Here is a 57,671-nt window from a genome sequence, read left to right as displayed (position 1 = left end):
CGATAATTCAGTAAGTAAGAATTATTCCTATTTTCTTCTTCATGGTAGGGACAGTGAAACATTGTTCAGGTAGTATCGATTGAAAATTATTAAATGGAGTTTATAAGGTGCGTAAAGTCATTCTAGCCGGTGCAGTCGTTGTTGCAGGTGCAGCAGGATATTTTCTCACGCAGCAACAGGGCGGTGATGCTATCACTGAAACGAAGACATCTCCTCTGGCTTACGTGCCTGCGGATACCGTGTTTTTCTCGGGGCAATTAGCACCTTTTCCACTTAAGGACTACCTCCAGTCTACCACTTTTTCTCAGCCGCAAATCCCCCAGGATCTTCTCGAAGAGCTGGATGACAGTACTGAGCCACAAGGCCGTTTCCTTGGTAGTCTGGCTAAGTCTTATCTAACAGCGGCAAGTTCAGCTGAAGCGTTCCAGAAAGCTTTTGCGCTTCCGGATGAAATGAAGGCCATTGTTTATGCGGTAGGGTTCCTGCCCGTAATTCGTTATGAAGTAACGGATGAGAAAGCATTTTGGACTCTTCTGGATAAGGCAGAATTGGAAAGTGAGTTTAAGCATGAGGCACGCACGCTCGGCAGTTTGAATTATCGCGCTTATCCGTTAGAAAAAAATGAGCGGGGTGAGCTGCTGGAGTTAGTTGTCGCTTATGAGGATGGTTGGGCAACCTGGACTATTAACACCCATGTTAATGATCAAGCCACTTTAGAGACTGCGCTGGCTCAGAAAGCACCTGCGGCAGCCTTAAAAGATAGCGGCATTATTGATGGTATCGCAACCAAGCATGGTTTCCAGAAAGATGTGATTTCGTACATTGATCATAAGGGACTAGTGACGGCCTTCACTACAGCAGAAGGCAATACTCTGGCGAAAATGCTGACTAAAGCGATGCAGCTTGATGGCAGCCCGGACGATCTGGCTATGATTCGTACTGCAGAGTGTCAGGCTGAGATGGGCGCTATGGCGGATAACTGGCCACGTACTGTCTTTGGCATGCGAAGCGCAGATGATATGAAAATAACGCCTGAACATAGCTTCATGCGTATGTCTATCGTTGTTGAAAGCAACAACAAGGTTGTAATGGATGCGCTGACCTCTATGCAGGGCTTCATTCCTTCATATCTCAAAGAAGCACAAGTGCTTGGATTTGGCTTAGGTATTGACGCAAACAAGTTGGGACCTGCCCTGGGAACTATCTGGAGCAATATGCTTGAACCGGTTTATAAGTGCGAGCCACTTGCCGAGATGCAGATGGGGATTCGTCAGGCCAATCCGGCAGGTTTAGCTATGTTTACTGGCATGGCACAAGGTGTGAAGGGTATCGCTATGGGTATTCAGGATTTCAGCCTGAATCTTGATGCGCCTCAGCCAACGGTTGATTCACTGGATGGTCTGGTTTCTCTTTCAGCGGATAATCCGGAAGTACTGTTTAATATGGCTAAATCTTTTGCGCCACCATTAGCTGCAGTTCAGTTGCCAGCAGATGGCTCTCCGGTTGATCTGAGTACAGTCATTCCACTACCGCCTGAAGTCAAAGCTAAGCCGATGCTGACCCTTAAAGGTAAGCACCTGGTTATCTATAGTGGTGAAGGTGGTAAAGCTGCTGCGGACTCTCTGGCTACAGAGGCTCCGGTGAGCAATGGTTTATACAGCATTGCACTGGATTACAAAAAACTGTTTACCCCGATTTTACCCGTTCTGGAGATGGCTGCGGGTGATCCGGAAGTATCCAGTCAACTGGAAGTCTTGAAAAAGATGGACATGCGCGCCAAAATCGATCTGAACCTGACTCCTCAAGGCATTGAGATTGTGACCGAGGCAGATATCAAAGCGCCGAAAAAATAAGCGCTTCATGATTTGAATAAACCGCCGCTATGATTGGATACCGGCGTTTTTTTTATTTCCGAACTCTGGCTACACTTTAGGGAACCTGATAATAAGTCTAGGACTTGTTCGCAGGCTCCTCAGCTATAAGGTCCTTCGGAATGGAAATTATGAAGAGCATATTAGCCTGCCTGTTATTGCTTTCTTCTATAGAACTCTCAGCACAACAGATCAGAATTATCCCCCCTCAATCTGAGCATGATGCCAGTCACAGTTATTTTGCAGAACTACTGCAAGAGGCATTAGACCTTACAGTGCCTGAATATGGTTCTGCCGACATCGTCTTTACTACCAAGATGGAGCAAGGCAGAGCTCTGCATGAACTTGCCAAAGGGAAATTTATTGATGTTTACTGGGCAGGTACATCATTGGAAAGAGAGCAGCGGTTACTACCTGTAAGGGTGCCTCTTCTTAAAGGTTTACTGGGATTTCGTGTCGCGGTTATCCGTTCTGAAAGGGAGAGTGTTTTCTCAGAAATTCAAAATCTGGAGGACCTTAAATCCTTATCCGCTTGTCAGGGCGAGCATTGGCCCGATTCAGATATTCTTGAAGCTGCGGGAATCCAGGTTCGGCGGGGGCCTATCTACGAATTGCTCTTCAGTCAGCTATATGCCGGGCGCTGTGATTTTTTTCCCCGAGGTGTCCATGAAGGCTTTGGCGAAGTTGAAGCAAGGAAGCAAAGGTATCCCGAACTGTCGGTGTTTTCGGATTTAATTGTCTATTATCCTTTTCCTATGTACTTCTTTGTCAGCCCGAAAGACGAAGTTTTAGCGGAGCGAATTCAGCTAGGGCTGGATAGGGCGATTGATTCTGGGTTTCTGGATAGGCTTTTAACCGAGCACCCAGTGACATCGCATCTTTTCCCCATTGAAAAATGGTTGCAAACGAAGGCTATCATTCTGGACAATCCTTTGCTTCCAAAAGAAGCGGATGTCACTGACCAGCGTTATTGGTTGAGACCTTATGCAGAAGTGAAGTATTAAAAAAGCCCCGGCAGGGGCTTAGATCAGGCTTGAGCAGGTTCTTCTGGCTCGCCCATGTAACGTTTGCGCTTTTTCGCTTTAACGTACTCAATATCAACCAGTACCAGACCATCGATGCAGTAGTTGAAATCAGCATCAACACCGAAATCCAGAAAGCGAACACCGCCCTCTTCACAAAGCTCGCTGTACTGCTTGTAAAGGGTTGGAACGCTAACACCAAGGAATTCCAGTTGCTCCTTGAGAATGCGGAAGTCAGCCTTGTAGTTATCCCCACTGAACATGCGCTGCATATTGGCCAGGGTTTCGCTGTCCAGAGTGTAGGGGGACAGTGAACGAGCCAGACCTTCGGAGTCACTGAAATAGTGGCTATAGAACCAGATCAGCATATCTTTAGCGACTTTAGGGTAGTTATTACTCAGGCTGACCGGACCAAACATATAACGGACTTCCGGATGTTTTCTCAGGTAGGCGCCGATGCCATACCAGAGATAGTCCAGGCTTCGTTTGCCCCAGTATTTGGGTTGAACAAAGCTGCGGCCCAGCTCAATTCCCTGAGCAAAAAAAGGCTTCATCTGATCGTTATATTTGAATAGGGTTGAACTATAAAGAGCCTGTTCACTATTTAAGTCCAGTTTTCCAGCCTCAGCAAGACGGTAAGCACCGGCTATCTCCAGTTCTTCTTCATCCCAGAGAATTAGGTGACGATAGTACTGATCGTAGTTATCCAGATCTTTTTTATCCCCTGTACCCTCACCGACACAGCGAAATGCGATCTCGCGAAGACGTCCGACTTCCTGAATAACGGCAGAATCTGCCTTATAGTCAAAGAGGTAGATCTTCTTCCCATCAGAAGTTTCGCCGAGTAATTCTGCTTCGCGAAGTTCCTGTTTGAGTGTTTGCCGGTTTTGCGGGTGGGCTATCGTTCTCTCAGTAATGAATAACGGCTTTTTGTTTTTTGCAATTCGGTAAAGGTGCTTCTTCAGCAGCTTAGCTTTTTCAGCAGTGGATACGGGGACCGCATCAATTTGGCTAAACGGGATAGGCTCGCCGACTTTCATTGGAATGGTGACCGAGTGCTTATTAAACATCTCTCGTGCCAGCATCATGGTTGAAAGGGCTTTGTTTATATAAGACACACTATAAAACAGAGAGGAATTCTTACCGCCAATGAAGATTGGAAGCACTGGAGCGTTAGCTTTGCGGGCAAAGCGAATAAAGCCGCTGTTCCACTTATCGTCTTTAACACCAGTGATCCCGGCACGGGAAACTTCGCCCGCAGGGAAAACGATGATTGCCTGCTCTTCATGAAGCGCATCTACGATACGTGCGATATCCCTTTTACGGGTGCTTTTTCCTAGGTTATCTACGGGAAGAAAAAGGTTCTTGATCGGATCAAAGTTCATCAATACGTCATTCGCCACGATTTTTACATCACGCCGAACTTCGCCAACCATTTTGAGTAGCGATAAACCATCCAAAGCCCCAAGAGGATGATTGGCAATGATTACAACTCGGCCGGATGAAGGAATATTAGCCCGATCGCGGTTACTGATGCTGTACCCGAAGTTAAAGTATTCCAGCACACGGTCAATGAATTCAAACCCGTGTGCGTCCTTGTTGGCATCCAGAAATGTGTTGATTTCACTTTCATGCACCAGTTTGCGCAGCATATACAGGGCTGAACGTTTGAAAGGGGCCGGTTTATCAACAAATGCCGGATACTTACTAATCAGAGCCTTTTCTACATTAATAGTTGGCTCTTCATGAATGATGAGGTTGTTTTCACGTGTGTTCATAACGTGAAAAATATATGAGGAGTTCGTGACTAATCTTTGACGAAATGTTTACGTTTTAATGACAGGTTGCTAATTACCTGATGCGTCAGTCTCACGCATAGCTTTTGTCCACAAGTCATCATCGCCTTTCCTTCGGCCATTATTCTGCCTTCTGTCAGGCTTACCAGGTTCAAAGCGAATCTCATCCCTACGATCTTTTAGTTCGCGACGGTCCTTGCCGGAACGCTTTTCGCTGCCGTGAGGATCGAATTGCATTGCGGTCACCTTATTTTATAGCTGGAATAGGAGTTCTGGACGGGGAGTAGAGGAAGAGAGAAACCTGCCCAGAACTCCTCCAGACCGTTTCAAACCTATCACAAGCATAGCAGAGATTTTTTATTTGGCAGGAATATGCGTTTAGGTATAATACTGTATAAATAAACAGTATTGGTGGCGATTATGGAGCGCAAGATCATTCATTGTGATTGCGATTGTTTCTTTGCCGCAGTAGAAATGAGGGATGACCCCTCATTGGCCTCAATTCCTATAGCGGTAGGTGGCCGGTCAGATCGCAGGGGGGTTATCTCTACCTGTAACTATCTTGCCAGGGAGTATGGGGTTCGCTCTGCCATGGCGACTGCGCAGGCTATTAAGCTTTGTCCGCAACTCAAAGTACTGTCTGGAAATATGCAGAAATATAAGGATGTATCTGCCCAGGTGATGGCTATTTTTAAGGAATACACGGATCTTATTGAGCCACTCTCTTTAGATGAGGCATTTCTGGATGTTACTCATTCTGAATGCTGTTCTGGAAGTGCCACTCTGATTGCTCAGGAGATAAGACAGAGAGTCAGAGATGAAGTAGGTATTACGGTATCAGCCGGTGTTGCGCCAAATAAATTTTTGGCAAAGATTGCCAGCGACTGGAATAAGCCCGATGGAATCTGGGTGATTACTCCGGATCAGGTTGAAGAGTTTGTTCTACAGCTGGGTGTTAATAAAATTTCTGGGGTAGGGGACAAAACCGCAGAAAAGCTCAAGTCTTTCGGGATAGAAACCTGCAAAGATATTCGTGAAAAATCTCGTATTGAACTCATTGAGCGGTTTGGTAAGTTCGGCCAGCGACTTTATGAACTTTCCTGGGGAATTGATCAGCGCCCAGTAAGAAGTTCCAGAGTGCGTAAATCGATCAGTGTTGAGCATACCTTCCCGGATGATCTGCCGGATTTAGAGAGCTGCCTGGCCCAGTTACCTGCGTTGTTGGCTGAGCTAGAGGAGCGGTTCGCCAGACATAGCTCGCAAAGACAAGTGGGTGGAGCCGTGGTAAAAGTAAAGTTCTTTGATTTTGTACAAACGACCGCTGAACATGCTTTAACGGTTGCAGAGCCATCTCATTTCAGACAGCTTTTAATTGATGCATACAGTCGAGGTAATCGTCCGGTCAGGTTAATTGGGGTAGGCTACCGTTTAAAGCCTGAATCAGGCGGAGAGCCCCAGCAACTTTCACTTTTAACATAATGGGATTGCGTTATGCCTGAAAAACATTGCTCTATCGATAATCTGCGTCTTCGGCTCAGTGTCTTTCAGACGGAGTATGGAACGGGCATTACTAAGTGGGCAGTACATTGTTGTCAGTTGGCTTTTGCAGCGCTGGAAGAAGGTAATTACGGTGTTGGGGCGGTCCTGCTTGATCGTCAGGGTGAGTGTTTAGCTGTAGGTTCGAATCAAGTGTTTAGTCAGGGATTCAATTCAGCCGGTCACGCAGAGATGAATCTACTCGATGATTTTGAAGCTCGCTATGACGATTATCCAGATCGAGCCGGGTTAACTTTGCTGGTTAGCCTCGAACCTTGTCCTATGTGTACAGCGCGTATTCTTGCCGCCGGAATTGGTCGGGTGATCTACCTTGTGGAAGATCAACTTGGCGGCATGTTATCGCATTGCGATAGATTACCTGATGCCTGGGTTAATTTGTCACAGCTTATTGATGTTAAAAAGTTTTCTGAATCAAAAGAGCTTTCTTTACTGGCTTATGATATTGCGAATGCACAAATATCAGAACGGCGAGAAAAGTTAATCAGTATTATTCGACCTTGAATGCCTGAAATTACAACGATCATTTGCTATACTCGCGCGCTTTTAGCGATTTGGTTAAAAAAGAACCAATTAAAAAGCCCAGAGGTAATAAATGATTCAACTGCTTGTTTCAAAGTCTCAATCACTTAAGAGCGATGTGCTCTCAGGACTGACCGTAGCCCTGGCTTTGGTTCCTGAAGCGGTAGCCTTTGCTTTTGTTGCAGGTGTCGAGCCTCTGGTTGGTTTATATGCTGCCTTTATGGTCGGTTTGATAACTGCCGCAATTGGTGGTCGTCCAGGTATGATCTCTGGTGCAACCGGTGCTCTGGCAGTGGTCATGGTGAGCCTGGTAGCGCAGCATGGTGTGGAATACCTGTTTGCTACGGTCGTGCTCATGGGTATATTCCAGGTTCTGGCGGGCGTTTTCCGGCTGGGTAAATTTATACGTTTAGTCCCCCATCCGGTAATGCTTGGCTTTGTTAATGGCCTGGCAATCGTAATTTTCCTCGCCCAGATGAAGCAGTTTCAGTTTTCCGATGAAAACGGAGTGCTGCAGTGGCTGCAGGGTGAGCAGATGATGCTCATGCTTGGACTGATAGCCCTGACAATGGCGATTATTCACTTCCTGCCAAAGCTAACTCGTGCAATTCCATCTTCGTTAGCGGCTATTCTGACTGTGACTCTGCTGGTGATCGGTTTAGATCTGGACGCTCGTACTGTACAGGATGTACTTGCAGATATGACGGGGAACCCGGCTGCTACAATCGCTGGTGGCCTCCCACAGTTCCATATTCCAATGGTGCCACTGTCTGTTGAAACCTTGAAGATTATCCTTCCATATGCGTTGATTCTGGCAGCGATTGGTTTGATTGAATCCCTGCTGACCTTAACGTTGATTGACGAGATCACGGAAACACGTGGTCGTGGTAATAAAGAGTGTATTGGTCAGGGCGTTGCGAACGTTGCAACAGGCTTCTTTGGCGGTATGGGCGGCTGTGCCATGATTGGGCAGAGTATGATCAATATTAACTCGGGTGGTTTTGGTCGCGCTTCCGGTATTTCTGCAGCGTTGTTCCTGCTGACATTTATTTTGGTTGGTTCCAGTTTTATCGAGATGATCCCGGTTGCCGCTCTGGTGGGCGTGATGTTTATCGTAGTTATTGGGACTTTCGAATGGGCGAGCCTGCGCCTGTGGGGCAAGATCCCACGTTCTGACCTGATTGTTGTGGTTGCCGTGACAGGGGTAACGGTTTGGCAGGATCTTGCGATTGCGGTAGTGGTTGGTGTCATCATCTCTGCTTTGGTATTCGCCTGGAAGCATGCAAGTAATATGTCTTTCGATATCCGCGATGAATATGACACTAAGGTTTATGTGCCAAATGGTCCGTTATTCTTTGCTTCAGTACAGAACTTCCGTGATCATTTTAACCCTAAAATGGACCCTCCTGAGGTCATTGTTGATTTCAAAAACTGTCGTGTAATGGACCATTCCGGCATTGAGGCGATTGATGCGCTGGCTGAGCGCTATGAGAAGGCAGGTAAAGAACTTCATCTTCGCCATCTGAGCCCAGAATGTCGCAACTTGCTGACTAAGGCAGGTAGTGTGGTGGAAGTGAATTCCAGTGAAGATCCTAAGTATAAGGTGGCCGACGATAGCCTCGCTTAACGGATTTGCATAAAAAAGCCCGGCAATAGCCGGGCTTTTTTTGAGCTTATGATTAGTTAGCGGTTATATTTTTCAGCTTTACTTAGCGGCTTTATTTTGCAACCAAGGCTACACTTTCGAAGTTGATGCCAGACCAGCCGTGCTTCATGAAGTTACGAATGTTACCGTGGTCATCGCCCTCAGGTGTGTTTAGGACATCCTGATAGAATCGACCAAAGCACTTCAGCGTTTTTTCTTCTTCAAGGCCATTGAGTTTTGCAAAAGCAAAAATCTTACAGCTACCTTCGTTTGTGCCCGCCTCATTGTGAACGTCACCGTTGCTGAACGCACTCGCGGTGTAGATATAGTTGTCTGCGATCACCTGCATAGTGTCTTCAAAATCCAGGTCAGTATTACCGCCAAGCTGAAGCAAAAAATCATTCAAAGTCATGTTGTATTTCCTTTAAGAGAATACCGCAGATATTAGGGTGGTGGTGCTGAAAATCAATAGTTTGATCCGTGTCAGTTGTTGTTTCTTTTTTGTGACCAGGGTTAAGTATTTTTTATATCGGTGGAGTAGACTGAAATTAAGGCAGATCCAACGCAGTATGCCGTTATAAAAAACAACAATAAGCGGGGGTGATAGTCATGTTAACTTACAATGAATGCTTGGAAATGAGCGGACTCACAGTTGGCGAAGTTAATGCCATTGCTGAACACGAGCATGTGGATCCAATTATTGCGATGGCGATGGGTAACTATCTGGTTGAACATCAGGGGGAGAAAATGATCAAGAAAATAATTCTTGATGATATAGCCAAAGCTGAGCGTGATCGTGATTATCCCCATGCTAATCTGCTGCGAAGAGTGATGGAGCATTTTGTGGCAACACATCCTGAAGCAGATGTTTAATTAGATCAGACGAGTTGTTAATTAAAGGGCCATAAGGCCCTTTAATTTTGCCTGTTATAAACGGCTTTCTGTTGTGAGTATCGTTAGCAGGGTTTGGCTGCTTTCTGCAGCATCATGGCCCAATGGGGTCAGGTACCCGCCGTCTTTCTGGGTGATAAGGCCTTTATCGAATAAACGCTCGGTGGCTGAAATTAACTCGGGTTTTGCTGAAGAATGCACTTTGATTCCTTCCTGAGTGGTACTCAGATTGAAGAGATTAAGTACGTTCAGTTCCTGCATAATATGGTCGTTAAAAGGCATTGGGCCTCCTTACCTGCTAGCTGCATGAAGTGTCAGAGCACATGCACAGAATAGCCAGCTTTGCAGGTGAAGGTAAAGAGGAAATTAAAAAGGGCAGCTTTCGCTGCCCTTTTTACTGTTACTTGATGCGCATGCCGGGTTGGGCGCCTTCATCAGGGTTAAGGATCCATAGATCCTTGCCTCCAGGTCCTGCAGCCAGAACCATGCCTTCAGAAACACCAAACTTCATCTTGCGTGGTGCAAGGTTAGCAACCATTACAGTGAGTTTGCCTTCCAGATCTTCAGGGTTGTAGGCTGACTTAATACCAGCAAACACATTGCGAGTTTCCCCACCAAGGTCCAGCGTCAGCTGAAGTAGTTTGTCTGCACCTTTGACATGCTCTGCCTTAGCAATTAAGGCAACGCGTAGATCCACTTTGGCAAAATCTGGGAACTCGATAGTTTCAGCAACAGGCTCATCCTGAAGCGGTCCGGGAGCAGGTGATGGCGCAGCTGCCGCTGCCGCAGCCGCTAGGGCTTCTTTGGTTTCTTCGATGATAGCGTTGATCTTATCTTCTTCAACACGCTGCATCAGTGGTTTGAACTTATTAATTTTATGGCTTAGTAAAGGTTGCTGAATGCTGTTCCAGGCAAGATCGTCTACAGCCAGGAATGCTTGCGCATCTTCAGCTACTTTCGGCAGCACCGGCGCCAGGTAAGTCAGAATGACTCTGAACAGGTTGATGCCCATAGTGCAGCAGTCCTGAACTTCCTGTTCTTTGCCTTCCTGTTTTGCCAAAACCCATGGTTCTGCAGCATCAATGTATTGATTTGCTTTGTCTGCGATCGCCATGATTTCACGCATCGCTTTACCGTATTCGCGGTTTTCATAAGCTGAAGCGATACTTTCGCCAGCAGCGACTGCCTCGGTATACAGTTCAGGTTCTACAAGCTGGCTAGCGAGTTCACCGTCAAACTTTTTCTTAATGAAGCCTGCACAGCGGGAAGCAATGTTAATTACTTTATTGACCAGATCCGCATTAACTCGCATGCGGAAATCTTCCAGATTTAAGTCGATATCATCGATGCCTGAGCTTAGTTTAGCCGCAAAGTAGTAGCGCAGATATTCAGGGCGGAGATGATTCAGGTATGTTTCCGCCATGATGAAAGTGCCACGGGATTTCGACATTTTCTGCCCATCAACTGTCAGAAAACCGTGACAGAACACTCCGTTCGGTTTGCGGAAACCTGCACCTTCAAGCATGGCAGGCCAGAAGAGAGTGTGGAAGTAAGCGATATCTTTGCCGATGAAGTGGTAGAGCTCTGCATTGGAAGATTCTGACCAATACTCATCGAAGTTTGCGCCATTTTTATCACACCAGTTTTTAAAGCTGGCCATATAGCCAATAGGCGCATCCAGCCATACATAGAAATATTTGCCAGGCGCATCAGGAATTTCAAAGCCCCAATATGGAGCATCACGAGAGATATCCCAGTTCTGCAGACCTGCTTCAAACCATTCGTTAAGCTTATGGATCATCTGTTCTTGCACATGATTATCAACCCAGTTGCGCAAGAAGCCTTCAAAATCACCCAGTTTAAAGAAGTAGTGTTCAGACTCTTTTTCGATAGGCTTGGCGCCTGAAACGGCAGAGTAGGCGTTTTTCAATTCAACAGGGCTATAGGTCGCGCCACATTTTTCACAAGAATCGCCATATTGGTCAGGCTCGCCGCATTTAGGGCATTCACCTTTAACAAAACGATCTGGGAGAAACATCTCTTTCTCAGGGTCATAAGCCTGAGTGATCGTCTTCTTCGCAATATGCCCACCATCTCGTAACGCAGTGTAGATAAGCGATGCAAAATGCTGGTTTTCTTCTGAATGAGTTGAGTAATAGTTATCAAATCCCACCATAAAGCCGGAAAAGTCACGCTGATGCTCCTGGCTGACCTTGTCGATAAGCTCTTGAGGAGATATGCCCATCTGGTCAGCTTTCAGCATGATAGGTGTGCCATGGGCATCATCTGCACATACGTAGGTGCACTGATGACCGCGCTGTTTCTGGAAACGAACCCAGATATCCGTTTGGATATACTCAACCAAATGCCCCAAATGAATAGGGCCGTTAGCGTATGGAAGTGCGCTGGTGACTAAAATCTTGCGTGTGCTGTCAGTCATGGTCTGCCTGATAACCTGAAATCATGAAATTAAGAGGCCAAATTCTACGCTGTTTGTTCGTTTTTATGAACCTTTTTGCCGATGTAATCTGTTATGGAATTCTGCGTTTAAGCTTGACTATCTCTAATAAAAAATCCACTTGTACGCTGTTATTGCTGAATAGTTTTCATACAGCGGTTTAATTTCTGGACATAAGTAGGATGTAAGTCTAGATATTTAATGATTAGAGTTAGAAAACTGATCATGGATTGATAAGAACCTATAGGTATTGCATATGGATGCACGTGTTTCCCCCGCGGTTTCAAATAATCAGGCGGTGATTTGTCAGATTTGTCCACAGTCAACGAAGCTGGGGCAAGCTGTTGCTGAGATTACTGACTGGCATACTACGGCTGTCACTCAACTGGATGAGTTGCCTGGTGTTCTTTCTGCTACAGATGCCAATGTACTTGTCTTTCCACTCGGAGATAATCCTACCCATTCTCTGGATCTTCTGCAGAAAGTTGTGGAGCAGCATCCTGGTACAGTAAGGGTGGTGTTGTCAGGTCCGCTTACGCCATTACAGACAGCGAGGGCTTCTGAACTTGCACATCACTCATTGCCGCTGGATTGCACTCCTCAGGAACTATTAGACGATATTTATAATAGCCTTCATGTTCATGGGCTAATAAACAAACCGGTCATTCGGGATTATGTGACTTCGTTAAAAAAGTTGCCTGTGTTACCCGATGTTTATGAACGCCTTAACAGTTGCTTGAATTCTGATCGGACTAATGCCCGAGAGATCGCAAAAATTATCGAGCAGGATCCGGTCGTTGCCGCCAAAATAATGCAGTTAGTTAACTCAGCTTATTTTGGGCTGAGTCGTGAGATTAGCCGGATACAGGAAGCTGTTACTATTCTGGGTGTTAGGATGATCAGAGATCTGGTGCTTTCTTCGCACCTCTTCGAGTCGTATCCGCAGACAGATGATTGGAAGAGTTTCTCTTTTAAACAAATTCATCAACGTTCGATGGCTGTAGCAAAGGCAGCTCAACATATTGCTCGTGCGGCTAAAGCTGACAGACATGTTCAGGCCCAGGCTTTTCTCGCTGGATTATTGCATGACTTTGGGGTTTTGGTTTTGGCAAGTCATAATCCTTCTGAGTATCACAGAGTGATTAGTAAAGCAGGTCTAATGGAGCAACCTGTGTATGCGATTGAAAAGCTTGAGCTGGGAGTCACCCATGCCGAAGCGGGAGCTTACCTATTAGCTCTATGGAATTTGCCACCTCGGGTGATTGAAGCAGTTTTATTTCATCACTTCCCTAAAGCAAACAATTCATCCGGTTTTACGCCTCTTACTGCAGTGCATGTTGCTGATGCATTGCTGCCGGCAGCTACCAGTGTTGTAGGTTGTGATATGTCCAGTCGTTTGAGTGTGTCTTATCTTGAGCAAATTGGTATGGATAAAGAGTTAGCTCGCTGGCAGTTAATCACCGCTGATTACCAGAATCAGGTTGGATTCGTGTAAGTCATCATATCGGTTTTTTCTAATGCTTTTGCAAGCCCCGTATTAACGGGGCTTTTTGTTTTCTGGGGTTTTTATTGGCGTTTTAATTTTCTGTCTTGTTCTTTGCTATATAGGCTTTTGATTAAATGTGTTGTTTGAAATTGTATGTTGTTTTGTTTTAATATGTGCTTTTGATTAGTCGTTCAATAAAGAAGTAGAGTCGTTGTTATCCATGATTAGCATATCCACAGAGCAGGGGGTTGCTCTGTATTTGCAAAAGGAGAATGCAGAAGCAAGTAGTTACCTACCCGTTCTTGAAAGTCTGCTAAGCAGGCCTGTTAGTGTCTGCCATGATTGGGAAACCGTTCATAAAGCTGCAGAACAGCAGACCATCTCAATGCTAGTGTTTGATTTGGGCATTGAGCCTTCGGTGTCTGAATTGGAAAAGTTGAAGCGCTTTACTGAGCTTCAGCCTGATGCTATTCGGATCGGTGCGTATAAGCCCCATAGCGTTTTTAATCGTGCTTCCTACGGAAACTACTGCCACCGCCTTCTTACTAATAATGGTGATGGGGTCGACCTTCAAATCGCTTTACAAGAAGCTTCAAGAGCAAGGCGTGTTCTTAGTCAGGATAAACTTTGCAGCTTTGTTGCTGATATTCCTTCACTTCCTGCGTTTCCTGTCATATCGGGCCATATAGCGAATAGTCTTTCAGATCCAGGTACGAATGCTCGAAAATTAGTACAATTACTTGATAAAGAGCCGCATTCCTCCAGTGAACTGATTGAGCAGGTGAGTAATGCATGCTTTATCCTGCAAAATAACGTTAGTCACTTGCTTGATGCGATAAATATCATAGGTGTTCGTCAGAGCCACTCTATGATCCTGGCGAATCAGGTTTTTGATCAGCTTCCCCAGAATAGTCATTGGAGTAGTTTTGCGTTTGAGCACATTCGCGAACGATCTTTATTGGTGGCGGGCTTAGCGCAGGAGATTTGCAAATCCGTTAAAGCTCCGGCAGAAATAGCGGATCAGGCATTTCTGGCGTCATTACTTCAAGATTTAGGTATGCTGATTTTTGCTGGCAATTTCCCTGAAAACTATCAACGAGTTATGCAGGAAGCCAGTGATCTGAAACAGCCTCTTTATGCTGTAGAAAAGCTCCGTATGCGAGTAAGTCACACTGAAGTTACGGCGCATCTGTTGTCACAGTGGAAATTGCCACCTGCCGCTGTAGAGGCTGTTCTTTTCCATCACTTCCCCACATCCAGCAAGAGTGATGAGTTCTCTGCATTGACGGCTTTACATATTGCGGATGCGATTCTGCCTAATGTCACTAACGTTCTCGGATGTCAGATTTCCAGTCGTTTGAATATGGATTATCTAAAGCGTCTCGGCTTGGATCATATGGTTAATCAATGGCAAAAAATTGCTTCGGGTTACAAAACTTCGCATCCAGGTTGTGGCGGAGTTGTTTGTAGTTTTGCCTGAAGGTTGTTCCTTGCTAAAATGCGCGCCTTTCCCCAGCGCGCTTTTTTTTACGGGCTGGCTTCGCAATTTTCATATCGAGGCATAAATGTCGATCTCTGTTGTTGAACCAGAAAACTACGAATCTCAATTAGTTGAGAAAAAAACGAAAACTGCACAGCAGTTTGCCGAATTTGATCTTCCTGAGATAGAAGTTTTTGAATCCCCGCGAAGCCATTATCGTATGCGCTGCGAGTTTCGTGTTTGGCACGATGAAGACGATCTTTATTACGTCATGTTCGAGAAGGGTAACAAGCATGCCCGAATTCGTATTGACCACTGTCCTATGGTTTCTGAGCGAATTCATAATGTCATGTTCGAACTGCTTGAAGCGATCAAACCGAGTGAAGTATTACGTCGTAAACTCTTCCAGATCGATTTTCTGAGTACTTTAAGCGGCGAGTTGCTGGTGACATTGCTTTACCATCGCCCAATTGATGAAGTCTGGGCTGAAGAAGCCAGAGTATTGAAAGAGAAGTTCAATATTCAACTGATAGGCCGCTCCAGAAAAACGAAGATCCTTCTGGATCAGGATTTTGTGGTTGAAACCCTGAATGTGAAGGGCGGTGAATTTCATTATAAGCAGGTCGAAAATAGCTTCTCTCAACCCAATGCTGAAGTCTGTCAGCACATGATTAACTGGGCGATAGATGCAACAGAAGGCGCAGGCGGGGATATGGTTGAACTCTATTGTGGCAATGGAAACTTTACTCTGCCGCTCGCGCAAAACTTCCGTCGGGTGGTAGCAACAGAAATCTCAAAAACTTCAGTACGTGCAGCACAATACAATATTGAGGTTAATGGTGTTGAGAATGTTGATGTGGTGCGCATTAGTTCCGAAGAGTTCTCTCAGGTGCTCAGTGGTGCTGTAGAAAAGCGCAGGACTAAAGATCTGGGGTTGAAAGAGTGTAATTTTACAACAGTTCTGGTTGATCCGCCGCGCTCAGGTTTGGACGATGATACGGTTAAGCAGGTACAGAACTACGACAATATTCTTTACATCTCTTGTAATCCTGAGACCCTGAAAACCAATCTGGAAGAGATTACCAAAACACATAAACTGGAACGTTTTGCTATTTTTGACCAATTTCCCTATACCGATCATTTAGAGTCAGGTGTGTTTCTGACAAGAAAATGAGCCAGAAGTATTAAATACTGATACTTTTTTTAAAGAAAGCCGGATTTGCTCCGGCTTTTTTTATGCTTCTGTTTTAACGAGCCAAGCGAATTAGCTTTGGGCATTGATTATTTTCTTGATACCGGTGTTGTGATCGCCTTAGCATGAGGCGGAGGCTGGTTGGAGCGGGATATGAAAGACCTTTTAAGAATTAATGGATTTATTGCCTTTATCTGTGTTGCTTTTATCAACGCGTTTGTCGATCTAGGGCATAAAATAATAATTCAGAACACCCTGTTTAAGTCCTTTGATGGCGACACTCAGATTGTTCTTACAGCGATAGTGAACGGCTTGATTCTTCTCCCTTTCATTATGCTATTCACACCTTCAGGTTTCTTAGCCGATAAATACCCCAAAGATAAAGTCATGCGTGTCTCCGCCTGGGGGGCAGTAGCCATCACGCTGGCGATTACCCTCTGCTATTACCTGGGTTGGTTTGTGGCTGCTTTTGCGATGACATTTATCTTAGCTATTCAGAGCGCATTCTACTCGCCCGCTAAATATGGCTATATCAAAGAGCTCGTAGGCGCTAACAATCTGAGTGAAGGTAATGGTTGGGTACAGGCCGTTACCATGATTGCTATTCTGGCGGGCATTGTGGTCTTTTCATTGTTGTTTGAGACTAGACTGGCCGGTTTAGAAGGGTTATCCCCTGAAGTCGTTTTAGAGCAGGTTGCACCACTGGGCTGGATTCTGGTGGCAGGTGCTTTGCTTGAACTTTTCCTGGCTTATCGATTACCTCAGTTGCAGGAAAAATCAGCGGCAGTATTGGATAGAAAAGCTTACCTGAAAGGCAAGATCTTGAAGCAGAATCTTGCACTTTTACGTGGTAAACGACCTATTTGGCTCTCGATAATTGGGCTTTCTATCTTCTGGTCGATCAGCCAGGTAATGCTGGCAGTCTTTCCCGCCTTTGCTGAAGAGCATATGGGGCAGGGAAATACGTTTGTTATTCAAGGTGTGATGGCGCTAGCAGGGATCGGCATCATGATTGGTTCATTTCTGGCGGGGCGTTTTTCTAAACACTACATCAACGTAGGATTAATTCCGGTGGGGGCGGCTGGCGTTGCTATCGGATTGGTTTTACTTCCTCAGCTTGAAACAATGGCTCTGCAGTCCGGCATCTTTCTGATGATTGGTCTGTTTGGGGCGTTAATGTGTGTTCCTTTAAACGCCCTGATTCAATTCCATGCGACAGAAGATGAAACCGGCAAGGTTTTAGCCGGTAGCAACTTTATTCAGAATTTGATGATGCTGGGCTTCCTCGGTTTGACGGTGGCTTTCGCTGCGATGGGGATCGATGGTATTTGGTTATTAGCTCTTCTGGCTATTGTCGGTATAGCGGGCGCAGTTTTTGCCATTGTTACATTACCCCAAGCGTTTATCCGTTTGTTAGTGATGGTGTTATTCCGCCGGAAGTATAATCTTCAGGTTCTGGGTTTTGAGAACCTGCCGGAAGACGGAAAAGGAACCTTGTTACTGGGTAATCATATTAGTTGGCTGGATTGGGCCATGATTCAGATGGGATCCCCTCGACACATCCATTTTGTGATGGAAAGAAGTATCTATGAGCGTTGGTATCTGCGTTGGTTCCTGGATATTTTCAAAGTTATCCCAATCTCTAAGGGGAATAGTCGTCAGGCGCTGGAAAAGGTCAGGGACCTCATTAACGAAGGTCAGGTTGTATGCCTTTTCCCTGAGGGTGCGATCAGTCATTTAGGCCAGTTGAGCGAGTTCAAAAAGGGCTTCGAACGTGCCTGTGTGGATGCGAAGGGGGTGATTTTGCCTTTCTACCTGCGCGGTTTATGGGGGAGTCGTTTTTCCCGATCAACCGATAAAATGAAAACTATTCGTCGTTCAGGTAGCAAGCGTGATGTGGTAGTCGCGTTTGGTAAGCCAATGCCAATATCAAGCAATGCGGCAGAGGTGAAAAAGAAAGTTTTCGAGCTTTCAATTCACACCTGGGATCAATACACCGCAACCATGGAAACCATTCCCGAAGCGTTTATCAGTAGCATGAAGCAGGCTCGCTCTGGGTATGCTATCGCAGATGTTGATGGTGGTCCTTTGAGCCATAATCGTTTATTAACCGCCTGTGCGTTGTTCAAAAAGCATATTGCACGTTCTCCTGGTAAGAATATTGGCCTTTTAGTTCCGACATCCAGTGCGGGGGCGATTGCAAATATTGCTTCGCTGATGGCCGGTAAAACAGTGGTAAATATGAACTTCACCGCTTCAATTGAATCCGTTCATTCGGCATTGGAGCAATCGGATGTTCAGACTATTGTCACAGCGCATAAGTTTGTGAAAAAGCTTAAAGCGCGAGGAATTGATGTAAGTGAGCTGTTCGCAGGCAGAACTGTTTTGTTCATGGAAGATATCAAGGCCAGTATTGGGAAAGCTGAGGCGTTATCAACACTATTGATGGTCTCCGTACTGCCTGAGTTTTTATTAAAGAGGTTGTTGCTAAGCGCTTCGGACCTTGAAGATACGGCGGCTATTCTTTTCTCCTCAGGGAGCGAAGGCGCGCCAAAAGGCGTGATGTTGAGTCATCGTAATGTCATGGCTAATTTGAAGCAGACAGCTGATGTACTGAATGTCAGAGATGATGATTGCATTATGGCGACCTTACCTTTGTTTCATGCCTTTGGCTTAACAGTGACTTGCTTTATGCCATTGATTGAGGGAATGCCTGTCGTTTGTCATCCTGACCCGACAGATGCACCAAAAATAGGTAAGGGAGTTTCACGTTACAAAGCCACTCTGATGTGTGCAACATCGACCTTCATGCGTCTGTACGCAAAGAATAAACGATTGCATCCGTTAATGTTCGAGTCCCTGCGAGCAGTCGTGGCGGGTGCGGAAAAGCTTGATCCAAATGTAAGGGAAGATTTCGAACAAAAATTCCATGTTCAGGTTGTTGAGGGTTATGGTTCTACGGAAACAACACCGGTAGCAAGTACTAACCTACCGGATTCACTGGATACCGATTGGTGGACTATCCAGATCGGAAATAAGCCGGGTACAGTTGGCATGGCACTTCCGGGTTCAACATTCAGGATTGTAGACCCCGATTCCCTGGAAGAGCTACCCGTAGGTGAAGATGGTCTGATACTGATTGGTGGTACACAGATTATGCAGGGATATCTGAATAACCCTGAGAAAACAGCTGATGTTGTTGTAGAGATGGAGGGTATCCGTTGGTATAAAAGTGGTGATAAGGGCCATCTTGATGAAGATGGCTTCCTAACCATCGTTGATCGTTACAGCAGATTCGCCAAACTGGGTGGTGAGATGGTCAGTCTTACAGCGGTTGAAAGCAAAGTGCGAGAAAGCCTTGGCAATTCAGAAATTCCGCTTGTCGCAGTCAACCTGCCAGATGCAAAAAAAGGTGAGAAAATTGTACTTCTATTAGAGGCTGAGCTGGAACCTGATGAGGTGCGTCAGATTCTTCTTGAGTCTGAAATGCAGCCTCTGAGTATTCCATCTGAGGTTTATATGGTCAGTCAGGTACCTGTTTTGGGTAGTGGTAAAACTGACTTCTGCAGTGCAAGGGCAATGGCAGAAGGTTTGTCGGTTGTCGCTTGATGGGGGTAGAAAGTAGGATATTTACATTCTGGACAAAACTGTGAATGATCCGCATAATTCCTAGTAAATTGGTTGGTTATTTATTCGGAGGGCTGGTGAGATGATTGTTGCCCTTCCTGTTAAACGGAGCTGAGAGTGAGCGAATTAAGAACAAATGTTGAGTCCGTTCTGGGTCAAATAGAGATTCCATTTCGTGAACAGGATCTTTTGACAGCTGGGGCAATTAATAGCCTCAGTTGCGAAGGTGGAGAGATCCTGGTTGGAATTGAACTGGACTTCCCTTCAGCAGGTGTAGCGAAAGCCTTAGAAAAAAGCATTCAGGACAAACTGGCCGAACTTAGTGGTGTTAACAGTTGCAAGGTCAGCATCTCCCATAGTGTAAAGGCGAGCCAAGGGCAACAGAGTATTCCGTTGATGGCGGGCGTGAAGAATGTCATTGCTATCGCTTCTGGTAAGGGTGGTGTTGGTAAGTCCACAACGACAGTGAATCTGGCATTGGCCATGGCTGCGGAAGGTGCAAAGGTTGGTATTCTGGACGCGGATATCTATGGGCCGAGTCAGGGGATGATGCTGGGTGTTGATGAGGGTGTAAGGCCTCAGCCCTATGATGAAAAGTCATTCAGCCCGATTGAAGCGCATGGACTGCAGTCTATGTCTATGAGCTATCTGGTCGAAGAAAATACCGCGATGGTATGGCGTGGTCCTATGGCTGCTGGTGCTTTGCAGCAATTGTTAACGCAAACGCGCTGGCATGATCTGGACTATCTGTTTATCGATATGCCGCCAGGAACAGGTGATATTCAACTGACACTGTCTCAAAAAGTGCCTGTTTCCGGTGCTGTTATTGTTACAACGCCTCAGGATATAGCGTTACTTGATGCTAAGAAGGGGATCGAAATGTTCCGTAAAGTGGATATTCCGGTGCTGGGTGTTGTTGAAAATATGAGCACGCATACCTGCAGTAACTGTGGTCACACTGAAGCTATCTTTGGTGATGGTGGTGGTAAGGAAATAGCAGAGCTTTATGAAACAGAGTTACTGGGTAAGCTGCCTTTGGCACTTTCTATTCGCCAGCAGGCAGATTCAGGAAAACCGAGCGTTGCCGCAGAGCCTGAAGGTGAGTATGCCCAGATTTATCGTGAGGTAGCAAGAACGTTGGCGGTGCGCCTTGCGTCTAAAAATGCGAAGGCAGATTCTGTAATCCCGTCGATTGTCGTTGCTGACGATTAATAAGTATGAAGGGGGAGGAGACTCTCCCTTGTTCTCCAAAGTTCGTTTTTTTATCCCTTTATTACTAAGCTTTAGGAATATTCAGCGGTGGTGAGTATCTATACCGATCCCAATATCTCTGATTGATATAGGAGCGTCTGTGAGCTTAAGACAGTCCGTTGCTCGTTACCAGAGAGTGCTAATCTCGATAATTGTTATGGCGGTAGTCACCGGCCTTTCAACAGCGGTCTCATTTACTGTCCTCTATCAGGCTGCTTTTAGCAGTCGTCAGATAGACCTGATCGAAATGGTCAACGTTAAAGCGGGCCTGATCAATGCCGTAGGTCGCTTTGATGCTCAGTTTAGCCAGGCTGATCACCCGGAAGGGTCATTTGCTGCGACATTGAGTCAGGTAAAAGATGCAAACCTACAGCAGCAAGGCTTTGGAAAAACCGGTGAATTTGTTATAGGTCGCTCCGCTGGAAATCATGTTCTTTTCAAACTTCCATCCCGCCATCTGGGCAATCAGATCCCTGACCCTATCGATATTCAGTCAGCGATTGCCACACCTATGCTCCTGGGTCTGCAAGGCAAACAAGGGGCCATGATTGCTCGAGATTTTCGCGGTGAGGAAGTATTAGCCGCTTTTCTGCCTTTAGAGGAGGAGGGCTACGCGATTATTGCCAAGATCGATATGAGTGAACTTAGGCAGCCCTTTTATAAGGCTGCTGCCATCAGCTTTATTGTTGCGATGGGGTTGATTACCTTTGCAGTTATTGTGCTTCACCGAGTGAACAGCCCGCTTATTTTCAGGCTTGAAGCATTGGTTAAGGCGCGAACGAGAGAGTTAGATGAGGCAAACAGTGAACTCCTGTATTTATCCCAGCATGATAGCCTCACGGGGATAGGCAACCGGTCTTGGTTTTTGCAACAGTTAAGGCATGCTCGTGTTGGTGAGGAAGGTTCAATCGCACTTTTGATGATCGATCTGGACGGCTTTAAACCGATAAATGATCGCTACGGTCATCCTACCGGAGATACGGTTCTGGCTCAGATAGGTCAGAGATTGAAACTTGTTGTAAGGGCTTGTGATGGAGTTGCCCGGATAGGTGGTGATGAGTTTGCTGTGATTCTTAGAGACCTTGCGAGGCTTGATGAAGCTGTAAATATTACTGAAGGCATCATTGATGCAATCAAGCAGCCTATAGAGGTGTCGGCGTCTTGCCATGTCAGTGTGGGGTGTAGTATCGGGATCGCCTTTGACCACACCTCAGAAGAGAGTGATGCGGCGCTGATTACGCGGGCTGATACGGCTATGTATGATGCTAAGCGTCAAGTTGGCGTGGAGTTCACTGTGGGCTGAGTTTTGATGGAGATCAAAAAATATACAGTTTAATTATTTCTTCATAAAAAACAGGCTACACTTAGATTTCAACTGTTCAAAAAACGACCTATAAAAATAAACAGAGGGATGTTGTTATGGACTACAGAGCGACCGCAAATATCAAGATGATGAAGGCCAAGCCGGCTACCCCTTCCCGGCAAGAGATGGCACAGGAACTCCGCCGTCAGGCGAATGCGCTTCGTGATGAAGGTAAAACAGCCGCTGAATTTTGGTTAGCGGAACAGTATGAAAAGACGGCAAACCTGTTGAATTAAGCCTTATTTTTCAGGAATTGCAGTTAAGTGGCCTCAGATGAGGTCATTTTTTTTGTCTGTATATTTTGTCGTAGAAGGGAGAAAACTGTACAATACCCGCCTTGAAAATTTACTCTGATGGAAAGGGCCGGTATGGGCATTAAAGCAGATAGCTGGATTCGCCGAATGGCGCAGGAAAAAGAGATGATTTCACCTTTTGAGCCGGGTCAGGTTCGTGAGGTAGATGGTTCTCGCATTGTATCTTATGGTACTTCCAGTTATGGCTATGATGTTCGCTGTGCTAATGAATTTAAAGTATTTACAAATATAAATTCCTCAATCGTGGATCCTAAGGATTTTGATGAGGGAAGCTTTGTGGATATCCAATCAGATGTTTGTATTATCCCACCAAACTCTTTTGCGCTTGCGCGAACAGTCGAGTACTTCAAAATCCCGCGCGATGTTCTGACTATCTGCCTGGGTAAAAGTACCTACGCGCGTTGTGGCATTATCGTGAATGTGACTCCCCTGGAGCCTGAGTGGGAAGGTCATGTGACACTCGAGTTTTCGAATACCACGCCATTGCCAGCAAAAATCTATGCTAATGAAGGTGTTGCTCAGATGTTATTCCTGCAAGGGGATGAAGTGTGCGAAACATCTTACAAAGATCGTAATGGTAAATATCAGGGCCAGACAGGCGTTGTGGTTCCGCGTACCTAATTTGTTGGCAGTAGATTACTAAGCACTAATGATTCTTGACCGAAAACAAATCAGTTCCTTCTGGGAGCAACTGCAGGATACGATTGAGCAGTTACTTTCCAGTCGTAGTGATGACCGATTTGAAGCTGAACCGCTTCTCAAAAAATACCGTGAAGAGTTGCAGAAGATTGATCGCAACCTGACCTTTCATTTTCAAAGCGATGATGAAAAGCAGGATTCTATCGAAATGGTATTTGGTTGTGACGGCTTTCCAGAATCAATTCATTCCGTATTGAGCCTCATTGGTGCAGCTCCTGAACTATCAGGTATCGAGTTTAAAGCGTTTAATAACCGTTACGACCCGGTTCCGTTATCTGTAAACATCGGTGAGGAATTCTCCGAAATACACGATTTCTGGGTAAGGCTGGTGGTTGTTGAAAAGAAACTTCACCTAGAAGTTTATCTGGAAGATGCTCCCAAAGTTCTTGATATGGATCCTCGTGTTGAAGCCGTCATGATCTATCTGGATGCGCTGATTGGTGAGTATGAGATTATGACTCGAATCTGGGCATTGGAATGGTTTGATCTGCCCGTATCACCGGAAGACTATGGGCTGATACGCCTAGTCGATCTCAGAGAGTATTTCGATAAAATCAAAGAAGATGTTAAGCCGATCGGCTTAACCTTGCATTAAATATGAGAAGCTGGCCGACTACCCAAACGGCCAGCGACATCGATCTTAATTATCAGATAGTATGTATACGCTGCCTTCCTCATCATCTTGAGGAGCAGGTGTTTCTTTATTTTGGTTCAACATTTTTCCCCTTCCTTGATTTTTTAGTTGCTTCCTTAGTAACAATCGACCATTGTCTTAGTAACCTTAGTTTATTTTTTGCCATTTGACACAGTATTCAGTGGATAGGACGTTTTATGAGTGGATTGCTGACAGCTTTGCTTGAGGATATTCGTGTAGAGTATGTAGCTCGAATGCAGGCAAACGGTTGTACGGAGCCTTATGTTACAGCCGAGCGTTTATGCCATGAAAAATTGTTTCTAGAAACGGATAAACTCGCAGAAATAATTGAGCAGGATCCAACGCTTTTAGCAGCGCGGGCTGGAGATCTGATCATGAACCGTCAGGAGAGTGAGAACCCTTCTGTTGGGGTGATTATCTGCAGTAATATTTTGGCTGCGGCGCTAGAGGGATTACTGGCTGTTGCTGTTGAGCGAGAATGGCTTGAAGTCGATGAAGATGGCAGCGTTTTGGTTGATGAGGAAGAGCTCTCCCTTGATACCCAGTATTCAATAGATGTTGATTACAGTACTTCGGATACAGCCAAACGGAATATTGCTTTAGGCGGAACAAGCCAGATGTCGCAAATCTTTGCAGCCGCGGAATCTGCTTTTATCGATGCTTTACAAGAAAACACTCGCGAAAAAGATGCTTATCAGTTGGCATTGGATATTTCGTCCGATTTCTCGGTATTTGCACCTGAGGATATCTCACCTTTGATCGCAGAAAATCCACTGCTACTGGGCCTGCGACCTGAGGACTTGATAGATGAAGATCTCTTTGAGGGTGATCCACCTGCAGGTTTGATTATTAGTGCCCATTTAACCCGCATGATGCTCCATCAGATGCTGGAGCTTGGCGTAGAGCATGGAGCACTGGCGCTGGATAGTAGCGGACATATTGTTGTTCCTGACGATCCAGAAGATCCGCCAACGCTGCATTAAACCCTAAGGTCGAGTATACGTGGTGGCTGCTTCATTCTGCGAATAATCTCGCGTTTATTGTCGAAGTGATAGCTTTTTAGTTCTGGCTCAGTGTGCTTATCGTTGTATAGTGCCATAGCGCTTGCTAGGGCTATCTGATACCCGTCGCTCCGTTCTTTTACATGTATTTGGCTAAACTCCTCCTTGAAATTCGTTCCTTCCTTTTGCTTTTGATAAACACTTGCTGACGATTGAGTATATAAAGGTTTACCGGGATAGACAGGTGTTACCTGCTGGGTAGACAATGCTACTTTCATGACAAAGCTCCAATGGTCAGATATTAGCAATTGATATTAGGATTGCTGGGTCAGTTGGAAAATATGCAGATACCCATACAGGGTTGGTTTCAGGAAGGTTGGGATTGTGGAAAAGGGTTTAGAAACAGGTTTTTTCCAATACAAGCTAGGGCGTAAGCTGGTATGGCGAATTGTCCTGTTTAGCTCACTCGTTACGCTTATTCTGACAGCTATTCAATTTACCTTTGAATTTCGTCAACTCACCAAAAAGCTGGATCAGGTTCCTCAATTTATTGAAACAACTATGTCGCCTGGGATTGCTGAAGCCATTTGGCAGAATGATAAACAGCAGCTGCATAAACTACTGCAAGGTATCGACCAGCTTGAATTTGTTGATGCAAACAAGCTTCATCTGGCAGATGGGGAGCGGCTTGAATATATCGCTAATGAGTCTTCTTATTCACGATCCTACGTTATCAATATCGGACGCGGTAATGAGCAATTAGGAACCATGGAACTGGTAGTGAGTATTGATGCAGTCTTCAAGCATATGCTCGGGCAGCTCTACATTATTCTGCTAAAAAATGGCCTCAAAACAGCCTTTGTGGTTTGTTTTATCTTTATCCTTTTTCGTAGTTTGGTAGGGCAACACGTGCTGCGAATGATTAACTTTATGAAGGATAAGGATCACGCTGATAATAGTCCATCTCCGGTTCTGCAGCTGAATCGATCCGAGGGTGAAAAACAGGATGAGCTAGATGAACTGGCAGATTCTTTCAACCAGTTATTTGCTCGCATCGAAGATGAAAACAGCGCAAAACTTGATGCCATAAACAAACGTCAGGAAGCTGAGCAGCAGATCGTTCATTTAGAGCGTATTGGTACTATGGGGCAACTTGCTACTGGGTTGGCACATGAGTTGAATCAACCACTGGCCGGGATAATGGGGTACTCAGATATCGCTTTGCGCCTGGGCAAGCAGGGGCATGTTGACCCTCAATTACTTGAATGCCTAACAAAGATCGGAGATGAGGCGGAGCGCTCGGCAAAGATCATCCAGCGCACCCGATCTTTTGTCCGGCGGGAATCGCTCCCTGATGAGATCATTGATCTATCCAGCGTCGTGAAAGAGGGGATTGAGATAATGTCGCATCGGGCACTTCAAGCTGGTGTGAAGATTGAGTTCACAGAGCAGGATAGTGCTGAAGTCAAAATGAGCCGCGTTCAGATGCAGCAGGTGCTTGTTAATCTGATTAATAATGCGGTAGAAGTTTTAGAAGGAAGATCCGGAGCGAGAATCGATCTACGACAGTATATTGAAGGCGAATATATCTGCCTTTCAGTAAAAGATAATGGCCCGGGGTTAGCTAAGAGCATTGAGAATCAGTTGTTCGAACCTTTCCAAACGACCAAGCCCAATGGGTTGGGGATCGGTCTTGTGATATGCCGAAATCTGGTTGAAGCCGCAAAAGGTACGCTTGTAGCAATCAACCATCCCGACCAAGGAATGGAGTTTATAATTCAAATACCGGTAGTCATAAAAAAGGACGGTGAGCAGGAATGAAAGCAGAGCAGCATAAAGGAACTGTGTTTGTAGTAGATGATGATTCGACTCTCAGGGATATGATCCGCATGATGGCGGAATCTGATGGGTATTGTGTTCGTGACTTTGCAGATGCTGAGGAATTCCTCAATGAGTTTGATGCGGAACAACCCGGATGTTTGATTCTTGATATACGGATGCCTGGAATGAGCGGCTTGGCCCTGCAGGATGAACTGATAAAAAGACAGGCTTTGCTGCCTATTATTTTTATCACAGGTCATGGCGATGTAGAGATGGCGGTAGAGTGCATCCAAAAAGGCGCTTTGGATTTTCTTGAAAAGCCATTTCGTGAAGCGAAGCTGCTGGAGAAAATAGAGCAAGGAATATTGAGCGATCAGCAATCTCGGCAGGAGTTATCTGAGCAGAATGAGGTAAAAGCGCGTTTATCGTCTCTGACAGACAGGGAAACTGAAATCATGCACATGATAGCGCAGGGCTGTGCAAACAAAGTTATTGCTATCGATCTGGGAATAGCCCAAGGCACCGTTGAGATACACCGCTCTCGTGTGATGCATAAGCTAGGTGTAAGGAGTGTGGCCCAGTTGATGCGACTGTTATTAGTGGCTGGTGAACTTCGTAGCGAAAGCTCGTAGGGGTTTGTCGCTATTTCAGATACCAGTTTCATCTTTTAAAGTGCAGGGCTTCTGTTTAGGAGTAAACACTATGCGTTTCTGTATTCGTTTTTTGTTTCTGTCGGTTATGTTTTTCCAGCTCGCAGCCTGTTCTTCGCAAAGCCCGAAACCATTAGAGGGTCAGGCACTGTATACCGATCATCCCTGGGTGGAGAATGCACGGATCTGGGTAAAACCAGGATTTTCTGTCGATCAGTTAGCGAGGTACTCTGCAATTGATGTCGAGTCTGTCGAAGTTGACCGGGTTGAAGGAGAATATGCCAATGTGACACCGGCTGAACTGAAGATGATTCAAACTTTTTTCCCCGCTATGCTTCAGCAGGTGTTAACACCTCAAACAAACTCGAAAAAAGAGCCTCTTCAGGGAAAGAAAATTAAGTTAAAAGTGATTTTGCTTGAAGCCTCAAGAGCGGAACCTGAAAAAAGTGCGCTGGATTATATACCGTTCCGATTAGTTATGGATTTGGGTAAAGATGCATACAATAGTTATGCAGGGCTCGAGGAAACTGTGTTTAAAGCGGCCTTTAGGCTCAATGGCTATGATGCTAACACTGATGAGCTCCTTTTTTCTTTAGAGGAACGAATGAGTGGTGAGCCTTATACATCCGAGGCGGGATCAAAAGAGTTTGTAGAGATTCAGAGATTGCTTGAGTCATGGGCTGAGAGATTGCATGTTAATTACGAGAAAGCGCTCAGACAAGCGCGTATGGTGGAAGAGCGGTAAGTTTTTTTACTTTAGAAAAAGTCGATAGGGATCCCGCATTAGCGGGATTTTTTTATGGTCCTAATAAATATGTGTCTAGGTAACCTGCGAATAAGTCTGGGACTTGTTCGCAGGTTACCTGCCGGTATAGGCATAATCCTATATATCCCGCAGGCCATGTACTGGTTACGCTTTATCTAACGATGAATGGTTAGAAAACGGAGATCTGTCATGGATATCAAACGCACTTTAGTTTTAGCTTCCCTAGCGATGGCTTTTACCCTTGCTCTGCCTGTAGTTGATGCAGGAACAGATACGATCAATCTGGGCAGCTCCGCTCAGGCAGATTGGGATGATAATGATGAAGCGCGTCGTACAGCGCGTAGGACCGCTAGGCGGGTTGAACGCCGTCATGATGCAATGGACTCGGCTAAACCCGTAACAGTGTTGCCTGCTGGTTGTTATACTCAGGTGATTTCAGGAATTGCTTATCAGAATTGTAATGGCGTGCTTTATCAGCAGATGCCGGGCCAGCCCCAGTATGTGATAGTTCAACCGGCAGGCATTGTTCATAGTTTACCTACGGGGTGTATTTCAAAAGTGGTAGGGAGCGCCACATTTTTTGAATGTGGCGTTCAGGTTTACAAGTCAGTCGTTATGAACGGTGCGACTGTATATCAGCTCCAGTGAGACTTGTACAAATCTATAACTGGATCTCAGTCGAGATCCAGTTTGTTTTCAACGACATGGAACAAAGAAGCGATAACCTGGCGATCATATTTGCTATCACTTGATTGCAGCAGTTGATCCAGAGCCACCTCCACGGGAAGGCTATCTCGATACGCTCGAGGGCTGATCATCGCGACAAAGTCATTTACTGCGGTCAGAATCCTTGCGTGGATCTGGATCTGATCAGCAACGATGCCTTTACGCCCTGAACCATCCAAATATTCATTTTTGTAAATGATGGTTTCAAGCACAGGGCCTTCAAAGTCAATATCCTTGAGAATTTCATGAGCATAGTTAGCTTCATTTTGAACAATCTGACGCTCTTCATCAGTTAAAGACTCAGTTTTGGTGAGTAACTCTTTAGGAATTGAGAGTTTTCCTAAGTTACAAAGGTTTGCCGCAATTTCTACCGTTTCTATATCCTGTTCGGCTAACTCGAGTGCTTCGGCAACTGCTAATGCTACAGAAGCCGCTTTCTGCGAGTGATTGGCTGTATAGGGATCATGAAGGTCAATGGCATGCATCAGGGACTGCATAATCTGACGCAGGAGCTTGGTCTGCTGTTGTTGATGAGCTTCAAGAAGGGTGATGTCATGGAAATGCAGCATGACCGATTCTTTATAACCATAAAGCATGGGCGTGAGGCTAATCATGAAAGTCAGTTCCTGACCTTTCAGGCTCAATACTTTCTTCTCTGACATCTCAGTCTTATCGCGGAAGCATTGAGAAATGACGGGCTCCAGTTGCTCGGCATAATGGCTGCCCATCACCGCATTAATGCTTTTGCCTTTACTATCTTCGATGCTGGTTGATACTTTGTCCGCTAATGCCCGGTTTATGAAGGCAAGTTGCTGTTGCTCATCGATGATCATAACCATATCAGCGACATTGTTATTGATAGCATCTAATAGATGAGTTTTCTCTTCCAATTCATCTGTTGTGGAGCGAAGTTCTTCGTTGGACCTTTGAGCTCTGATTAGATTACCGTACCAACCAGCAGCGATAAGCATAGCAAGTAGTGCTACGGCACCAAGTACCAGAATGGTCTGTAATTCTTCCTGTTTCTTTAAACTTGGCCCGATTGCTTCGGATCGATCAACTTTTAGGATAAGTTTTAAGTCACTGTCTGCAATGTTTCTACTGATTGCAAGCGCTTCTACATTTCTGTAATCCAATGCTTCTATAAATGAGCCACTCTCTTTATAGCCTATTGCCGCAACGGTTTGGCTGTTGCTAGCGACGGTTTTACTTAAAGGTGAAGAGTTATCCTGGCGGAGGGTGCTCGCATAAGTAATGCCGCTTTCGGTTGCCTGAAGCAATGATGACTCTAATGATTGAAGGTCGACACTAAAGTTTTTGAGCAGAGTGAAAAGCTCTTTTTCAGCATTCTTTACCCCGATCAAAAAACCAATAATCTGATTATCAGCACCCAGATTGGATAATCCTTTGATCGGAGCGACAAAACCAATCTGCGGTACCTGATTGGCATTTAGCCAGATCTTACTCGTGGTGATACTTCCACTCTCTTTTGCCAACAAAACTGCACGCTCTAACTCAGGAGATGGCAATGTAGTACCGGCAGTACTGGCGATTTTGACCAGATGTTTGTCGTAGATACTGAGGGAGCTGTTGGCGATGACTTGTAAATTAGCATTGACTTGTGAGCGCTGTTTGTCTTGATATCCTTCTCGCTGCGCTGCTGCCACAATCAGGTTTCGTAGATAATCAATTTGCGCGACCTGCTCCCTCTCCTGGCCCGATTTTTCCGTGACCCGCTGCAGATAAAGTTGAACGGATCCGTTTGAGGAGATCTCTTTTAGAGGGGCTTTGTTGGTAAAGATCCAGCGAGAAACATTCAGGCTTTGATTATCCGCAAGAGCAGACAGTGTGGTTTGCCAATGTTGCAGGCTTTGCTCTTGTTGTTCCTCTCCGAAACGTTGAATGGAGACTAGGCATATTAAAAAAATCAGAGTGAGAACAATAAAACCTGTTGTAATGGCGCGTTTCATTAATTGTCCAGCCTGTGTGGTTGCTCGGTTATTTTGATCATAACAGCTATCTTAGAATACGGGCATGTGTAGCCACCAACGTTCCTCATTCACAGTATATAGCGGAACATAGTGTTTGATACTTCTGTGTGACAAAACTTGTCGGCTTTGGTTATCTAAAATAAGCTCATCTCCACCGAATTTCACCGCAAGCACCGCGTGCCCGATTCTGAGATTGGTATCCTGAAGCACAACAATTCGTAGTTCTTCGTTACTGAACCCTAGCAATCTTAATGAGAAAAACTTGGTAAGGGAGTAATCCTCGCAGTCGCCGCTCCGGGCTAAAAATTCTCTGACTACCGCCCAATAATCTTCCTGACCATAGTTATCAATATCGAGAATATAGGGTTGCTTGTTGGCAAAGTTATTAACCCTGATGACCTGTTCTCTTTTGGAAAGCCCTCTAATGCTATTAAGAAACTTATACCAGGGTTTCAGGTTGCATAGGCCTGACTGAGCGCATATCTCTTCCGGTGAATCCTCTCTAAGGTGTCTTTCCATGTAGCTAAGCCAGTCAGGAAGCTCATTTAATGAGCGCTGAGGGAGTTCTTCTGAACCAAAAAGACCGGCCTGTACGTGAGTCAGGGGTAAAAGCAAAGTCAGCAATAAAACTCTGATTAGCTTCTTTAACAGCATGAATGGGTCCATTTAGTGCACTCTATGAATAGCCTAAGCATATATGAGTTTTAAAAAAGTTAAAAAGTTAAAAAGTGAACGGGGATGATCAATGCGGTTTGGAGTAAAAGTAGGCGCTATATCTATTTTAAAGTGAGTATGACTGAAAGTATCTGGCTATCTGTTTGAGGTGAAAAAAAATCCTGCGTATTAGTGGTTGATAATTGAGTCATATTTGAGCAGCTGTCTATGCTTAAAATTAGTGTAACAGGAGATAAGGAAAGGAATACGTTAATGATGTGAAGCGCAGGAGGTGCGCCATGGACATTAAAAAAATAACCTTGGCTGCTGTAGTCTCATCTCTTATGTTTACTACGGTTCAAGCTGACCAGAATAACGAGAGTGAGAAGGATTCTGTTCACGAATGGGGCCCATGGGCGCTGCCTGTTTCGCCAGCAGCAGGTCCTGAAGTGAGTCCCGGGATACTGGCTTTTGCTGGAGGTACAGGGCCTGAGCATGTATTTCTAGATCCTGATATCAATATCCCTGAAACGGGCTGCGAGCCTGGCCAGCCTTGTGGGTATGCCAGTTTCTATCCATTTTCATATGATTCTGGAGACAGTGAACCAGAGGTATCGTTTGTTGGACCTGGAGGAGATCTTTTCGCCCAGTATGGCATACAGAGTCTAACCCCTGTTGCGGCAGGGTTTGCAGGACAAATTCTTAGGATTGATGGTGGTGAGGGGGTACGATTTATTGATGGGCCCGAAGGTCGTCATCGTGTTGTTCAGTTTGCAGTAACGCCTAACGGTGATCCGGGATTGTATATCGATATCTTGTCGATGCCTCTGGAGGAAAGAACCCATTTAGGCCCTTTTAATATCCACTATGAATATGATGATGGGTTATATCGACTAGATGCTCTCACTGATGCAACGTTTAGGTGTCTAGGAAACTGCAGGCGTGGCTACTACCGATTAGACCGGGGGCATTTACAAGGCTTTGTTGATGCAACAGATGGTCAGCTTCGCAGAGGGTATGATGGCCCTGAAGGAGCTGTATCACATGGGTTCTGGGCAACAGGTGCTTACAATCCTTCAGAAGAGTTTATTCAGGCATATTTAGGTAGTTATGTACTTGGTACTACCTCAACGCTTGATCAACTTAGTTCGTTAATTGGCGCTCTGGAGTATCGTAATGATTTCGCCGAGTTTGCTACCGATCTTACCGCAACTTACACAGGGCATACCGCTTTCGGGGCGAGGGTGATTCTTGATATCAACTTTTCTACAAGCACGTGGAGCGGCGAGTTCAACCGAGGTCGTGATGGAATGGTAATGGCCTATGCGAGTGAAAATGGCACTAGCTTAATGGGACAAGTGGGTTTTACTGTCGAAGGTGGTGTTATTGAAGGAATTAATCTGACAGCAAGTAGTTCAAATCTTGGGGCGACTGATTACGGTGCAGAAACATCGGTAACAGGTAACGTATCAGCGAGCTTCTTTGGGGCTGGCGCCGGTGAAGTTGCTGGTGTAGCTGACATAGTTAAAACTAAAATGGTTGTGCCTAATGGTATTGAAGAGCAACGGATTTATCCTGCGGGCTATCAGGATGCAACCCATGTCACTACTTTTAGCACAGAGCTAAGTGAAAAAGTAAAGATTCCTGAGATTCAGGTTGATGATATCTAGGTCAGTCCGAACCAGGGATTAAGACTAAAAGGCACTATTTTTTAGTGCCTTTTTTATTGTTTGAAATCTGTGCAGTAGTTATACTCCCCCAAAACCCATTTTAATTGGGTAACGAAGGGGATTAAGGAATGAAAGCAACTAACGGGGTAAGTATCCTGTCTGGTGCTGTTTTGTCGATGCTAGCATCGACAGTTGTTACGGCAGAAACTAACGAAGAGTTTGATCCGGAAAAGTTTTTCAAACAGGGGATGGAAGAACGTGAAGCCGGTTCTCCGTATAATGCTATTGAATCTTTTCAGACTATCCTAAGTAACCAGCCTTCATTACACCGTGCTCGTCTTGAATTAGCGGTTGCGTATATGCAGACCCTTCAATATCAGGAAGCGGAAGCTCAGGCGCAGGAAGTCCTGAATGACCCGAAAACACCGCCGAGCGTGCGTGTATCTATCCTTGCATTCCTAGCGCAGTTGAAAAAAGATGCTGAACAACTAACACCACAGCATGAACATAAGTTCAATGTTACTGTAGGTGTACTACATGACAGCAATGTCAATGTGGGTCCGGGTAGTTCAGTAGTAGATATTAATGGTAGCCTGGCAACAATTAATACGCGACCTGTAGATGATAACGCGATGGTTTTATCTGGTAGTTATGATCATAGTTATCGTACCGGTAAGCCTATGCGTATTGGTCAGAAAACGGGCATGCTGTTCTGGCAGAGCGGTGCATCTATCTACCACCGTGGTTATGAGACCGAAGATGACTTCAATCTAGATGTTCTATCTGTTCGTACAGGTCCTGCGCTTGTAACTAATGGTAACTGGCGAGCAAACCTGGCCCTGCAGGGAGACCATATACGCCTTGGTGGTAATGAGCTTGCAAACTATATTAGCCTCCAGCCTTCGGTTACCTGGTCGTTTGATGCCAGTACTGAACTGACTGTTGATGCTGAATTTTCTGATCGTGATTTTGAACAGGCGAGCGATCAGGGTCGTGACTCCGACTATTACTCTCTGGGTATAGCGCTGGGTAAAGGTTACAAGAATAATACCATTGGTGTTCAAGCTGGCTTTGAGTGGTATGACAATCATGCCAAAGATACTGAGTATTCTTATGAGGGGTGGGAAGCATTTGTCGGAGCTAACTGGCAGATAAAGCCTACAACTAGTGTATTTGGTCGAATGTCGTACAGCGAATCTGATTACGAAGCTCCGGTTACCTTGATTAATAAAACACGTGACGACGAAGAGTGGCAGTGGATGTTTGGTGGCAAGCACACCTTTGGCAATGACTACGAACTGTCGGCATATTGGCTGAGAACAGTATCTGATTCTAACGTAGAGCTTTACGAATACAGCCGTAACCAGCTTTCGGTTAATATTGGCCGTAAGTTCTAATATTACCGGCGGAACACGTTCAAGAAAAAAGCACCCAATAGGGTGCTTTTTTTTGTGCTGGATTCTGTTACTGGTATTTAGCATATGAAGGTGAGTAAATGGACTCTGAAAAGTGCAAAATCAATTTTAAATGCCCAGAATCCTGGGGTGATCTAGATAAAACAGATGATCCATTGGTCAGGCAATGTGGCAAGTGCGCTAAGAATGTTCATTATTGTGCAACCGAGAGTGAATTAGAACTTGCCGATGAAGAGTGGTGTGTTGCTGTCCCTGTAGATATTGAAGATGGGGTGGCGGTCATGATGGGTGATATAGACTTTGCCGATTTTAAGGATCAGTTTTCGGAACCTCAGCCCGAGGACTTTGAACCAAAGCCTTGTGATATTGACGTGGATCCCTTAAATCAGTTTCTTGATGTGGAATCAGATGCTAAGAAGTAGTCATCTGCTCTAATGCTAGATGTTATGTAGCATCACCTAGTAAAGAGTGAATAAATGCTTCAACCAGCGGTGAGCTTAACTCCGGAGTCACGATGGAAAATCGTCGGCTAAGGTCCAACTCTGAACTTAACTCTACCAACCTTCCACTTTCTACATCTTCACGAATACTCAGCCTGGACAAGCATCCGATGCCGAGGTCTGCTTTTACAGACTGTTTAATCGCTTCCTGGCGATTCATGGCGAGAACGCTATTAATTTTTCCTCCCGCCTTTTGCACTGACTGATCGAATACATTGCGCGTCCCTGAGCCTGATTCTCTCAGTATCCAATTGAGCTTGGGGAGTTCATCCAGAGTAATGAACCCCGATTTTGCTAATGGATTTGTGGGGTGACAGAAAAGTGCAAGATCGTCTTCAAGCCATGGGGTTACCTTAAGTTTTGCTGGTGAGGCGGGGCCTTCAATCAGGCCAACTTGCGCCTGACCTTTCTCAAGCTTTTCAATAACGGAGCCCGTGTTGCCAATCAAAATCTCTGGTTTGACGTCCGGATGACAGCTAATAAATTTGGCAGTCAATTGCGGCAGAAGATAGCAAGCAATCGTCACGCTGGCCGCAACCCGTAGGGTCCCTTCAAGTTTTGATGTCTGAGGTTTTTCAATTTCAGTTAAAAGCGAAATCACCTGGCGAACTTTGGGTAAAAGATCCTCGCCTCTATCGGTGATTTGCAGCTCTCTTCCTAATCGGGTGAAGAGAGCATAGCCCAGGCTCTGTTCAAGTTCTTTTAGAGACTGGCTTGCTGCGGATTGGCTGAGTGCTTGTTCGTCAGCGGCCAATGTGAGCCGTTCCAGACGAGCGGTGGCTTCAAAGACCTTAAGTTGGCGTATAGATAAGCTCATTGTTCAGTTTTTCTAATGGTTGTAATTAAATATATCCATTATACTTATTCTTTGTTTGTCTGGAAAATGCCTCCCATTCTTAACCGTTATTGGAGAGCATTATGTCTCGTTTATTCCTTCTTCCAGCCATTGCTCTCATTGCGGTTTTGCTTTCCCAATATACACAGGTGGCTGAATATGGCCTAAGCGCTTTGCCGTTGGCTATTTTAATGGGAATGATTGTTGGTCAGCTTTCCTCGGCCGAATTATCGCAACGGGACCAGATAGTTACAGTGTTTTGTCAAAAACGTTGCTTGCGTCTCGGCATTATTTTGTTTGGTCTTAATCTAAGTTTTCAGCAGATCGCTAGTGTGGGAATGGAAGCCGTTTTTTTGAATATGATCGTTATCTGCGCTGTTGTTGCCTGTGGATTATGGTTAGGTGTGAAGTTATTAAAGCTGCCTCTTGAAACAGCAATTTTAATTTCGGCCGGTAGTGCGATCTGTGGTGCAGCGGCAGTGTTAGCCACAGATTCTGCAATCAAAGCCAAGCAGCAGCAGGTGACGGTTGCGGTTGCAACGGTCGTCCTGTTTGGGACATTAGCGATGTTCGCTTATCCGATGATATTTCCCTATACCCATCTATCTGAGCAGACCTTTGGTATCTACATTGGCAGTACGGTTCATGAGGTAGCTCAGGCGGTCGCTGCGGGGGAGTCAATTGGTCCCCAGGCACTGGAGTATGCTGTAGTTACAAAGCTCATCCGTGTCATGTTATTGGCCCCTTTTATTCTTGTGTTAAGCATCTTTTTGATTCGCCGTAATGGTTGCGAAGGAGGAGTGAGCTTTTTCAGCTGTGCCCATGCAATGCCATGGTTTGTGCTGGGCTTCATTCTGATGGCTGGAATGAATTCAATCGTTGATCTACCTGAAGTACTTCTCCAATCAGCTTCACAAGTGAGCCAGTTTCTCTTGGCTATCGCCATGGCTGCGCTGGGTGTTCAAACCCGAATCTCTCTTATTAGGCAAGCTGGGCCTAAACCCCTGTTGATGGCTTCAGGGCTGTTTATTCTGCTGCTGGCGGGTGGGTTGTTGCTCAACTACCTGCTGGTCTGATTTTTCTCATTTATGTTTAGTAAATGCTAAACATAGATCAAGAAAGTTTGAATTTAACTAAATTTAAGCGCGGCCATAATGACCTCATAGTCTGATCAATGCTGCAGAGTTATGAGGTAGCGATATGAATAATAAAAATGAAATCTTAAACCAGGCAGGTTTGTCATCTGAGCAGTTAGATGCGCACTGGATGCCTTTCACGGGGAACCGTGAGTTTAAAAAGAACCCAAGAATCATCACCGCAGCAGAAGGTAACTACTATACCTCTTCTGATGGTCGCAAGATCTTTGATGGTTTATCCGGCTTGTGGACATGTGGTGCGGGTCATAGCCGACCTGAGATCGCCGAAGCCGTGAGTAAACAGGTGCGCGAGCTTGATTACTCGCCGGCGTTCCAGTTTGGACATCCTAAATCCTTTGAACTGGCACACCGTATTACGGAGATGATGCCAGAAGGTCTTAATCGAGTGTTTTTTACCGGTTCTGGTTCTGAATCCGTCGAAACTGCTCTGAAGATCGCCCGTGCTTACTGGCGTAAAAAAGGTCAGTCCAGCAAGACTCGCCTGATTGGCCGCGCAAAAGGTTACCACGGTGTGAATTTTGGCGGTATTAGCGTCGGTGGCATTGCGCCTAACCGCGCGATTTATGGGCAAGGTATTGATGCGATTCATCTACCGCATACCCAGATTCCGGAAAACCGCTTTGTGCAGGGTTTACCTGAACATGGGGCTTCACAGGCTGATGAGTTGGAAAACCTTATTGCCACCCATGATGCTTCGAATATTGCCGCGGTCATTGTTGAGCCTCTGGCAGGTTCAGCAGGGGTGATTCCACCACCTAAAGGGTACCTGCAGAAGCTCCGTGATATCTGTAACAAACACGATATCTTGCTGATATTTGATGAGGTTATCACCGCGTTTGGCCGTATGGGCGCTAAGACTGGTTCAGAAGCCTTCGGTGTGACGCCCGATCTGATGACCACAGCTAAGCAGCTTACCAATGGTGTGATTCCAATGGGGGCGGTGATCGCCAAGCAAGAGATCTATGACACTTTCATGGAGACCGGCGGTCCTGATTATATGCTAGAGCTTCCACATGGTTACACCTATTCGGCCCATCCGGTGGCGTGTGCAGCGGGGCTGGCGGCATTGGATATTCTGGAGCAGGACAAGCTGATTGAGCGAGTCAACAGCATCGCTCCGCAGTTCCAGGAGATGCTGCATAGCTTAAAGGGAACCCAGTATATATCTGATATCCGTAACTTTGGCTTAGCCGGAGCGCTCACCATTGAGGCAGCACCAGGTGAACCCGCACTGAGACCTTTCCAGATTGCGATGAAGTGTTGGGAGAAAGGTTTCTACGTGCGTTATGGCGGCGACACTATTCAGTTGGGTCTGCCATTCACAACTGAAATTGACGAGATCGATAGCCTGATTAATGCATTAGGCGATTCGATATCAGAGCTGGATTAATCCATTCAACTTAATCCACACACAATAAATAAAGATTAAGAGTACTACTGATATGACAACCACAATTGGCCACCTGATTGACGGCGCAATGATCGATGATGCATCACGTGCGCAGGACGTTTATAACCCTTCAACTGGCGAAGTTTCTAAGCAAGTATCGCTTGCTTGCGCGGGTACTGTAGAGCGTGCGATTGCATCTGCTCAGGCAGCTTTTCCTGCATGGCGTGATACACCGCCTGCAAAACGTGCTCAGATCATGTTTCGTTTTAAAGCTTTGCTTGAGGCGAATGCAGATAAAATTTGCGAAATGATCGGTGAAGAGCATGGCAAAATTCACCACGATGCGATGGGTGAACTGATCCGTGGCATCGAAAATGTTGAATATGCTTGCGGTGTCCCTGAGCTGCTAAAAGGTGAGCATAGCCGTAACGTGGGTCCAGGCATCGACTCCTGGAGCGAGTTTCAGCCATTAGGTGTTGTTGCGGGTATTACACCGTTTAACTTCCCGGCAATGGTACCGTTGTGGATGTACCCAATGGCGATTGCCTGCGGTAACACATTTATCTTGAAACCTTCGGAGCGTGATCCGACGTCGACTCTGTTTATCGCGGAACTATTACATGAAGCGGGCTTGCCAAAAGGCGTCCTAAACGTGGTGAATGGTGATAAAGAAGCGGTAGATATCCTGCTAACAGATGAGCGGATTAAAGCGGTAAGTTTTGTCGGTTCAACGCCAATCGCAGAATACATTTACAGCACAGCTAATGCTCATGGGAAGCGTTGTCAGGCACTGGGTGGTGCTAAGAACCACGCAATTGTGATGCCGGATGCTGATATGGATAACGCAGTAAATCAGCTATTGGGTGCTGCCTTCGGTTCATCCGGTGAGCGCTGCATGGCCTTGTCTGTAGCGGTTGCTGTAGGTGATGAGGCTGCGGATACACTGGTTTCTAAACTGACTGAAGCGATGAAACCGTTGAAAGTAGGTGCTTTCAGTGAAAAAACCAATGATTTCGGTCCCGTGATTACCCGTGCTCATCAGGAAAAAGTAGTGGGTTATATCAACAGTGCTGAAGCCGATGGTGCCCAGGTCGTTGTTGACGGTCGTGCCCCAGCGGTAGCGGGTTATGAAAATGGCTTCTTTGTGGGGGCTACGCTGATCGATCGTGTGACTTCTGAAATGGTCAGCTACCAGGAAGAGATCTTTGGTCCAGTACTTCAGGTTGTTCGTGCGAACAGCATGGAGGAAGCGATGAAGCTAATTAACGACCATGAATACGGTAATGGCACGTGCATCTTTACCCGTGATGGTGAAGCAGCGCGCTACTTCTCTGATCACATTCAGGTAGGTATGGTGGGTATCAATGTACCTCTACCAGTGCCTGTTTCTTACCACAGTTTTGGTGGTTGGAAGCGCTCTCTGTTTGGTGATTTGCATGCCTATGGTCCGGATGCTGTTCGCTTCTATACCAAACGTAAAACGATCACTCAGCGCTGGCCATCCAGTGGGGTTCGTGAAGGCGTATCCTTCGCATTCCCAAGTTAAACCAGTTCTCCACTTAGCCGGAAGAAGTTCTTCTAAAGGCTCGTATTAAGGTCACTCAGCGGATATCTCTCATCCGCACTATGAGTGGTGCTTCCTTTGGCAGGTTGCGGTCTCCGTACCTGCCTTTTTTCTAGTTACTAATATCTCTTATGTAGCTTTTGTTACATACCCCTACCTGGCTTCGTAATAACCTGATCTCACATATTCACTATTGAGGTTAGAAAAATGCAAAAGATGAAGCTTTTTTTAGATACGCACAATGTTGAAAAACAAACATTTCCGGAAGATATCTCGTTAGAACAGTTCTCCACTTTTTATGAGGGTTATAAGGCTGCCTGCGAGCAAGAAGGTGTTGTTCCACTCAAAATATTTACAGGGGTTGAAGCAGGGCGAGCTTTTTGTCTGACCCTTGCGGAAACCCCGGAAGCTGTAAAGCGAGCACATGATCGAGTAGGGCTGCCTTTTGATAGTATTACCGAAGTTAAAAGTGTAACTCCCGGTGACCTGTTTTTCGCGGAAGCATCCTGAAGAGAGGCTTGTTATGGAAAACCTTCAGGTTAAGCCAAAAACAGTGATAGCAAAGCAAGTATCCATTGAGCAAAAATGGCTGGTACTGGTGGTTGTAAGCGGATTAGTTTTAATTCTTGGAATTAAAATCGGCGTATATTCCTTTCTAAATGCTGTGCCTGAAGGTTTTTTTAAATCGGCTCCAGCGATAAGAGGTGCAGGAACACCGGACCGGATACTAAGTCCGGAAAGATCGGCTTCTGATCGTTATCAATGGCAAACGCTCCCTGAGGAAATCCCTGTTCCTCTGGATAATCCCATGACACCGGCGAAAATAGAGCTGGGGAAGAAGCTGTTTTTTGATAAAAACCTATCTGCAGACCGTTCTTTATCTTGCGCATCTTGCCATGCTCTGGAGGCTAAAGCTGGTGCTGATGGGGCAGCTGTTTCTACCGGTATTTATGGGCAAATGGGCGATCGCAATGCGCCTACGGTATGGAATACTGCATTTCAGAAGTTGTTGTTCTGGGATGGGCGTGCAGGTAGCCTGGAAGAACAAGCCATACAGCCTTTTCTGAACCCAGTGGAGATGGGGATGCCCTCCGTCGGCTCGATTGAAATGAGGGTTCGGGAACAGCCTGAGTATATTGAGGCTTTCATGCGCGCCTACGCAGGTGAGAGTGATATCAGTATCGATAAGATTGTTAAGGCGATTGCCAGCTATGAAAGAACCTTGATCACCAGAGATACCCCTTACGACGCATTTGTACTGGGAGATAGGAATGCTTTAACACCGCAGCAGTTAAATGGCATGGTTTTGTTTGCTGATACGGGGTGTATTCATTGCCATTTTGGACCAAATTTCAGTGCGGCGAGTGTATTTAATGAGGGACAGGGATTAAGAGGTTTTCCCGCCAATCCGGAAAGGCTAAGCCAACAATACGCATTTATTGATAAGAATACACAATCCTGGCGTGTGCCTTCGCTACGCAATGTTGCTTTAACCGGACCGTGGCTGCATAACGGAGAGATCGATAATCTTCATGATGTTGTGAAAGTCATGAGCAAGGCGCAGTTGGCTAAGAGTGAAAAACGTATGTTTTTTTGGAATAAGAAAGAGCTGGACCGGTTAGAGAACCCAGATCTGACGGAGCAACAGGTTGATGATATTGTCGCATTCCTCCATTCTTTAAGTAGTCAGAAGTTAGTTAAAGCTAGAACAGAAGCAATGGCTACAAAAGTTTCTATTGAGCACCAATGACCAAAGGGATGAGGCATGAGTGGCTATATTATTTACCATTACAATATTCTTGATCAGGATCGTATCGAGGAATTAGGCCCTCTTTCGAAGCCCATTATAGCTAAATATGGTGGTGAGATTGTTGTGGGAAGTGGGGTTCGGGCCCTTGAAGGTGAACCATACAGCAACATGGTCATCTATCAATTCAATAGTATGGATGCTGCTAGGGCCTTTTATGAATCGAAAGAGGTGCAGCAGCTATCAAAATTGAGGCATTCAATTACTGAGGGAGTAGTTGTATTTGTACCAGGATTCTCACTTACACAAAGTCAGTCTGATGAATAAAACGCGCACTCTTGCAAATTTCCTGGACCTGTCCGAAGAGGGGCGTGCTCAATTGAAACAAGCAAGTCAGCTATTACGGGTCAAAAGACATGAGATAGCGGTAAGAAAAGGTAAGCAGGTCTCTGGTGCTTTTATTGTCACTCAGGGCTCTTTGCGAGTCTTTAGCTATATGCCAAACGGTTCAGAATCCACTTTCTATCATATCCGTCCAGGGGAAACTTGTGTCTTTGCGATTAACTGCCTGTTCAATCGATTACTTTATCCAGCCTGGGTGATGGCCGACGAAGATACTGACGTCTACATCGTCAAGGGTGGAGATTTCAAAGAACTGTTTAAGAAAGAATCATCAATACAGGACCTAACTATTTCAGCTTTATCGTCAGCTGTATTCAAATTGATGACCGAAGTCGAGCAGATTCAGGGCTGGACGCTGAGCCAAAGAGTCATCAACTTGTTGCTAAATCATGCGGATGATCAGGCTTGGGTGTATATGACCCAGCAAGATATTGCTGGCAGACTTGGTACGACCCGGGAGGTCATTGCAAGAATTGTTGCCGACCTATCTGCAAAAGGCTGGATCGCTACTGGCAGAGGTCGGGTACAGCTCTTAGACACTAATAAACTGAGTCAGCAATTCACTGCGTCTTAAGTTGCCAGTACCTTTACGCCGATCGCAACCATGGTGCCTCCTAGTACTCGATCAATCCAATGGCCTATCAGTTGAAATTTTCGATTAACTGAATCCGTTGAAAGCAGTAATACAACCAGCGCAAACCAACAGAAATGAATACCCATCAATAATGTGCCGTAAATACTCAACTCGGCGAGTGAGATATCTGGAGCGAGCACAAAAGTGAACAACGAAACATAATAGATAGGGGCTTTGGGGTTAAGCAGATCGCAGATAAAGCCTGCTCGAAAGCTCTTCAAAACACCTTTTGAATCTATGCTTTGCTGGTTTGATGCAGCTGCGCGAGGTTTTGCTTTCAGGCCCAGGATTCCAAGATAGATGAGGTAACCCCCGCCGAGCAACTGAATCGCAAGCAGTGCTTCGGGTGATTTGGCAATGATGGCAGCTAACCCTATCGCCGAGTAGGTAATATGAACTGATATTCCTCCAAGCGTTCCCACAAGCGTTATAAAGCCTGCTTTTCGTCCCTTACTAAGGGTTTCTTTAGAAATCAGTATGAAGTCGGGGCCAGGGGAGGCTGTAGCAATAAAATGTATGACCGCGAGCGCGAGTAGACCTTCCAGCATTTCCATCTTTGTTCCGTCTGAGTGTTAACTGTCTGCGGCTAAACAGTCTAGCTGGAGCGGCTGAAATTACCTTGCTAAATAAACTAATAACAAGTACTAATTTAAAGGAAAATTCTAATAAGGGTGCTTATTTTGAAAGAATATTCTCATGAAGAGTTAGATGAGACGGATCTTCTGATTCTTGACAAGCTTCAGTCCGATGCACGTATTAGTAATAGCGCTCTTTCGGAACAGGTTAATCTGAGCGAAACGCCTTGCTGGCGTCGCTGGAAGAAGCTTGAAGAGGACGGATTTATTGAGCAGTACCGCACGATTCTGGACCGGCGTAAGATGGGGTTTGGAGTGGTGGTTTTTATCCAGATTTCCTTTGCCGGCCATGATGTGGAGCTGACAGATCGCTTTGAAGAGCTAGTGTGCGAATATGATTGGATACAGATGTGCCACTGCGTGACGGGAAGCAATGATTATCTGCTTCAGTTGATCGCCCGGGATATGGATGAGTTCTCGCAACATATCACTCAGATTCGCCGGATACCGGGGGTTAACGCGATCCAGTCGCATATCTCGGTGAAGGAGATAAAAAACAGTTCAAAGCTTGCAATTAAACGATAAAAAAAGCACCACGCTAGGTGGTGCTAAAACAGAGATCCGGGCGGATCAGAGCGAAGAGATCTCACAAGGTGCGTTAGTAGCCCAGTAAGAGTTCAGGCAAGAACAGAGAAAGCTCCGGTACGAAAGTCACCAGGAACACCATAGGTAGGTGACCCAGGCAGAGGAATTTCACTGTGGGGGTTATGTACCGATCAAGCGATAATTTACTCACACCGCCTGCCATATAGAGCATCGGCGCACAGGGTGGTGAAACATTACCCAGCCCCAGATTTACCCCGACTACCGCTGCGAAATGGATCGGGTCTATGCCCAGTTCATTGATGATGGGCAGGAAAATAATCGCGGCAAGCACGCTTCCGGAAATGTCGTCCACGATCATGCCAATCAGTAGTAGTAGCAGGTTGATGAGCAAAAGCAGGACATATTTGTTCTCAGATACCTGGAGTAAAGCGTGAGCTAGGTCACGGGGTACCTGCTCCAGAATCATGGCGCGACTCATAATGAACAGGAAGAACAGAACCGCCATAATAGAACCGGTCATTGTGACGGCTCGTACGGTAACTGAACTCAGGCTTTTCAGTGTCATGCCTTTATAGATAAACAAGCCCACAGGAATCGCATAGATGACGGCAATCGCAGCTGCTTCAGTCGGTGTAGCTATACCACTGTAGATGGCGCCTAGGATAATCATCGGCATCAACAGGGCAAATACCGCATGATAGCCGGTCTTGGCGACCCCTTTCGCTGCTTGTTTAAATGGCAGAGGCTCATCCAGTTTGATGTCCTGGTTGTTGCGTAAAAACCACATGTTCAAAAGGCAGTACAGGATGGTGAGCAAGATCCCTGGAATAATTGTCGAGAGAAAAGCTGCGCCTACCGAGATGCCTCCAGTGATTGAAAAGACAATCATAGGGATGCTCGGCGGAATCAACAGTGCCAGAACTGATGAACATGCCACCAGTGCGGTTGCGTGGCCAGCGGGGTAACCCTCGCGTACCATTCGTGGAATCATGATCTGCCCAACCGCTGCTATAGCCGCAGAAGAGCTGCCAGAGATTGCGCCAAACAGAGCGCAGGTTAGTACGGTTACTGCACCCAGTCCGCCTTTAATTCGGCCGACAATCGAGTTTACAAAGTTAAGTAACCTTTCAGAGATCCCCCCTTCGGCCATCAGTAATCCGGCAAAGATAAACAGGGGCAGGGCTAGAAGGGCAAAACCACTAGCCGTTTTGAATCCGTGCGGAATCAGAAATGAGATGTTGTTTCCCGTTGTGAAAGCAAACAGTACGGCTCCAATGCCGAAGGCAAATGCAACCGGTATCTCAATAAGAATAAGGATGACGATAACGGCCATCGCAATTAGAAACAGGGTCATTGCACTTCCTCCTTCAGGTGCTTGGCTTGCTCTTCTCCTTCATGTTGTAACTCTTCCCTGGAGGTTCGACGCTGGCGCCAGCTGCGACGCAGATCGCGGAATTCATTAATCGTTTCAAGTAGAAAGTAACCGACCATCATGGCAAAGCCGACAATCATACTGGCGCTCCAGAAGCCTCGGGGCCAGCGCAGGTTGATACTCACCCGGCCACGGTCGATCTCTTTGAGTGCGTATTTGCAGGCAAAATAGCCGAAGATGATGGCGGCAATCATGCAGGTGATCGATCCAAAAAAACGGATGATATTGACTTTAAAGGGATCCTTCACGACCAAGCTGACAATACCGCCATGAATGTGTTCCCGTTCACGGGTTGCATAACCCATACCGAGAAAGTAGATCCAAACGGCGAGAAGAATCGAAAGCTCTTCTATGCCCGTAAAAGGTGATTCAAAAATGTAGCGCATGATGACCTGTGAGAACATCAGGAAAGCCAGGCCAAGGCCTGCGAGGAGCATCATGGTGCGAAACAGCCAGTTCAGCATTCGTTCGAAGCGCATTAGGTAGCTATCTAAACGATGGTTTGCTGATTCAGGTACTGCGTGAAGGTGAGGTGGGATTGGGTGCTTACTGAGATCCGGATCATAATCGTAGATCTTTGCGTCACCCACCGATTTTCGGGTAGTGTTCTTTTCTTGTTGCATGGTTCTGATCCTGGTTTTGTAAACAGGGGGTAGTACCAGCAGCGCTCCGATCTTGTGAACCGGAGGCTGCGGTAATACCAGGGGGTGTTACTTTTCTTTGGATCAGTTGATGCCAGCGATCTCGCGCATCATGCCCATGATTTCAGGGCCAACAATACCTTCCATGTAAGGCCATTCTTTCGCATAAAGCGCTTTCTTAGCCTTATCCAGCTGTTCAGGTGACAGCTCGACAACATTGATGCCTGCATCACGTACCTGATTCAGGAAACCTTCGTCAACAGACTGAGCTTCATCCCAGATCTTGTTAAGTGTGGTATCTGCTGCTGCCAGAAGTTTTGCGCGCTCATCAGCAGGCAGATCTTCCAGCCAGGATTTGTTAACTACCCAGAATGCATGCTCGAAGTAGTCACGGGTCAGAATGTAGGAAGACAGTACATCACGCATCTGCCAGATCTCTACGGATGGACCAAATGCACGACCATCAACTGTGCCTAGCTGAAGCGCGGTATAAAGCTCAGAGAATGGCATCGGTACTGCGGTGAAACCCCAGTTCTTGAAGCGCTCGATACCGATCGCAACCGGTGGTACTCGCATCTGGATGCCTTTAGTGTCTTCAGGGAAGTTGGTAGGTATACGGTCAACTCCCTTACGAATAGCTACGGAGCCGAAACCGGTTGGGATAGTACCCAGAGCAACCAGATCCAGGTCATCCATAATTTCGTTATACACATTGGTCATCTTGCCATTAGGGCCATAGACCTTACGTGCATCATCCCAGTTATCAACAACATAGCCCAACCATGACAGGTCAAGACGCTCATCAAATTCTGACGCAGCAAATGTCATGGACATAGGGATAACACCTTCCATGCTCTGCTCGAAAATTGAAGACCAATCGCCCAAGTCGCCGCCTGGATGGTAGTCGATAGATAGGTTTGAGCCTTGTGCTTTCAACTGCTCTGTAAAGGTAGTGGAAGCCAGGTGGAAGATATGATCAGTTGGATAGGCATGGGCCAGCATGAATTCTTCACCCGCAGTAGCGGACTGAGCTGCTGGAAGCGTTAGTGCTGTTGCCAGGGTGCACGCAGTTAGCGTTTTTTTGATCTTAGTAGTAATTGTCATAACGACCTCTAGTTGTTTTTTTGCGGTCAATTTCACTATTTGCTCTGGGCCAGCTGAGCGTTTAAATGGGTGCAGACTCAGTTGGACTGCTCAACTATGAATCAGCTCTTTGCTTGAATAAATTTGAAAATACTTTTATTCAGTTAAGTAATTACTAAACTAAAATCGGTAATGGTTGGGGTAAGCTCAGAAACCAGAGGTTGGTTCGCAGTTTTAAGTGGTGGAGCATGTAATGAAGAAAATGAAAAAAACCATCGGACAGCTCGGAGATATCGATCTGCGCATGCTGCGTATCTATAAGGTTGTTGTTGAGTGTGGTGGGTTCTCTGCTGCTGAGGTTGAGTTAAACATCACCCGATCTGCAATCAGCCTGGCGATGTCAGATCTGGAAGATCGACTTGGATTTCGTTTGTGTCAGCGTGGCCGTTCAGGATTTGCTTTGACTGAAGAGGGGCAGCAGGTCTATGAATATACGCTTGAGCTATTGTCCTCAATCGAAACCTTCCGTACCCAGGTCAACACCTTGCATACCCAGTTGATCGGTGAATTGAATATTGGCATCACCGATAACCTGGTCACTATGCCGAAGATGAAGATCACCAATGCATTGGCCGAACTGAAAAGGCAGGGGCCTGAGGTCGTTATCAATATACGTATGATTCCGCCCAATGAGATCGAGCTGGGAGTCCTGGACGGTAAGCTCCATGTGGGGATGGTGCCTACACTGCGTTCGCTCTCTGGATTGAGCTACCAACCGCTTTATGAGGAACGTTCAAAGCTCTACTGCTCAGATGAGCACCCGTTGTTTGATGCAGAGGGTGATATCGATCTGAAGGCCTGGGATGCGGTAGCGCCGGCTTATGCACAAACACCAGAGATCAAAACCTGTTATCAACAGCTCAAGGCTACCGCTACCGCCACCGACCGTGAAGGTGTTGCTTTCCTTATTTTAACGGGAGAGTACATAGGTTATCTGCCAGAGCATTTTGCCCAGCGCTGGGTTAAAGAAGGGCGAATGCGCGCACTCAACCCGGAAGAACATCATTATGAAACTCAGTTTTCGGTGATTACACGTAAAGGGGCCCGATCCAATCTAGTGCTGGAAACCTATCTGGAAAATCTGGATGTGGGAGGGACAGAGCCGGTATAACCGGCTCTGTGTAAATCGGTGATTAAGCTTTAGCGTTAACTGTTTGCTGTGCTTCTGATTTAATCTGACGTTTGATCCAGGCATCAACATTTGGGAACTGCTTAAAGTTGTAGCCTACCAGTTTCGCCCAGGAAAGAATGGTTGCACCGTGAATATCCGCAACAGTACGTTGCTCGCCTGAAACAAATTCACGACCTTCTAAACGTGCGTTCAGAATAGGCAGGTTTTTATCCAGTTCAGCCTGAGCACGAAGGATAACTGCTTCATCGCGGAGATCTTCCGGTACAAATTTGTGCTGGATAAACAGGTCCAGGGCAAATAGTTCAAGCTGATTGGCTACAAACAGAGACCAGCGGTAGATATCTGCGCGACCTTCGGCAGAGTCACTCCAAAGCTGACCATTGCCATACTTATCGACCAGATAGAACATGATTGCCTGTGTTTCCCACAGCACCAGATCACCATCAACCAGCGTAGGTACTTTGCCGTTAGGGTTCAGTTCCAGATAGTCGTCCTGTTTGATCTCCTTACCTTTTGGCAGGTGAGGAATGTACTCGTATTCCAGTCCAAGTGTTTCCAAAACGCACATTACCATACTGGCGCGGGAGTAGACGCTACCGTAAACCTTGATCATGTTGATAATCCTGTCGTAATTAATATGTTAATTATATGCTCAGGCGATAACCTGTTTTTGTTGACCGCTAAACTAAGCTATCTGCGGTTCAGGTTCAACAGTGATTTAGGAACCTCTACTGTACGCCTAGCGCTTGCATGATAAACAATGTGCCAATACCCACGGCGAGCATCAGCAGTGTAAAAGGCAGCTGATTGCGAAGAATCTCTTTACTCCGGCAGCCATAACGGGCTCGCAGAATCATATTCGTGCCACTAAACACACTGGTATACATCGACAACGCTGTCGCATAAATATAGGTTACGCCCATGATCGTTGGGGTGGTGGTGACATCAGCCAGCAGGCCCGCAAAGATAGCCACAACCGCAAGCTGGTTGATCCCGAGTGAGGCGATCATCACAATGGCGATCAAACAGATTGATGCGACCATCGCATTCGTCTCTGTAAAAGGAAGGCTGATAAGGCCGACACCGATGCAGGCTTTTACCCCTGCCGCTAAAAGCCCTGCGCAGAGGAATAGTGAGATCTCTGTGCGACTCTCACTGATCCGTTCAAATACCTGTAGCTTCAGCACTTGGCCGCCTTCAGCCATTCCTTTCTGGCCGCTCACGATCAGTAACGGAATCAAGACCGCAACGATCGATACCAGAATGACCGTTGAGGTACCCGGAAATAACCATGTCATTAGCAGCACACTGCTGATTAGCATAATGGGTAGGTGGAGGGTCGCCATCTTCATAGGATACCCCTGGTAGTTATCAAAACGGCTCTGATAACGGAAGCGCGCCTCCAGAATCGTTAGCAGCAGGCCGGTGATAGCCAGTGGGATCGAATAGGGGTAGATGTTGGTGACATACGCGCCGGGAACCTGCTCAAGTACCAGTGGCGTGATACTCAAAAAGGGTGACCATAAAACCGAGAGGCTGAAGCCGCGAGCAAGAATACTTTGTGAGAGCCTGTCCACTGTCCCATTGCGTTGAACCTGGTCGCCAACTACAGGTAGCGCGGAAAAATTGGCTACTGATGAGAAGAAATGCATGCCCAAAAAGGTACTTAGATAGCTCTTCAGGCCTTTACTGGTTTGGCTGGCCTGGGGTTTGATGGCCAGGCCAATAAAGCTGATCGCCGTTAACAGCATTGCCAGTTTCAGGTGTTCATCGAGTAATTCAAGCAGTGTGGTTTCAGAGCCGTAGCTCCAGGCAAGTATCGAGAACAGCATACCTGCAATCCCAAGCGCCAAAATAAGCGGGCGTTGTTTGGCTTTGAGTCGCGGTATTTCAATAGCGACGAACAGCCAGCCCAAAACAGTTGCCGCGGCTGCTAGATTGAAGCCGATAAAGTAATCACTTAATGCCAGCCCCCACATGGAAAACAGGATGGGCCCCGAGATTTTGCTACCTGGCCAGTAGGTTTGGGCTTTATTAGTAAACACCGAACTATTCATCTGCTGCCTTATAGTGTGGGCGCTCAAGTGTACCCGCTGGAAAAAATAAAAATAGGCTGGAATTTTGTTAATATATTAAGTATATTGTAGTTAACATGTTACTTATGTTCCAGTCATAAGTATAAGAAAAGCTTCAGGCCGGGCTGTGATCCAGCTGGGCTCAGGTAAAGAAACGAGGACGTTTATGTTAACTCCGGAACAGATTAAGAACGCAGCGGATCGCCTTTATAAAGCTGAAAAAGAGCGTCAACAGATTCCAGCACTGACACTGGAATACACTGATATGACGATGGATGACTCTTATAAAATCCAGAAAGCCTGGGTTGATCGCAAGATCGAAGAGGGTGCATCTGTTAAAGGTTATAAAATTGGCCTGACATCGCGTGCAATGCAGATGGCGGTAAATATCGATCAGCCTGACTACGGTGTTCTGCTGGACGATATGTTCTTTGCCGATGGTGCAGAGATCAATGTATCTGACTTCCTGGATCCTCGTATTGAAGTCGAGTTGGCGTTTGTCTTGAAAGATCGCCTGGAAGGTGAAAACGTAACGATCTTTGACGTTTTGAACGCAACAGATTACGTCATTCCTTCCATCGAACTGATTGCAGCTCGCTGCCACCGTACTGACCCTGAAACAGGTTATACCCGAAAAGTTCTGGATACGATCGCAGATAATGCCGCGAATGCTGGCATCATTATGGGTGGTCGCCCGATGAAACCAATGGATTTCGACATGCGTTGGGCGGGTTGTCTGCTATATCTGAATGGTCAGATCGAAGAAACAGGTCTGGCAGCAGGCGTACTGGGTCATCCTGCAAACGGTATCTGCTGGGTATGTAAGCGTTTCGCGCCACATGGTGTAGCGCTGGAGCCGGGTCAGGTTATTCTGGCGGGTTCTTTCACACGTCCGGTACCGGTTAAAGCAGGTGACACAATTCACGCAGATTACGGCCCATTGGGTGGTATCTCTGTGAAGTTCGTTTAATAGTACTGGAGCGCTTCAGAATGGATCTTCCGGTAAACAAATTTAAGCAGGCTCTCAAAGGTGATAAACCGCTTTGGGGTTTATGGCTGGGTCTTCCCGATTCGACCTGCGCTGAAATCGTGGCAGGTTCGGGGTTCGATTGGCTGCTAATCGACAGCGAACACGCACCGTTTGAGTTAGATTCCACAATGCGTCATCTGCAGGCGATTGCGCCATACGGTGTGCCAGCCATTGTTCGCCCGGAAGAGGGGCGCACAGCCTTGCTGAAGCGCCTGTTGGATATCGGTGCTCAGACTGTGCTTGTTCCAATGTGTGACACGGCTGAACAAGCACGCGAACTGGTTAAAGCAGTGAAATATCCACCGCAAGGCGTTCGCGGTCTGGGTAGCTCTCTGGCCCGTGCGGCAAACTGGAACCGTATTCCGGGTTACCTGCAGAAAGCTAATGATGAGATCTGCCTTATCGTACAGGCTGAGACCGTCACCGCGATGGAAAATCTGCAAGAGATCGCGGCGGTTGAAGGGGTTGATGGTGTCTTTATCGGGCCATCTGATCTTTCTGCTTCGATGGGGCATATAGGTAACCCTGATCACCCTGAAGTTGTTGCTGCGATCGAAGGTGGTCTGAAAATTATTAATGATGCAGGTAAAGCTGCTGGTCTTCTGTGTATCAATCCGGCTAAAGCGCACAACTATGTTGAGAAGGGCGCTAAGTTTGTAGGTATTGGTGTTGATACGTTGTTGCTGAGTAACGCAGCGAAACAGTTGGCAGAAAGTTTCAAATCCGGCGAGAACAAAGCTGATGCAGCGGGTTCTAGCGGATATTAATTTTAGGTAGAGAACAATGACTGACAATCCAATCGTAAAAGGTAAGTTAGTTTGTGTTGCGCTGAACGATGCTGATCAGTTCGAAGCAATGCAGGCAGAATTTAACGAAGCGCCATACAAAAGTGCGCCGACTCAGCCGGTTCTGTATTTCAAGCCGCACAACACCTGGAGCACTGAAGGTGCTGAAGTCGAGTGGGCTGCTGATGCCGATAGCATGGTTGTTGGTGCATCCCTGGCTGTTGTATTCGGTAAAGAGTGTTGCCGTGTAAGTCAGGAAGAAGCGCTTGAGTATGTAGGTGGTTACACACTGGTTCATGATTTCTCTCTGCCAGAGAAAAGCTACTACCGTCCGGACATTAAAGGTAAGTGCTTGGATGGAAGCGCACCCATCGGTGCTGCTGTTTTAACGGCTTCTGATGTTGCTGACCCGCAGGCGCTGTCTGTTGTCACTAAAGTAAACGGTGAAGTTGTCAATGAGATGCCTGTTGCACGCACAGTGCGTGGTGTTGCTGAACTGATCAGCACTATCTCTTACATCATGACTCTGCAGCCTGGTGATGTGATCGCTGTTGCTTTCCCTGGTAACCGCGCACCAGTTAACAAAGGTGACAAAGTAACATCTGAGATTGCTGGTGTTGTGTCTTTGAACAACCAGCTGGGTCAATAAGAGGAGCTTAAAACATGAAACACGCACGCGTACTTTTTAACGGCTCCGAACTGGCTGTAACAGTAGAAGAAAACGGTCAGCTGAAATCTAAGGCAGATGGTCAGCTGATCAATGAAGCAGATGTTCAGTGGTTATGCCCTGTTGAAAACCCAGGCACGATCTTCGCGCTGGGTCTGAACTATGCGGACCATGCTCGTGAATTGGCGTTTGAGCCACCAAAAGAGCCACTGGTATTCCTGAAAGGGACTAACACCCTGACAGGTCACAAGCAGAATGCTTATCGCCCTGACAATATCGAATTCCAGCACTATGAGTGTGAGCTGGTGGCCGTAATCGGTAAAGAAGGTAAGAACATCTCACGTGAAGATGCAATGGATTACGTAGCGGGTTACACCGTATGTAACGATTTTGCGATCCGTGATTACCTTGAAAACTACTACCGTCCAAATCTGCGTGTTAAGAGCCGTGATTCACTGCTACCGATCGGTCCTTACGTTATTGATAAAGAAGATGTGGGTGATATCACCGATCTGCGAGTAACAACGCATGTAAACGGTGAACTGACTCAGGATGGAACAACTAAAGATATCATCTTCGATGTTCCTTTCTTGGTTGAATACCTGAGTAAAATCATGACCCTGAAGCCAGGTGACATGATCGCAACAGGTACACCGGAAGGTCTGAAAGATATGCAGCCAGGCGACAAGGTTGTATGTGAGATCGAAAAAATTGGTGCTCTGGAAACTTACATCGTTTCCGAGCAGGAATTCTACGGCGATAAGTACTAATCAGTATTTGAATCGTTGAACAATACCCCGGCATATAGTGTGCCGGGCGTATCTGAACCAAATTGCAGCCTGAAGTGAGATGAGTGTTTAAACCTCGCAGCTTCGGGCGAGAAGAGTGGAGAAGACAGATGAGCGAACAGCTGCAAGAGAATATCGCAAAAGCAGAAGGCTACCTGGCGCGTTTTAAAGAAAACACACTGGGCCATTACATCAATGGTGAGTGGACGCTGGGTCAGGGCGAAACATTTGATAACACAACTCCTTTCGACCAGAGCTTCTTGGGCAAAGTAGCAGCGGCTACAGAAGCTGATGTAAATGCTGCTTGCGAAGCGGCAGAAGCGGCTGCGGCTGAATGGGCTGCTACACCAGGCGCTGAGCGTCGTAAAATTCTTCACCGCCTGGGTGATGAGCTGGAAAAACGCGCAGAAGAGATTGCGATGGTTGAGTCTATGGACTGTGGCCAGGCGATCCGTTTCATGCGACAGGCTGCTGTGCGCGGTGCTGCTAACTTCCGTTTCTTCGCTGACCAGGCTCCTGAAGCGCGTAATGGTCTGTCTCTGCATCAGCAGGAGCACACTAACTACACGGTTCGTAATCCAATTGGCCCTGTGGCTGTCATTACGCCATGGAACACACCATTCATGCTGTCGACCTGGAAAATTGCTCCAGCACTGGCAGCGGGTTGTACTGTTGTGCATAAGCCAGCTGAGTTGAGCCCTCTGACTGCGTCTATCCTGGCTGAGTGTGCTGAAGCTGCTGGCCTACCAAAAGGCGTTTGGAACATGGTTAATGGTTTCGGTGCAGTTGCAGGTAAAACGCTGACTGAACACCCTGCTATTAAAGCGGTTGCGCTGGTAGGTGACTCTGCGACAGGTAAACTGATCCAGGCTCAGACAGCCCAAACGCTGAAGCGTTTGCATCTTGAACTGGGTGGTAAGAACCCGGTAATCGTATTTGACGATGCTGATTTTGACCGTGCGCTGGATGCGGTTGTGTTCATGATCTACAGCCTCAACGGTCAGCGTTGCACAAGCTCTAGCCGTCTGCTGGTTCAGAGCGGCATTAAAGATAAGTTCCTGGCTGCCCTGAAAGAGCGTGTTGCTAACATCAAAGTGGGACACCCGCTAGATCCTGCAACAGAAGTAGGTCCTCTGGTTCATACCGGTCACTACGATAAAGTAACTAGCTACTTCGAAATTGCCAAAGAAGATGGTGCGACCGTAGCGGTAGGTGGTAAGTCTCTGCGTGATGAGATGGGCCCAGGTAACTTCGTTACACCAACTCTGTTCGTTGAAGCGAAAAACAGCATGCGTATCGCTCAGGAAGAGATCTTCGGTCCAGTACTGACAGCAATCGAATTCGAGACTGAAGAAGAAGCGGTGAAACTGGCTAATGAGACTATCTACGGTCTGGCAGGTTACATCTGGACTTCTAACACTGGTCGCGCAATGCGTATGGCCGACAAAGTAGAAGCGGGTATGCTTTGGGTTAACTCTGAAAACAACCGTAACCTACCTTCACCATTTGGTGGTGTGAAGATGTCTGGTATCGGTCGTGACGGTGGCGACTGGAGCTTTGACTTCTACATGGAAACCAAAAACGTGTGTATCGCTCATGATACTCACCGCGTTCCTGTACTGGGCCGCTAAGACATTCAGCCCTCTGGATACTCTGGCCAGAGGGCTGCTTAAAGCATCTATTGTTCGATAGTGCATTCCGTGGCTTTTTCGGCTGCTGATTAAGCCACGGCTTTTTACTGCGAACAGACTAAAAGAGGAGACATCGAATGCCGCACTTTATTATGGAATACTCTGCGAACCTCGATGACGATCTTGATATCCCATCATTGTTCGAGAAGCTCAATGAGACGGCGATTGCGACAGGTGTATTCCCGATTGGCGGAATTCGCACCCGTGCAGTACGTTGTGAGCATTTTCGTGTAGGAGAAGGTGATCCTGAAAACACCTTTGTTCATCTGACTGCGAAAGTAGGTGCCGGGCGCGAGCCAGAAGTCCTTAAAGCTGCGTCAGACAAAGTATTTGAAACGTTCACCGAACAACTGCAGCCAATCTTTGATCGCCGCTATATGAGTATCGGTTTTGAGATGATCGAGCTGCACCCTGAACGTAATTATCGTAAGAACAACATCCATGAGAAGATCGCTAAGATGAAAAATGATGCGTAGACATCATTCATCTTAATTCTCATCAGCCAGCGCTCTCAATCATAGTCCCCATAAAGAGGGAGGGGGGAGTGTTGGCTTAAAAACCGCGAAGCGGTTTCGACAGAAGGCCTGAATCAACAATTTAATGGATATAGCTGTGTACCCGGAGCGCACAGAATTAATTACTTAATATATTCATTTTCTCTGTTGATTGGTAAGAGGAAGCAAAAATGAGCTTAAAGAAAGTACTCGCTATTGGACTGTTCATGGGTATAGCTGGACAGGCACTAGCTGAAACGACATTGCGTGTCGGTAGCTGGCTGCCACCGACTCATCCGCAAAACACAGTGGTATGGCCTACCTGGTCAAAGTGGGTTGAAGAAGCTACAGACGGTCGCGTAAAGGTTGTTGTTGAATATGGCCTAGGCCATCCAAAAACCATGTTCGAGCTGGTGGAAGACGGTGTTGTTGATGCCGCTTTCAGTTTTCATGGTTATGTACCGGGACGATTCAAACTCACCCAGGCTGTTGAGCAGCCAATGTTAGGCGCAAGCGCAGAGGCGGCTTCTGTTGCTCACTGGCGTATTCATCAAAAGTACTTCGCACAAGCAAATGAACATGACGGTCTGGAACTGATTGGTTTGTTCACCCACGGACCTGGTCAGGTTCATATGGCCAAACCGGTCGAAAAATTCTCTGATCTGAAAGGCAAAAAGATCCGCTTAGGTGGTGGTGTACAGGCTGAACTTGGTCACCGCATGGGCGTCACGGCGGTAGGTGCACCCGCACCGAAAGTTTATGAAATGATGCAGCAGGGTGTTATCGACGGGGTGTTTATCCCGATGGTCGATCAGAAATCCCTGCGTCTGAAAGAAGTGGCGAAAAACGTGATCGCGTTACCTGGCGGTATGTACCTGGGCAGCTTTGCTATCTTCATGAACCCCGATTTCCTTGCCGATCTGGATCAAAAAGACCGTGACGCAATTTTGAGCGTATCAGGCGAAAAACTGTCGGCAATGGCCGGTAAAGCCTGGGATGACGGTGATAAGGCTGGTATCGAAGCTGCTAAAGATGCAGGTGTAAATATCACCTTTGTAAAAGAGGGTGATGCACTGGCGCATGAATTCAGCGCGCTGACTCAAGGTATGGACGCTGCCTTTATCAAGTCTGTAGAGAGTCGCGGTGTGGATACTAAAGCGGCGCTGACTGAGCTTCGCCAGATTGCCGTTACTTATAACAAGTAACAGATAAACATGGCTGCAACGCTAACTGTGTTGATAGCCAGGCTGATGCCAGGGAAGGCGTTGGTGTATTGATTTCGAACATCAGGAGGCTATATGGCTTTATCTACCTGGATTCAATCACACTACGAAGAGCAAGGTCCGGTAGCGTGGGTGGCGTTCCTATTGGAGCTGATTGCTGCGTTAACACTTTTCTTCTTAATGGCACTGACCTGTGCCGATGTATTTGGTCGATATTTTCTGGACAACGCAGTTGACGGTACGACTGAGCTTACCGAAATGGGGATAGCTATCCTGGTCTTTGCCGAGCTGCCTATCGTGACATGGCGTGGAGGACACGTTGTTGTCGATATTCTTGACAAGATGTTGGGTAACACTCTGATTAAGGTGTTGGGTTTATTCTCAGCGTTCCTAATGTCGACCTCCCTCTATTTCCTCGCTGTACGTATCTACGAACTGGCGGCTCGTTCACATCGCCGTGGCGAAGTGACTGAGTATCTGCAGATGCCGGTCGGCTATATCGTTGAATATATCGCGGTCATGAGTTGGGTAACGGCCGCAACCATGATCACATATGGCGTATACAAGCTGTTTGTTTCATCACGAGACTAATCAGGTAAGTACAGGAGATTTTATATGATTACTGCATTAATGGGTTTCG

General features: G+C 46.4%; 55 protein-coding genes. 40 read left to right on the top strand and 15 right to left on the bottom strand.

The genetic code is table 11. The annotated features are described in order from the left end of the window. Positions 1-107 precede the first annotated feature (107 nt). Complete coding sequence (locus tag MED92_RS05735) at positions 108-1,853, top strand: hypothetical protein (RefSeq protein ID WP_007020566.1); 1,746 nt, start codon at positions 108-110, stop codon at positions 1,851-1,853. Between the two features lie 149 nt (positions 1,854-2,002). Beyond that, entirely contained in the window at positions 2,003-2,875 is an 873-nt protein-coding gene (locus tag MED92_RS05730) for a type 2 periplasmic-binding domain-containing protein (RefSeq protein ID WP_238321492.1), read from the top strand. Between the two features lie 23 nt (positions 2,876-2,898). Here the strand turns inward: MED92_RS05730 and olsF are convergent, their stop codons facing one another. After that, a complete protein-coding gene (gene olsF, locus MED92_RS05725; RefSeq protein WP_007020564.1) occupies positions 2,899-4,671 on the bottom strand; it encodes a bifunctional ornithine lipid synthase OlsF in 1,773 nt (590 codons plus the stop codon). Positions 4,672-4,740: 69 nt separating this feature from the next. Beyond that, a complete protein-coding gene (locus tag MED92_RS05720; RefSeq protein ID WP_007020563.1) occupies positions 4,741-4,926 on the bottom strand; it encodes a hypothetical protein in 186 nt (61 codons plus the stop codon). 183 nt (positions 4,927-5,109) lie between these two features. On the opposite strand from MED92_RS05720, the gene dinB reads away from it, so the two are divergent. From dinB to MED92_RS05705, 3 genes are all read left to right on the top strand, one after another. Further along, entirely contained in the window at positions 5,110-6,168 is a 1,059-nt protein-coding gene (gene dinB, locus MED92_RS05715; protein ID WP_040661595.1) for a DNA polymerase IV, read from the top strand. A gap of 12 nt (positions 6,169-6,180) precedes the next feature. Beyond that, a complete protein-coding gene (locus MED92_RS05710) occupies positions 6,181-6,747 on the top strand; it encodes a nucleoside deaminase (RefSeq protein WP_007020561.1) in 567 nt (188 codons plus the stop codon). Positions 6,748-6,838: 91 nt separating this feature from the next. Next, a complete protein-coding gene (locus MED92_RS05705) occupies positions 6,839-8,392 on the top strand; it encodes a SulP family inorganic anion transporter (RefSeq protein WP_007020560.1) in 1,554 nt (517 codons plus the stop codon). A gap of 91 nt (positions 8,393-8,483) precedes the next feature. Here the strand turns inward: MED92_RS05705 and MED92_RS05700 are convergent, their stop codons facing one another. Next, on the bottom strand, positions 8,484-8,822 hold the full coding sequence (locus MED92_RS05700) for a HopJ type III effector protein (RefSeq protein ID WP_007020559.1): 339 nt from the start codon (positions 8,820-8,822) through the stop codon (positions 8,484-8,486). 224 nt (positions 8,823-9,046) lie between these two features. Here MED92_RS05700 and MED92_RS05695 point away from each other — a divergent pair, with 224 nt between their 5' ends. After that, positions 9,047-9,283: a hypothetical protein gene (locus MED92_RS05695; RefSeq protein ID WP_238321491.1), complete on the top strand. Its 237-nt coding sequence runs from the start codon at positions 9,047-9,049 to the stop codon at positions 9,281-9,283. 54 nt (positions 9,284-9,337) lie between these two features. On the opposite strand, the gene MED92_RS05690 is transcribed toward MED92_RS05695, so the two are convergent. Both MED92_RS05690 and metG read right to left on the bottom strand, forming a co-directional pair. Beyond that, positions 9,338-9,583, bottom strand: coding sequence for a TIGR02647 family protein (locus MED92_RS05690; protein ID WP_007020557.1), 246 nt, complete (start codon positions 9,581-9,583; stop codon positions 9,338-9,340). 118 nt (positions 9,584-9,701) lie between these two features. After that, the gene (metG, locus tag MED92_RS05685) at positions 9,702-11,741 is read right to left on the bottom strand and encodes a methionine--tRNA ligase (RefSeq protein WP_007020556.1); all 2,040 of its coding nucleotides are present in this window, start codon (positions 11,739-11,741) and stop codon (positions 9,702-9,704) included. A 274-nt stretch (positions 11,742-12,015) separates the two neighbouring features. Here metG and MED92_RS05680 point away from each other — a divergent pair, with 274 nt between their 5' ends. The 10 genes from MED92_RS05680 to MED92_RS05635 all read left to right on the top strand — a co-directional run bounded on the left by MED92_RS05680 (position 12,016) and on the right by MED92_RS05635 (position 24,809). Further along, a complete protein-coding gene (locus MED92_RS05680; protein ID WP_007020555.1) occupies positions 12,016-13,254 on the top strand; it encodes an HDOD domain-containing protein in 1,239 nt (412 codons plus the stop codon). Between the two features lie 211 nt (positions 13,255-13,465). Further along, positions 13,466-14,725, top strand: coding sequence for an HDOD domain-containing protein (locus MED92_RS05675; RefSeq protein ID WP_007020554.1), 1,260 nt, complete (start codon positions 13,466-13,468; stop codon positions 14,723-14,725). Between the two features lie 85 nt (positions 14,726-14,810). Continuing rightward, positions 14,811-15,899, top strand: coding sequence for a tRNA (uridine(54)-C5)-methyltransferase TrmA (gene trmA / locus MED92_RS05670; protein ID WP_007020553.1), 1,089 nt, complete (start codon positions 14,811-14,813; stop codon positions 15,897-15,899). 171 nt (positions 15,900-16,070) lie between these two features. Further along, positions 16,071-19,526 carry an acyl-[ACP]--phospholipid O-acyltransferase gene (locus tag MED92_RS05665; protein WP_007020552.1) on the top strand — a complete coding sequence of 1,152 codons (3,456 nt, stop codon included), beginning with the start codon at positions 16,071-16,073 and terminating at the stop codon, positions 19,524-19,526. A 135-nt stretch (positions 19,527-19,661) separates the two neighbouring features. After that, a complete protein-coding gene (apbC, locus tag MED92_RS05660) occupies positions 19,662-20,756 on the top strand; it encodes an iron-sulfur cluster carrier protein ApbC (protein ID WP_007020551.1) in 1,095 nt (364 codons plus the stop codon). Positions 20,757-20,895: 139 nt separating this feature from the next. After that, the gene (locus MED92_RS18435; RefSeq protein WP_154715144.1) at positions 20,896-22,098 is read left to right on the top strand and encodes a GGDEF domain-containing protein; all 1,203 of its coding nucleotides are present in this window, start codon (positions 20,896-20,898) and stop codon (positions 22,096-22,098) included. 116 nt (positions 22,099-22,214) lie between these two features. Further along, a complete protein-coding gene (locus MED92_RS05650) occupies positions 22,215-22,394 on the top strand; it encodes a hypothetical protein (protein ID WP_007020549.1) in 180 nt (59 codons plus the stop codon). Between the two features lie 132 nt (positions 22,395-22,526). After that, positions 22,527-23,093, top strand: a complete 567-nt coding sequence (gene dcd / locus MED92_RS05645; RefSeq protein ID WP_007020548.1) for a dCTP deaminase — start codon at positions 22,527-22,529, stop codon at positions 23,091-23,093. 28 nt (positions 23,094-23,121) lie between these two features. Beyond that, the gene (locus MED92_RS05640) at positions 23,122-23,766 is read left to right on the top strand and encodes a hypothetical protein (RefSeq protein ID WP_007020547.1); all 645 of its coding nucleotides are present in this window, start codon (positions 23,122-23,124) and stop codon (positions 23,764-23,766) included. 236 nt (positions 23,767-24,002) lie between these two features. Beyond that, complete coding sequence (locus MED92_RS05635; RefSeq protein ID WP_007020545.1) at positions 24,003-24,809, top strand: hypothetical protein; 807 nt, start codon at positions 24,003-24,005, stop codon at positions 24,807-24,809. Here the strand turns inward: MED92_RS05635 and MED92_RS05630 are convergent. Next, positions 24,806-25,105 carry a hypothetical protein gene (locus MED92_RS05630; protein ID WP_007020544.1) on the bottom strand — a complete coding sequence of 100 codons (300 nt, stop codon included), beginning with the start codon at positions 25,103-25,105 and terminating at the stop codon, positions 24,806-24,808. The two genes, MED92_RS05635 and MED92_RS05630, sit on opposite strands and share 4 nt — an antisense overlap. Before the next feature lie 106 nt (positions 25,106-25,211). On the opposite strand from MED92_RS05630, the gene MED92_RS05625 reads away from it, so the two are divergent. The 4 genes from MED92_RS05625 (at position 25,212) to MED92_RS05610 (ending at position 28,712) form a co-directional block, all read left to right on the top strand. Then, positions 25,212-26,648 carry a sensor histidine kinase gene (locus MED92_RS05625; RefSeq protein WP_007020543.1) on the top strand — a complete coding sequence of 479 codons (1,437 nt, stop codon included), beginning with the start codon at positions 25,212-25,214 and terminating at the stop codon, positions 26,646-26,648. Then, on the top strand, positions 26,645-27,280 hold the full coding sequence (locus tag MED92_RS05620) for a response regulator transcription factor (protein WP_007020542.1): 636 nt from the start codon (positions 26,645-26,647) through the stop codon (positions 27,278-27,280). The genes MED92_RS05625 and MED92_RS05620 overlap by 4 nt, the downstream gene beginning before the upstream one ends. A 70-nt stretch (positions 27,281-27,350) precedes the next feature. After that, positions 27,351-28,043: a DUF3313 family protein gene (locus tag MED92_RS05615; RefSeq protein ID WP_007020541.1), complete on the top strand. Its 693-nt coding sequence runs from the start codon at positions 27,351-27,353 to the stop codon at positions 28,041-28,043. Positions 28,044-28,253: 210 nt separating this feature from the next. Then, positions 28,254-28,712, top strand: coding sequence for a DUF6515 family protein (locus tag MED92_RS05610; RefSeq protein WP_007020540.1), 459 nt, complete (start codon positions 28,254-28,256; stop codon positions 28,710-28,712). A gap of 26 nt (positions 28,713-28,738) precedes the next feature. Here MED92_RS05610 and MED92_RS05605 read toward each other — a convergent pair whose 3' ends face one another. Together MED92_RS05605 and MED92_RS18430 are read right to left on the bottom strand one after the other, a co-directional pair. Next, entirely contained in the window at positions 28,739-30,760 is a 2,022-nt protein-coding gene (locus tag MED92_RS05605) for an HD domain-containing phosphohydrolase (RefSeq protein WP_007020539.1), read from the bottom strand. Positions 30,761-30,811: 51 nt separating this feature from the next. Further along, entirely contained in the window at positions 30,812-31,435 is a 624-nt protein-coding gene (locus tag MED92_RS18430) for a transglutaminase-like cysteine peptidase (RefSeq protein WP_162010854.1), read from the bottom strand. A gap of 299 nt (positions 31,436-31,734) precedes the next feature. Here MED92_RS18430 and MED92_RS05595 point away from each other — a divergent pair, with 299 nt between their 5' ends. The 3 genes from MED92_RS05595 to MED92_RS18425 all read left to right on the top strand — a co-directional run bounded on the left by MED92_RS05595 (position 31,735) and on the right by MED92_RS18425 (position 34,942). Continuing rightward, positions 31,735-33,105, top strand: coding sequence for a hypothetical protein (locus MED92_RS05595; protein ID WP_007020537.1), 1,371 nt, complete (start codon positions 31,735-31,737; stop codon positions 33,103-33,105). Between the two features lie 128 nt (positions 33,106-33,233). Next, positions 33,234-34,502: a surface lipoprotein assembly modifier gene (locus tag MED92_RS05590; RefSeq protein WP_007020536.1), complete on the top strand. Its 1,269-nt coding sequence runs from the start codon at positions 33,234-33,236 to the stop codon at positions 34,500-34,502. Between the two features lie 98 nt (positions 34,503-34,600). After that, the gene (locus MED92_RS18425) at positions 34,601-34,942 is read left to right on the top strand and encodes a hypothetical protein (protein WP_007020535.1); all 342 of its coding nucleotides are present in this window, start codon (positions 34,601-34,603) and stop codon (positions 34,940-34,942) included. A gap of 22 nt (positions 34,943-34,964) precedes the next feature. On the opposite strand, the gene MED92_RS05580 is transcribed toward MED92_RS18425, so the two are convergent. Beyond that, positions 34,965-35,837: a LysR family transcriptional regulator gene (locus MED92_RS05580; protein WP_007020534.1), complete on the bottom strand. Its 873-nt coding sequence runs from the start codon at positions 35,835-35,837 to the stop codon at positions 34,965-34,967. 101 nt (positions 35,838-35,938) lie between these two features. Between MED92_RS05580 and MED92_RS05575 the strand changes: the two genes are divergently transcribed. The 7 genes from MED92_RS05575 (at position 35,939) to MED92_RS05545 (ending at position 42,689) form a co-directional block, all read left to right on the top strand. After that, the gene (locus MED92_RS05575; RefSeq protein ID WP_007020533.1) at positions 35,939-36,931 is read left to right on the top strand and encodes a YeiH family protein; all 993 of its coding nucleotides are present in this window, start codon (positions 35,939-35,941) and stop codon (positions 36,929-36,931) included. A 124-nt stretch (positions 36,932-37,055) separates the two neighbouring features. Continuing rightward, a complete protein-coding gene (gene aptA, locus MED92_RS05570; RefSeq protein ID WP_007020532.1) occupies positions 37,056-38,402 on the top strand; it encodes an omega-aminotransferase AptA in 1,347 nt (448 codons plus the stop codon). Between the two features lie 52 nt (positions 38,403-38,454). Continuing rightward, complete coding sequence (locus tag MED92_RS05565) at positions 38,455-39,948, top strand: CoA-acylating methylmalonate-semialdehyde dehydrogenase (protein ID WP_007020531.1); 1,494 nt, start codon at positions 38,455-38,457, stop codon at positions 39,946-39,948. Between the two features lie 225 nt (positions 39,949-40,173). Next, positions 40,174-40,476: a DUF4242 domain-containing protein gene (locus MED92_RS05560; protein ID WP_007020530.1), complete on the top strand. Its 303-nt coding sequence runs from the start codon at positions 40,174-40,176 to the stop codon at positions 40,474-40,476. Positions 40,477-40,489: 13 nt separating this feature from the next. After that, complete coding sequence (locus MED92_RS05555; RefSeq protein WP_007020529.1) at positions 40,490-41,716, top strand: cytochrome-c peroxidase; 1,227 nt, start codon at positions 40,490-40,492, stop codon at positions 41,714-41,716. Positions 41,717-41,731: 15 nt separating this feature from the next. Next, the gene (locus MED92_RS05550) at positions 41,732-42,040 is read left to right on the top strand and encodes a DUF1330 domain-containing protein (protein ID WP_007020528.1); all 309 of its coding nucleotides are present in this window, start codon (positions 41,732-41,734) and stop codon (positions 42,038-42,040) included. After that, on the top strand, positions 42,033-42,689 hold the full coding sequence (locus tag MED92_RS05545) for a Crp/Fnr family transcriptional regulator (protein ID WP_007020527.1): 657 nt from the start codon (positions 42,033-42,035) through the stop codon (positions 42,687-42,689). The genes MED92_RS05550 and MED92_RS05545 overlap by 8 nt, the downstream gene beginning before the upstream one ends. On the opposite strand, the gene MED92_RS05540 is transcribed toward MED92_RS05545, so the two are convergent. Next, positions 42,686-43,303, bottom strand: a complete 618-nt coding sequence (locus MED92_RS05540) for a LysE family translocator (RefSeq protein ID WP_007020526.1) — start codon at positions 43,301-43,303, stop codon at positions 42,686-42,688. The genes MED92_RS05545 and MED92_RS05540 overlap by 4 nt on opposite strands. A gap of 117 nt (positions 43,304-43,420) precedes the next feature. Here MED92_RS05540 and MED92_RS05535 point away from each other — a divergent pair, with 117 nt between their 5' ends. Next, a complete protein-coding gene (locus MED92_RS05535; RefSeq protein WP_007020525.1) occupies positions 43,421-43,909 on the top strand; it encodes an Lrp/AsnC family transcriptional regulator in 489 nt (162 codons plus the stop codon). Between the two features lie 73 nt (positions 43,910-43,982). Here MED92_RS05535 and MED92_RS05530 read toward each other — a convergent pair whose 3' ends face one another. The 3 genes from MED92_RS05530 to dctP form a co-directional block, all read right to left on the bottom strand. Beyond that, positions 43,983-45,284: a TRAP transporter large permease gene (locus MED92_RS05530; RefSeq protein WP_007020524.1), complete on the bottom strand. Its 1,302-nt coding sequence runs from the start codon at positions 45,282-45,284 to the stop codon at positions 43,983-43,985. Continuing rightward, complete coding sequence (locus MED92_RS05525) at positions 45,281-45,985, bottom strand: TRAP transporter small permease (protein ID WP_007020523.1); 705 nt, start codon at positions 45,983-45,985, stop codon at positions 45,281-45,283. Before MED92_RS05525 ends, MED92_RS05530 begins: the two co-directional genes overlap by 4 nt. 102 nt (positions 45,986-46,087) lie before the next feature. Further along, positions 46,088-47,107 (bottom strand): TRAP transporter substrate-binding protein DctP, encoded by a 1,020-nt coding sequence (gene dctP / locus MED92_RS05520; RefSeq protein ID WP_007020522.1) that lies wholly within the window; start codon positions 47,105-47,107, stop codon positions 46,088-46,090. Between the two features lie 232 nt (positions 47,108-47,339). On the opposite strand from dctP, the gene MED92_RS05515 reads away from it, so the two are divergent. Then, a complete protein-coding gene (locus MED92_RS05515) occupies positions 47,340-48,257 on the top strand; it encodes a LysR family transcriptional regulator (protein WP_007020521.1) in 918 nt (305 codons plus the stop codon). Positions 48,258-48,279: 22 nt separating this feature from the next. On the opposite strand, the gene MED92_RS05510 is transcribed toward MED92_RS05515, so the two are convergent. Together MED92_RS05510 and MED92_RS05505 are read right to left on the bottom strand one after the other, a co-directional pair. Continuing rightward, positions 48,280-48,891: a glutathione S-transferase family protein gene (locus MED92_RS05510; protein ID WP_007020520.1), complete on the bottom strand. Its 612-nt coding sequence runs from the start codon at positions 48,889-48,891 to the stop codon at positions 48,280-48,282. A gap of 115 nt (positions 48,892-49,006) precedes the next feature. Continuing rightward, the gene (locus tag MED92_RS05505; RefSeq protein ID WP_238321490.1) at positions 49,007-50,323 is read right to left on the bottom strand and encodes a hypothetical protein; all 1,317 of its coding nucleotides are present in this window, start codon (positions 50,321-50,323) and stop codon (positions 49,007-49,009) included. Positions 50,324-50,519: 196 nt separating this feature from the next. Here MED92_RS05505 and hpaH point away from each other — a divergent pair, with 196 nt between their 5' ends. The 8 genes from hpaH (at position 50,520) to MED92_RS05465 (ending at position 57,622) form a co-directional block, all read left to right on the top strand. Continuing rightward, positions 50,520-51,323 (top strand): 2-oxo-hept-4-ene-1,7-dioate hydratase, encoded by an 804-nt coding sequence (gene hpaH, locus MED92_RS05500; protein WP_007020518.1) that lies wholly within the window; start codon positions 50,520-50,522, stop codon positions 51,321-51,323. A 20-nt stretch (positions 51,324-51,343) separates the two neighbouring features. Next, positions 51,344-52,150, top strand: coding sequence for a 4-hydroxy-2-oxoheptanedioate aldolase (gene hpaI / locus MED92_RS05495; protein ID WP_007020517.1), 807 nt, complete (start codon positions 51,344-51,346; stop codon positions 52,148-52,150). Positions 52,151-52,166: 16 nt separating this feature from the next. Continuing rightward, positions 52,167-52,817, top strand: a complete 651-nt coding sequence (locus MED92_RS05490) for a fumarylacetoacetate hydrolase family protein (RefSeq protein WP_007020516.1) — start codon at positions 52,167-52,169, stop codon at positions 52,815-52,817. Positions 52,818-52,831: 14 nt separating this feature from the next. After that, on the top strand, positions 52,832-53,605 hold the full coding sequence (locus tag MED92_RS05485) for a fumarylacetoacetate hydrolase family protein (protein ID WP_007020515.1): 774 nt from the start codon (positions 52,832-52,834) through the stop codon (positions 53,603-53,605). Positions 53,606-53,733: 128 nt separating this feature from the next. Further along, complete coding sequence (gene hpaE / locus MED92_RS05480; RefSeq protein ID WP_007020514.1) at positions 53,734-55,254, top strand: 5-carboxymethyl-2-hydroxymuconate semialdehyde dehydrogenase; 1,521 nt, start codon at positions 53,734-53,736, stop codon at positions 55,252-55,254. Between the two features lie 137 nt (positions 55,255-55,391). Beyond that, positions 55,392-55,790: a 5-carboxymethyl-2-hydroxymuconate Delta-isomerase gene (locus MED92_RS05475; protein ID WP_007020513.1), complete on the top strand. Its 399-nt coding sequence runs from the start codon at positions 55,392-55,394 to the stop codon at positions 55,788-55,790. A gap of 209 nt (positions 55,791-55,999) precedes the next feature. Further along, positions 56,000-57,013 carry a TRAP transporter substrate-binding protein gene (locus MED92_RS05470; RefSeq protein ID WP_007020512.1) on the top strand — a complete coding sequence of 338 codons (1,014 nt, stop codon included), beginning with the start codon at positions 56,000-56,002 and terminating at the stop codon, positions 57,011-57,013. 93 nt (positions 57,014-57,106) lie between these two features. After that, on the top strand, positions 57,107-57,622 hold the full coding sequence (locus MED92_RS05465) for a TRAP transporter small permease (RefSeq protein ID WP_007020511.1): 516 nt from the start codon (positions 57,107-57,109) through the stop codon (positions 57,620-57,622). The last annotated feature ends 49 nt before the right edge of the window (positions 57,623-57,671 follow it).

The sequence above is a fragment of the Neptuniibacter caesariensis genome, from assembly GCF_000153345.1.
GTDB lineage: Bacteria > Pseudomonadota > Gammaproteobacteria > Pseudomonadales > Balneatricaceae > Neptuniibacter > Neptuniibacter caesariensis.
The sequence above is the reverse complement of the archived record's forward strand: the minus strand, read 5'-3'. Positions and strand labels throughout refer to the sequence as shown.

Bases quoted from the DNA above. Each gene is read 5' to 3' on its own strand.
- MED92_RS05730 (WP_238321492.1), top strand. From the start codon at position 2,003: ATGAAGAGCATATTAGCCTGCCTGTTATTGCTTTCTTCTATAGAACTC.
- olsF (WP_007020564.1), bottom strand. From the start codon at position 4,671: ATGAACACACGTGAAAACAACCTCATCATTCATGAAGAGCCAACTATT.
- MED92_RS05720 (WP_007020563.1), bottom strand. From the start codon at position 4,926: ATGCAATTCGATCCTCACGGCAGCGAAAAGCGTTCCGGCAAGGACCGT.
- dinB (WP_040661595.1), top strand. From the start codon at position 5,110: ATGGAGCGCAAGATCATTCATTGTGATTGCGATTGTTTCTTTGCCGCA.
- MED92_RS05710 (WP_007020561.1), top strand. From the start codon at position 6,181: ATGCCTGAAAAACATTGCTCTATCGATAATCTGCGTCTTCGGCTCAGT.
- MED92_RS05705 (WP_007020560.1), top strand. From the start codon at position 6,839: ATGATTCAACTGCTTGTTTCAAAGTCTCAATCACTTAAGAGCGATGTG.
- MED92_RS05700 (WP_007020559.1), bottom strand. From the start codon at position 8,822: ATGACTTTGAATGATTTTTTGCTTCAGCTTGGCGGTAATACTGACCTG.
- MED92_RS05695 (WP_238321491.1), top strand. From the start codon at position 9,047: ATGAGCGGACTCACAGTTGGCGAAGTTAATGCCATTGCTGAACACGAG.
- MED92_RS05690 (WP_007020557.1), bottom strand. From the start codon at position 9,583: ATGCCTTTTAACGACCATATTATGCAGGAACTGAACGTACTTAATCTC.
- metG (WP_007020556.1), bottom strand. From the start codon at position 11,741: ATGACTGACAGCACACGCAAGATTTTAGTCACCAGCGCACTTCCATAC.
- MED92_RS05680 (WP_007020555.1), top strand. From the start codon at position 12,016: ATGGATGCACGTGTTTCCCCCGCGGTTTCAAATAATCAGGCGGTGATT.
- MED92_RS05675 (WP_007020554.1), top strand. From the start codon at position 13,466: ATGATTAGCATATCCACAGAGCAGGGGGTTGCTCTGTATTTGCAAAAG.
- trmA (WP_007020553.1), top strand. From the start codon at position 14,811: ATGTCGATCTCTGTTGTTGAACCAGAAAACTACGAATCTCAATTAGTT.
- MED92_RS05665 (WP_007020552.1), top strand. From the start codon at position 16,071: ATGAAAGACCTTTTAAGAATTAATGGATTTATTGCCTTTATCTGTGTT.
- MED92_RS05650 (WP_007020549.1), top strand. From the start codon at position 22,215: ATGGACTACAGAGCGACCGCAAATATCAAGATGATGAAGGCCAAGCCG.
- dcd (WP_007020548.1), top strand. From the start codon at position 22,527: ATGGGCATTAAAGCAGATAGCTGGATTCGCCGAATGGCGCAGGAAAAA.
- MED92_RS05640 (WP_007020547.1), top strand. From the start codon at position 23,122: ATGATTCTTGACCGAAAACAAATCAGTTCCTTCTGGGAGCAACTGCAG.
- MED92_RS05635 (WP_007020545.1), top strand. From the start codon at position 24,003: ATGAGTGGATTGCTGACAGCTTTGCTTGAGGATATTCGTGTAGAGTAT.
- MED92_RS05630 (WP_007020544.1), bottom strand. From the start codon at position 25,105: ATGAAAGTAGCATTGTCTACCCAGCAGGTAACACCTGTCTATCCCGGT.
- MED92_RS05620 (WP_007020542.1), top strand. From the start codon at position 26,645: ATGAAAGCAGAGCAGCATAAAGGAACTGTGTTTGTAGTAGATGATGAT.
- MED92_RS05615 (WP_007020541.1), top strand. From the start codon at position 27,351: ATGCGTTTCTGTATTCGTTTTTTGTTTCTGTCGGTTATGTTTTTCCAG.
- MED92_RS05610 (WP_007020540.1), top strand. From the start codon at position 28,254: ATGGATATCAAACGCACTTTAGTTTTAGCTTCCCTAGCGATGGCTTTT.
- MED92_RS05605 (WP_007020539.1), bottom strand. From the start codon at position 30,760: ATGAAACGCGCCATTACAACAGGTTTTATTGTTCTCACTCTGATTTTT.
- MED92_RS18430 (WP_162010854.1), bottom strand. From the start codon at position 31,435: ATGCTGTTAAAGAAGCTAATCAGAGTTTTATTGCTGACTTTGCTTTTA.
- MED92_RS05595 (WP_007020537.1), top strand. From the start codon at position 31,735: ATGGACATTAAAAAAATAACCTTGGCTGCTGTAGTCTCATCTCTTATG.
- MED92_RS05590 (WP_007020536.1), top strand. From the start codon at position 33,234: ATGAAAGCAACTAACGGGGTAAGTATCCTGTCTGGTGCTGTTTTGTCG.
- MED92_RS18425 (WP_007020535.1), top strand. From the start codon at position 34,601: ATGGACTCTGAAAAGTGCAAAATCAATTTTAAATGCCCAGAATCCTGG.
- MED92_RS05580 (WP_007020534.1), bottom strand. From the start codon at position 35,837: ATGAGCTTATCTATACGCCAACTTAAGGTCTTTGAAGCCACCGCTCGT.
- MED92_RS05575 (WP_007020533.1), top strand. From the start codon at position 35,939: ATGTCTCGTTTATTCCTTCTTCCAGCCATTGCTCTCATTGCGGTTTTG.
- aptA (WP_007020532.1), top strand. From the start codon at position 37,056: ATGAATAATAAAAATGAAATCTTAAACCAGGCAGGTTTGTCATCTGAG.
- MED92_RS05565 (WP_007020531.1), top strand. From the start codon at position 38,455: ATGACAACCACAATTGGCCACCTGATTGACGGCGCAATGATCGATGAT.
- MED92_RS05560 (WP_007020530.1), top strand. From the start codon at position 40,174: ATGCAAAAGATGAAGCTTTTTTTAGATACGCACAATGTTGAAAAACAA.
- MED92_RS05555 (WP_007020529.1), top strand. From the start codon at position 40,490: ATGGAAAACCTTCAGGTTAAGCCAAAAACAGTGATAGCAAAGCAAGTA.
- MED92_RS05550 (WP_007020528.1), top strand. From the start codon at position 41,732: ATGAGTGGCTATATTATTTACCATTACAATATTCTTGATCAGGATCGT.
- MED92_RS05545 (WP_007020527.1), top strand. From the start codon at position 42,033: ATGAATAAAACGCGCACTCTTGCAAATTTCCTGGACCTGTCCGAAGAG.
- MED92_RS05540 (WP_007020526.1), bottom strand. From the start codon at position 43,303: ATGGAAATGCTGGAAGGTCTACTCGCGCTCGCGGTCATACATTTTATT.
- MED92_RS05530 (WP_007020524.1), bottom strand. From the start codon at position 45,284: ATGACCCTGTTTCTAATTGCGATGGCCGTTATCGTCATCCTTATTCTT.
- MED92_RS05525 (WP_007020523.1), bottom strand. From the start codon at position 45,985: ATGCAACAAGAAAAGAACACTACCCGAAAATCGGTGGGTGACGCAAAG.
- dctP (WP_007020522.1), bottom strand. From the start codon at position 47,107: ATGACAATTACTACTAAGATCAAAAAAACGCTAACTGCGTGCACCCTG.
- MED92_RS05515 (WP_007020521.1), top strand. From the start codon at position 47,340: ATGAAGAAAATGAAAAAAACCATCGGACAGCTCGGAGATATCGATCTG.
- MED92_RS05510 (WP_007020520.1), bottom strand. From the start codon at position 48,891: ATGATCAAGGTTTACGGTAGCGTCTACTCCCGCGCCAGTATGGTAATG.
- hpaH (WP_007020518.1), top strand. From the start codon at position 50,520: ATGTTAACTCCGGAACAGATTAAGAACGCAGCGGATCGCCTTTATAAA.
- hpaI (WP_007020517.1), top strand. From the start codon at position 51,344: ATGGATCTTCCGGTAAACAAATTTAAGCAGGCTCTCAAAGGTGATAAA.
- MED92_RS05490 (WP_007020516.1), top strand. From the start codon at position 52,167: ATGACTGACAATCCAATCGTAAAAGGTAAGTTAGTTTGTGTTGCGCTG.
- MED92_RS05485 (WP_007020515.1), top strand. From the start codon at position 52,832: ATGAAACACGCACGCGTACTTTTTAACGGCTCCGAACTGGCTGTAACA.
- hpaE (WP_007020514.1), top strand. From the start codon at position 53,734: ATGAGCGAACAGCTGCAAGAGAATATCGCAAAAGCAGAAGGCTACCTG.
- MED92_RS05475 (WP_007020513.1), top strand. From the start codon at position 55,392: ATGCCGCACTTTATTATGGAATACTCTGCGAACCTCGATGACGATCTT.
- MED92_RS05470 (WP_007020512.1), top strand. From the start codon at position 56,000: ATGAGCTTAAAGAAAGTACTCGCTATTGGACTGTTCATGGGTATAGCT.
- MED92_RS05465 (WP_007020511.1), top strand. From the start codon at position 57,107: ATGGCTTTATCTACCTGGATTCAATCACACTACGAAGAGCAAGGTCCG.